Annotated in this window: 53 protein-coding genes (1 of these 53 running past the window's edge); 28 read left to right on the top strand and 25 right to left on the bottom strand. The window is 71.5% G+C overall.

Annotated elements, in window-relative coordinates; translation table 11 throughout:
* Positions 1–374 precede the first annotated feature (374 nt).
* On the top strand, positions 375–794 hold the full coding sequence (locus MED01_RS17005) for a protein-tyrosine phosphatase family protein (RefSeq protein WP_238669553.1): 420 nt from the start codon (positions 375–377) through the stop codon (positions 792–794).
* Positions 795–1087: 293 nt separating this feature from the next.
* Here the strand turns inward: MED01_RS17005 and MED01_RS17010 are convergent, their stop codons facing one another.
* Positions 1088–3382, bottom strand: coding sequence for an ATP-binding cassette domain-containing protein (locus MED01_RS17010; RefSeq protein ID WP_238669554.1), 2295 nt, complete (start codon positions 3380–3382; stop codon positions 1088–1090).
* 166 nt (positions 3383–3548) lie between these two features.
* Between MED01_RS17010 and MED01_RS17015 the strand changes: the two genes are divergently transcribed.
* The 3 genes from MED01_RS17015 to MED01_RS17025 all read left to right on the top strand — a co-directional run bounded on the left by MED01_RS17015 (position 3549) and on the right by MED01_RS17025 (position 6452).
* Positions 3549–4277, top strand: a complete 729-nt coding sequence (locus MED01_RS17015) for a MerR family transcriptional regulator (protein ID WP_238669555.1) — start codon at positions 3549–3551, stop codon at positions 4275–4277.
* Between the two features lie 47 nt (positions 4278–4324).
* Positions 4325–5533, top strand: a complete 1209-nt coding sequence (locus MED01_RS17020; RefSeq protein ID WP_238669556.1) for a D-alanyl-D-alanine carboxypeptidase family protein — start codon at positions 4325–4327, stop codon at positions 5531–5533.
* Positions 5534–5603: 70 nt separating this feature from the next.
* Entirely contained in the window at positions 5604–6452 is an 849-nt protein-coding gene (locus MED01_RS17025) for a peptidylprolyl isomerase (RefSeq protein ID WP_238669557.1), read from the top strand.
* A 135-nt stretch (positions 6453–6587) separates the two neighbouring features.
* Here MED01_RS17025 and MED01_RS17030 read toward each other — a convergent pair whose 3' ends face one another.
* On the bottom strand, positions 6588–7625 hold the full coding sequence (locus MED01_RS17030) for a LacI family DNA-binding transcriptional regulator (RefSeq protein WP_238669558.1): 1038 nt from the start codon (positions 7623–7625) through the stop codon (positions 6588–6590).
* A 239-nt stretch (positions 7626–7864) separates the two neighbouring features.
* On the opposite strand from MED01_RS17030, the gene MED01_RS17035 reads away from it, so the two are divergent.
* Together MED01_RS17035 and MED01_RS17040 are read left to right on the top strand one after the other, a co-directional pair.
* Complete coding sequence (locus MED01_RS17035) at positions 7865–8713, top strand: M15 family metallopeptidase (RefSeq protein WP_238669559.1); 849 nt, start codon at positions 7865–7867, stop codon at positions 8711–8713.
* A 58-nt stretch (positions 8714–8771) separates the two neighbouring features.
* On the top strand, positions 8772–9278 hold the full coding sequence (locus tag MED01_RS17040) for a DinB family protein (protein WP_238669560.1): 507 nt from the start codon (positions 8772–8774) through the stop codon (positions 9276–9278).
* Positions 9279–9284: 6 nt separating this feature from the next.
* Here MED01_RS17040 and MED01_RS17045 read toward each other — a convergent pair whose 3' ends face one another.
* Complete coding sequence (locus tag MED01_RS17045) at positions 9285–10472, bottom strand: spore photoproduct lyase family protein (RefSeq protein WP_238669561.1); 1188 nt, start codon at positions 10470–10472, stop codon at positions 9285–9287.
* A 156-nt stretch (positions 10473–10628) separates the two neighbouring features.
* Here MED01_RS17045 and MED01_RS17050 point away from each other — a divergent pair, with 156 nt between their 5' ends.
* Positions 10629–11936, top strand: coding sequence for an RICIN domain-containing protein (locus MED01_RS17050; RefSeq protein WP_238669562.1), 1308 nt, complete (start codon positions 10629–10631; stop codon positions 11934–11936).
* Here MED01_RS17050 and MED01_RS17055 read toward each other — a convergent pair.
* Complete coding sequence (locus MED01_RS17055) at positions 11931–12938, bottom strand: helix-turn-helix transcriptional regulator (RefSeq protein WP_238669563.1); 1008 nt, start codon at positions 12936–12938, stop codon at positions 11931–11933. The genes MED01_RS17050 and MED01_RS17055 overlap by 6 nt on opposite strands.
* 182 nt (positions 12939–13120) lie before the next feature.
* Here MED01_RS17055 and MED01_RS17060 point away from each other — a divergent pair, with 182 nt between their 5' ends.
* The 3 genes from MED01_RS17060 (at position 13121) to MED01_RS17065 (ending at position 16653) form a co-directional block, all read left to right on the top strand.
* Complete coding sequence (locus MED01_RS17060; protein ID WP_238669564.1) at positions 13121–15118, top strand: elongation factor G; 1998 nt, start codon at positions 13121–13123, stop codon at positions 15116–15118.
* A gap of 83 nt (positions 15119–15201) precedes the next feature.
* Entirely contained in the window at positions 15202–15327 is a 126-nt protein-coding gene (locus MED01_RS35780) for a hypothetical protein (RefSeq protein WP_274525867.1), read from the top strand.
* 126 nt (positions 15328–15453) lie between these two features.
* Complete coding sequence (locus MED01_RS17065; RefSeq protein ID WP_238669565.1) at positions 15454–16653, top strand: RtcB family protein; 1200 nt, start codon at positions 15454–15456, stop codon at positions 16651–16653.
* A 42-nt stretch (positions 16654–16695) separates the two neighbouring features.
* Here MED01_RS17065 and MED01_RS17070 read toward each other — a convergent pair whose 3' ends face one another.
* From MED01_RS17070 to MED01_RS17105, 8 genes are all read right to left on the bottom strand, one after another.
* Complete coding sequence (locus MED01_RS17070; protein ID WP_238669566.1) at positions 16696–17487, bottom strand: maleylpyruvate isomerase family mycothiol-dependent enzyme; 792 nt, start codon at positions 17485–17487, stop codon at positions 16696–16698.
* A 111-nt stretch (positions 17488–17598) separates the two neighbouring features.
* A complete protein-coding gene (locus MED01_RS17075) occupies positions 17599–19092 on the bottom strand; it encodes an MFS transporter (protein WP_238669567.1) in 1494 nt (497 codons plus the stop codon).
* 33 nt (positions 19093–19125) lie between these two features.
* A complete protein-coding gene (locus tag MED01_RS17080; protein ID WP_238669568.1) occupies positions 19126–19755 on the bottom strand; it encodes a TetR/AcrR family transcriptional regulator in 630 nt (209 codons plus the stop codon).
* A 151-nt stretch (positions 19756–19906) separates the two neighbouring features.
* Positions 19907–21253: a glycosyltransferase gene (locus MED01_RS17085; RefSeq protein ID WP_238669569.1), complete on the bottom strand. Its 1347-nt coding sequence runs from the start codon at positions 21251–21253 to the stop codon at positions 19907–19909.
* Positions 21250–21432 (bottom strand): hypothetical protein, encoded by a 183-nt coding sequence (locus MED01_RS17090; RefSeq protein WP_203117656.1) that lies wholly within the window; start codon positions 21430–21432, stop codon positions 21250–21252. Before MED01_RS17090 ends, MED01_RS17085 begins: the two co-directional genes overlap by 4 nt.
* A gap of 381 nt (positions 21433–21813) precedes the next feature.
* The gene (locus MED01_RS17095) at positions 21814–22713 is read right to left on the bottom strand and encodes a Gmad2 immunoglobulin-like domain-containing protein (protein ID WP_238669570.1); all 900 of its coding nucleotides are present in this window, start codon (positions 22711–22713) and stop codon (positions 21814–21816) included.
* The gene (locus MED01_RS17100; protein ID WP_238669571.1) at positions 22710–24179 is read right to left on the bottom strand and encodes a sensor histidine kinase; all 1470 of its coding nucleotides are present in this window, start codon (positions 24177–24179) and stop codon (positions 22710–22712) included. The genes MED01_RS17095 and MED01_RS17100 overlap by 4 nt, the downstream gene beginning before the upstream one ends.
* A gap of 12 nt (positions 24180–24191) precedes the next feature.
* Positions 24192–24872: a response regulator gene (locus tag MED01_RS17105; protein WP_238669572.1), complete on the bottom strand. Its 681-nt coding sequence runs from the start codon at positions 24870–24872 to the stop codon at positions 24192–24194.
* Positions 24873–25037: 165 nt separating this feature from the next.
* On the opposite strand from MED01_RS17105, the gene MED01_RS17110 reads away from it, so the two are divergent.
* The 7 genes from MED01_RS17110 (at position 25038) to MED01_RS17140 (ending at position 29257) form a co-directional block, all read left to right on the top strand.
* Positions 25038–25352 (top strand): L-rhamnose mutarotase, encoded by a 315-nt coding sequence (locus tag MED01_RS17110; protein WP_238669573.1) that lies wholly within the window; start codon positions 25038–25040, stop codon positions 25350–25352.
* Positions 25353–25561: 209 nt separating this feature from the next.
* Positions 25562–25909: a hypothetical protein gene (locus MED01_RS17115; RefSeq protein WP_238669574.1), complete on the top strand. Its 348-nt coding sequence runs from the start codon at positions 25562–25564 to the stop codon at positions 25907–25909.
* A gap of 136 nt (positions 25910–26045) precedes the next feature.
* On the top strand, positions 26046–26432 hold the full coding sequence (locus tag MED01_RS17120) for a hypothetical protein (protein WP_238669575.1): 387 nt from the start codon (positions 26046–26048) through the stop codon (positions 26430–26432).
* Between the two features lie 223 nt (positions 26433–26655).
* Positions 26656–27069 (top strand): DUF6069 family protein, encoded by a 414-nt coding sequence (locus MED01_RS17125; RefSeq protein ID WP_238669576.1) that lies wholly within the window; start codon positions 26656–26658, stop codon positions 27067–27069.
* Positions 27070–27108: 39 nt separating this feature from the next.
* On the top strand, positions 27109–27462 hold the full coding sequence (locus tag MED01_RS17130; RefSeq protein WP_238669577.1) for a YciI family protein: 354 nt from the start codon (positions 27109–27111) through the stop codon (positions 27460–27462).
* 20 nt (positions 27463–27482) lie between these two features.
* Complete coding sequence (locus tag MED01_RS17135; RefSeq protein WP_238669578.1) at positions 27483–28682, top strand: RNA polymerase sigma factor; 1200 nt, start codon at positions 27483–27485, stop codon at positions 28680–28682.
* Positions 28679–29257: a dihydrofolate reductase family protein gene (locus tag MED01_RS17140; protein ID WP_238669579.1), complete on the top strand. Its 579-nt coding sequence runs from the start codon at positions 28679–28681 to the stop codon at positions 29255–29257. The genes MED01_RS17135 and MED01_RS17140 overlap by 4 nt, the downstream gene beginning before the upstream one ends.
* Positions 29258–29424: 167 nt before the next feature.
* Here MED01_RS17140 and MED01_RS17145 read toward each other — a convergent pair whose 3' ends face one another.
* Positions 29425–29988, bottom strand: a complete 564-nt coding sequence (locus MED01_RS17145) for an AMIN-like domain-containing (lipo)protein (protein ID WP_238669580.1) — start codon at positions 29986–29988, stop codon at positions 29425–29427.
* Positions 29989–30572: 584 nt separating this feature from the next.
* On the opposite strand from MED01_RS17145, the gene MED01_RS36355 reads away from it, so the two are divergent.
* Both MED01_RS36355 and MED01_RS17160 read left to right on the top strand, forming a co-directional pair.
* Complete coding sequence (locus MED01_RS36355) at positions 30573–31688, top strand: snapalysin family zinc-dependent metalloprotease (protein ID WP_372493672.1); 1116 nt, start codon at positions 30573–30575, stop codon at positions 31686–31688.
* A gap of 126 nt (positions 31689–31814) precedes the next feature.
* Positions 31815–32462, top strand: coding sequence for a hypothetical protein (locus MED01_RS17160; RefSeq protein ID WP_238669581.1), 648 nt, complete (start codon positions 31815–31817; stop codon positions 32460–32462).
* Positions 32463–32475: 13 nt separating this feature from the next.
* Here the strand turns inward: MED01_RS17160 and MED01_RS17165 are convergent, their stop codons facing one another.
* On the bottom strand, positions 32476–33306 hold the full coding sequence (locus MED01_RS17165; RefSeq protein WP_238669582.1) for a DUF3152 domain-containing protein: 831 nt from the start codon (positions 33304–33306) through the stop codon (positions 32476–32478).
* Positions 33307–33444: 138 nt separating this feature from the next.
* On the opposite strand from MED01_RS17165, the gene MED01_RS17170 reads away from it, so the two are divergent.
* Together MED01_RS17170 and MED01_RS17175 are read left to right on the top strand one after the other, a co-directional pair.
* Complete coding sequence (locus tag MED01_RS17170; protein WP_238669583.1) at positions 33445–33945, top strand: SigE family RNA polymerase sigma factor; 501 nt, start codon at positions 33445–33447, stop codon at positions 33943–33945.
* Positions 33942–34700, top strand: coding sequence for a hypothetical protein (locus tag MED01_RS17175; RefSeq protein ID WP_238669584.1), 759 nt, complete (start codon positions 33942–33944; stop codon positions 34698–34700). The genes MED01_RS17170 and MED01_RS17175 overlap by 4 nt, the downstream gene beginning before the upstream one ends.
* Positions 34701–34714: 14 nt before the next feature.
* Here the strand turns inward: MED01_RS17175 and MED01_RS17180 are convergent, their stop codons facing one another.
* Positions 34715–37486, bottom strand: coding sequence for an ATP-binding protein (locus MED01_RS17180; protein ID WP_238669585.1), 2772 nt, complete (start codon positions 37484–37486; stop codon positions 34715–34717).
* Between the two features lie 202 nt (positions 37487–37688).
* On the opposite strand from MED01_RS17180, the gene MED01_RS17185 reads away from it, so the two are divergent.
* Positions 37689–39140 (top strand): M28 family peptidase, encoded by a 1452-nt coding sequence (locus MED01_RS17185; protein ID WP_238669586.1) that lies wholly within the window; start codon positions 37689–37691, stop codon positions 39138–39140.
* Positions 39141–39201: 61 nt separating this feature from the next.
* On the opposite strand, the gene MED01_RS17190 is transcribed toward MED01_RS17185, so the two are convergent.
* A complete protein-coding gene (locus MED01_RS17190) occupies positions 39202–39900 on the bottom strand; it encodes an SDR family oxidoreductase (RefSeq protein ID WP_238669587.1) in 699 nt (232 codons plus the stop codon).
* Between the two features lie 149 nt (positions 39901–40049).
* Here MED01_RS17190 and htpG point away from each other — a divergent pair, with 149 nt between their 5' ends.
* Together htpG and MED01_RS17200 are read left to right on the top strand one after the other, a co-directional pair.
* Positions 40050–41978, top strand: a complete 1929-nt coding sequence (gene htpG, locus MED01_RS17195; protein ID WP_238669588.1) for a molecular chaperone HtpG — start codon at positions 40050–40052, stop codon at positions 41976–41978.
* Between the two features lie 240 nt (positions 41979–42218).
* Entirely contained in the window at positions 42219–43175 is a 957-nt protein-coding gene (locus tag MED01_RS17200) for an SDR family oxidoreductase (protein ID WP_238669589.1), read from the top strand.
* 56 nt (positions 43176–43231) lie between these two features.
* Here the strand turns inward: MED01_RS17200 and MED01_RS17205 are convergent, their stop codons facing one another.
* Together MED01_RS17205 and MED01_RS17210 are read right to left on the bottom strand one after the other, a co-directional pair.
* Positions 43232–43885 (bottom strand): response regulator, encoded by a 654-nt coding sequence (locus MED01_RS17205; RefSeq protein WP_238669590.1) that lies wholly within the window; start codon positions 43883–43885, stop codon positions 43232–43234.
* Complete coding sequence (locus MED01_RS17210) at positions 43885–45003, bottom strand: sensor histidine kinase (protein WP_238669591.1); 1119 nt, start codon at positions 45001–45003, stop codon at positions 43885–43887. Before MED01_RS17210 ends, MED01_RS17205 begins: the two co-directional genes overlap by 1 nt.
* A 109-nt stretch (positions 45004–45112) precedes the next feature.
* Between MED01_RS17210 and MED01_RS17215 the strand changes: the two genes are divergently transcribed.
* Complete coding sequence (locus MED01_RS17215) at positions 45113–46522, top strand: nitrilase-related carbon-nitrogen hydrolase (RefSeq protein WP_238669592.1); 1410 nt, start codon at positions 45113–45115, stop codon at positions 46520–46522.
* 104 nt (positions 46523–46626) lie between these two features.
* Here MED01_RS17215 and MED01_RS17220 read toward each other — a convergent pair whose 3' ends face one another.
* The 3 genes from MED01_RS17220 to MED01_RS17230 form a co-directional block, all read right to left on the bottom strand.
* Positions 46627–46992: a hypothetical protein gene (locus MED01_RS17220; protein WP_238669593.1), complete on the bottom strand. Its 366-nt coding sequence runs from the start codon at positions 46990–46992 to the stop codon at positions 46627–46629.
* A gap of 122 nt (positions 46993–47114) precedes the next feature.
* Positions 47115–48302: a DNA polymerase IV gene (dinB, locus tag MED01_RS17225; RefSeq protein ID WP_238669594.1), complete on the bottom strand. Its 1188-nt coding sequence runs from the start codon at positions 48300–48302 to the stop codon at positions 47115–47117.
* A gap of 56 nt (positions 48303–48358) precedes the next feature.
* Positions 48359–48829, bottom strand: a complete 471-nt coding sequence (locus MED01_RS17230; RefSeq protein ID WP_238669595.1) for a VOC family protein — start codon at positions 48827–48829, stop codon at positions 48359–48361.
* Positions 48830–48890: 61 nt separating this feature from the next.
* Here MED01_RS17230 and MED01_RS17235 point away from each other — a divergent pair, with 61 nt between their 5' ends.
* Positions 48891–49868, top strand: coding sequence for a helix-turn-helix transcriptional regulator (locus MED01_RS17235; RefSeq protein ID WP_238669596.1), 978 nt, complete (start codon positions 48891–48893; stop codon positions 49866–49868).
* Here the strand turns inward: MED01_RS17235 and MED01_RS17240 are convergent.
* The 4 genes from MED01_RS17240 to MED01_RS17255 all read right to left on the bottom strand — a co-directional run bounded on the left by MED01_RS17240 (position 49760) and on the right by MED01_RS17255 (position 54104).
* Positions 49760–50341, bottom strand: coding sequence for a GNAT family N-acetyltransferase (locus tag MED01_RS17240; RefSeq protein ID WP_238669597.1), 582 nt, complete (start codon positions 50339–50341; stop codon positions 49760–49762). The genes MED01_RS17235 and MED01_RS17240 overlap by 109 nt on opposite strands.
* Positions 50342–50352: 11 nt before the next feature.
* Positions 50353–50877: a GNAT family N-acetyltransferase gene (locus MED01_RS17245; RefSeq protein ID WP_238669598.1), complete on the bottom strand. Its 525-nt coding sequence runs from the start codon at positions 50875–50877 to the stop codon at positions 50353–50355.
* Between the two features lie 454 nt (positions 50878–51331).
* A complete protein-coding gene (locus tag MED01_RS17250; protein WP_238669599.1) occupies positions 51332–52906 on the bottom strand; it encodes an FMN-binding glutamate synthase family protein in 1575 nt (524 codons plus the stop codon).
* A gap of 88 nt (positions 52907–52994) precedes the next feature.
* Entirely contained in the window at positions 52995–54104 is a 1110-nt protein-coding gene (locus MED01_RS17255) for a peptidoglycan recognition protein family protein (protein WP_238669600.1), read from the bottom strand.
* A gap of 211 nt (positions 54105–54315) precedes the next feature.
* Here MED01_RS17255 and MED01_RS17260 point away from each other — a divergent pair, with 211 nt between their 5' ends.
* Positions 54316–55428, top strand: a complete 1113-nt coding sequence (locus tag MED01_RS17260) for a mechanosensitive ion channel family protein (RefSeq protein ID WP_238669601.1) — start codon at positions 54316–54318, stop codon at positions 55426–55428.
* Between the two features lie 247 nt (positions 55429–55675).
* Positions 55676–56714: the 5' portion of an MFS transporter gene (locus tag MED01_RS17265; protein WP_238669602.1), read on the top strand. The gene runs 290 nt beyond the window's last position; only the first 1039 of its 1329 coding nucleotides appear in the window; it begins with the start codon at positions 55676–55678; its stop codon lies off the right edge, out of view.

Raw genomic sequence — 56714 nt, forward strand, 5'->3', positions numbered from 1 at the left:
ATACAGCACACACCAGGAACGCCCGCCGACGGAACGGAAACTGTCCAAGATCTCGTGGGTTGCGGCCGCAGCGCGGTGCGAGGGCGAGTGTTCGTGGTCGTGAGGCGACCGGCGGTGCAGCGAGGTGACGCGGGACGGTTCGGCGGAGTGCGGAACAACGCGGGGTGCGGGCTGGTTGTGGACAGTGTCGGTGTGACTCAGTGTCCCCGGGCCTCACCTAATATCGCCTTCGCGGAATACCGTTCGGCTGGAGCCGCGTCGTGCCACTCGCCGAGAGGCGACCTGCACACCGACACCAGCGCCGCCCCCGGCCCACCAGCCGGGGGCGGCGCTGTCTGTGCTCATCCGTCGGAGCGTCGCGGCACAATGTCCGGATGACTGACGCGCAGCCGTGGTCCGAGCAGTCGGGTGTACTCGTACTCCCCAGTGGGGCGACGGTGCGCGGACGCCGCGTCGCTGCCGCGTCCTCGCCCGCCGACTTCGCCGTGCTGTTGGCACCTGGTCCGGAGCCAGTCTGGCCGCACCGGCGGATCCGGTGGCCCGATTTCTGGGTGCCGCTCGACCGCGCCGACGCCCTCGACGCCCTGCGGGAGGCGCTGCGGCGCGCGCACGACGGGGAACGCGTCGAGGTGGCCTGTCGGGGTGGGGTGGGTCGTACCGGAACGGCCCTGGCCGCCCTGACGATCCTCGACGGTCTGCCGGTCGAGCGGGCGGTGCCGTGGGTGCGGGCCGGTTACCACCCGAAGGCGGTGGAAACCCCCTGGCAGCGGCGCTGGCTGCGCCGCGTCACCTGACACCGCCGCCGAATCGCCGCCCGCTCAACCGCCGCCGCCCAACCGCTGCGGCCGGAGCGCCGCCGCCCAACCCGCCGCGACCGAACCGCCGCCGCTCAACCGCCGCCGCTCCACAGCCGCCGCTCAACCGCCGCCGCTCGACCCGCCGCTCAACCCGCCGCGCCCGGAGCGCCGCCGTGCCAGCCACCCGTGACACCGCGTCAGCCGACCGCCGCCGCTGGCACCGCCGGACCGCAGCCACTGGTGCCGGCACCCGTCGCCGCCGTGCTCCGGCCGGTAGCGGGGCGGCGGTGTCAGCTCTGGCCGACCACGGCCGGGTCGTTGACGTACTCGCGGAGGTGCTTGGCGGTGAGGGTGTCGCCGGTGGCGATCAGCTCGGCCGGTGTGCCGGTGAAGACGATCCGGCCACCGTCGTGGCCGGCGCCGGGGCCGAGGTCGATGAGCCAGTCGGCGTGTGCCATGACCGCCTGGTGGTGCTCGATGACGATCACGGTGTTTCCGGCGTCGACCATGCGGTCGAGCAGGGCCAACAGTTGGTCCACGTCGGCCAGGTGCAGGCCTGTGGTCGGTTCGTCGAGGACGTACGTGGTGGTCTTCTCGGCCAGGTGGATGGCGAGCTTGAGTCGTTGCCGCTCCCCGCCGGACAGGGTGGTCAGTGGCTGGCCGAGGCTGAGGTAGCCCAGCCCGACGTCGACCAACCGGCCGAGGATGAGGTGCGCCGCCCCGCTGGGGAAGAACGCGTACGCCTCGGTGACCGACATGGTCAGCACCTCGTGAATGTTCTTGCCGCGCAGCGTGTACGTGAGCACTTCGTCGGTGAAGCGCCGCCCCTCGCATCGTTCGCAGACGCTCGCGACGCCAGCCATCATCGCCAGGTCGGTGTAGATGAGCCCGATTCCCTTGCAGGTCGGGCAGGCGCCCTCGGAGTTGGCGCTGAACAGCGCGGCCTTGACCCCGTTGGCCTTGGCGAAGGCGGTGCGGATCGGGTCGAGCAGCCCGCTGTAGGTGGCCGGGTTGCTGCGTCGTGAGCCACGGATCGGGGACTGGTCGACGATGACGACCCCGGACCGGCCGCGCAGCGACCCGTGGATCAGTGAACTTTTGCCGGAGCCGGCCACGCCGGTGACCACGGTGAGGACCCCGAGCGGGATGTCCACGTCCACGTCGTGCAGGTTGTGCAGGTCGGCTTGGCGGATGGCGAGCTGCCCGGTGGGTTGGCGTACCGCCTCGCGCACTGTCGCCCGGTGGTCCAGGTGCCGCCCGGTGAGCGTGTCGGAGCGGCGCAGGCCGGGGATGTCGCCGGTGAAGCAGATCCGGCCTCCGTCGGTGCCGGCGCCCGGTCCGAGGTCGACCACGTGGTCGGCGATGGCGATGGTCTCCGGTTTGTGTTCCACGACCAGGACTGTGTTGCCCTTGTCGCGCAGCCTCAGCAGCAGGTCGTTCATCCGGGCGATGTCGTGCGGGTGCAGGCCGACTGTGGGTTCGTCGAAGACGTAGGTGACGTCGGAGAGGCTGGAGCCGAGGTGCCGGACCATTTTCACCCGTTGCGCCTCGCCGCCGGAGAGGGTCGCGGACTCGCGGTCCAGGCTGAGGTAGCCCAGACCGATCTCGACCAGGGAGTCCAGCAGGTCGCGGAGGTTGGCGACGAGTGGCGCGGCCCCGGGGTCGTCGACGGTGCTGACGAACGCGGCCAGGTCGCTGATCTGCATGGACGAGCAGTCGGCGATGTTGAGTCCGGCGATCCGTGACGACCGGGCCGGCGCGTTGAGTCGGGTGCCGCCGCAGTCGCCGCAGCTGGTGAAGGTGACCGCCCGGTCGACGAAGGCGCGGATGTGCTGTTGCATCGACTCGCGGTCCTTGGACAGGAGGAGCCGCTTGACCTTGACCGCCAGCCCTTCGTACGTCCAGTTGTTGCCGCCAACCTTGATCTTGGTGGCGGGTTTGTGCAGGAAGTCCTCCCACTGTTGGGGGGTGAAGTCCTGGAGTTTGACGTCCGGGTCGAACAGGCCGGAGCCGACGATGGTCTGCCAGTACCAGGAGTCGACAGCGAAGTTGGGCACTGTGATCGCGCCGTCGTTGAGGGAGCGCTCGACGTCGACCAGTTCGTTGATGTCGAGGTCGGAGACCCGGCCCAGCCCTTCGCAGGTGGGGCACATGCCCTCGGGCAGGTTGAAGCTGAACGCCCCGGCGCCGCCGATGGACGGCTGGCCGAGCCGGCTGTAGAGGATCCGCAGCAGGGCGTACGCGTCGGTGGCGGTGCCGACGGTGGAGCGGGAGTTGACGCCCATCCGCTCCTGGTCGACGACGATGGCCGCGCTGAGGTTGCGCAGCGAGTCGACGTCCGGCCGGTTGAGGTTCGGCATGAACGACTGGAGGAACGCGCTGTAGGTCTCGTTGATCATGCGCTGGGACTCGGCGGCGATGGTGCCGAAGACCAGCGACGACTTGCCCGACCCGGAGACACCTGTGAAGACGGTCAACCGGCGTTTGGGGATGTCGACCGAGACGTCGGCGAGATTGTTCTCCCGTGCCCCGCGTACCTCGATCATGTCGTGGCTGTCGGCGGCGGACCATGCTGGCTGCGACATACGGACCCTTCACAGAATCGTGGCGGGACTTTGCCCCGCCGAGCACTGGCGGGTTCCATTGTCTCATTCATCCCCTCGTAGAGCCTTTCGCCGAGAGTCAAGCGCAGGCTGCGGCACTAGGTCCGGGAAAGTCTCAAATCACGTCGTAAGCGGTACGGTGGCTCGGGTGGACGTCGCCTCGAAGGATCGGCTGCGCGCCGTGGACCTGGCGGCCACCGTCGGGATCTCGGTGCAGCAGGTGCGCAACTACGTCGAGTTGGGCGTGCTGCCGCCGGTGCGCCGCACCGCGAGCGGCTACCGGATCTTCACCACCGAGCACGCCCGGGCGCTGACCGTCGCGCGGCGGTTGGCCGAGGGGCACGGCTGGAGCCGTACCCGGGAGGTCATGGCTGCGGTGCACAGGGGTGACCTGCCGGCGGCCCTGGCGGCGCTCGACGGCGGCCATGCCGAGCTGGACCGGGAGCGCGCCGAGATCCGCAGGGTGCTCGGCGCCTTCGAGACCGTGCTGGCCAGCCCACCGGCAGCCCGGCCCGCGCCGCGCCACGGCGCCCGCATCGGCGAGGTCGCCGCCCTGGTCGGGGTCCGGACCTCGCAGCTGCGGCTGTGGGAGGAGCGCGAGCTGCTGCGGCCGCGTCGCACCCCGGGCACCAACTACCGGGTGTACGACGAGGCGGAGCTACGTGCGGCGCAGGTCATCGCGTTGCTGCGCCGGGGCGCGTACCCGTTCGAGATCATCGCTGCGGTGCTGGGCGAGCTGCGGACCACCGGCAGCGCCCAGCGGGTCCGCGCCGAGCTGGGCCGCCGCGAGCAGGAGCTGCACACCCGCAGCCTGCGCCGGCTGCGGGGCACCGCCGCGCTGCACGACTACCTGCGCGCTCGCGGCGACGCGAGTTGACCGGCATCCCGTCCCGCCGGGCGATCTTCCTGACTAGGGTCGGGCACATGAGAGCTGCGCTGCTGGCGGCCACGACGTCCGCCGTCCTGCTCGCTCCGGTGCCGGTCGGTGCGACGGGAGCGTCCGCCGCGCCGACGGTGCGCTGCCCCCGGGTCCCGGCCCCGGCGACGTCGCGCCCACCTCGGCCCTCGCCCCCGCCCGCCGTCCCCGAGCAACGGATGATCGGCGGCGCGGCGCTGGACACTGCCGGCCTGGTCGTGCCGGCCGGCGTCGCCGCGCCACCCGGGGTCACCGCCACGTCGTGGCTTGTCGCCGACCTGGACAGCGGCCAGGTGCTCGGCGGCTGCGGCCCCCACGAGTACGGCACACCGGCGAGCGTGCAGAAGCTCCTGCTGGCGGCCACGATGCTGCCCAAGCTCGACCCGAAGCAGACGGTCACCGTCACCGACGATGACATGAACATCGAACCCGGCTCCTCGGCCGTGGGCCTGGTCGCGGGCGGCCGGTACACCATCGAGACCATCTGGCTGGGGTTGCTGCTCAACTCCGGCAACGAGGCCGCCAACGCCCTCGCGCGACTCGGCAGCGGGACCGACAGCGCCGCCGGCGTGCGCGCCATGAACGAGCAGGCGCACCACCTCGGCGCGCTCCAGACGCACGCTGTCACCCCGTCCGGGCTGGACGGCAAGGGGCAGTTCACCAGCGCGTACGACCTGGCGCTGATCGCCCGGGCCTGCTTCGCCCAGCCGACCTTCCGCCGGTACGCGCTGACCGAGCAGACGTCGATTCCGCCCCAGCCGGCGCAACGCACCAAGGGCTTCGAGATCCAGAACGAGAACCAGCTCATCTACCGGTACCCGGGGGCTCTCGGCGGCAAGACCGGCTTCACCGACCTGGCCCGGCACACCTACGTGGGGGCGGCGGAACGCGGCGGGCGGCGACTCGTGGTGACGCTGCTGGGCGCCGAATCGGCACCGGTGCGCGGCTGGGAGCAGGGCGCTGCCCTCCTGGACTGGGGCTTCACGCTGCCGCGGGACGCCGCCGTGGGTCGACTGGTCGAGCCCGGCGAGCTGACCGCCACCCCGTCGGCGGTGCCGTCCGCGCTGGCGGCACCCGGCGCGCCCCGACCGGCGGCGGCCAGCGGGCCCGCGCGTACCGGCTCGGAGTGGCTCTGGTCGGTGACCGCGGTGAGCGGCGCGACGGTGGTGGCGTTGTGGGGCGGCCTGCTGTGGCGGCGTCGCCGCCGGATGCCCTGACGGATCGACATCGGGCGCTGCCATCCATAGACTCCGGTCTTTCTGGCACCACCAGTCCAGGAGGATCCCTGTGTCGAGTGAACTCGAACCGCGCCCCGCAGTGGCGGCACCCCGCCGGCCGGTGCGCGCCCTGACCCGCCTCGCGGGGGTGGCAGTGCTCGCCGGGGCGCTGGTCGTCGGCTCGTCCGTCACCGCGCTCGCCGCCCCGGGCCCGTCGGCCGACAGCGTGCGCGTCTCCGCCGCGCCGAGCGCCGCTGCCGACGCCGCCACCCGACCGCCGCGCACCACCCACGGCCCGTGCGCCTACACCGAGACCCCTGACGAACCCGCGGCCCGGCCGGTTCCGCTGCCGCCCGACCCGCGACGCACCCCGGCCCGGGGCAGCGTCCGGGTGACACTGGCGACCAACCACGGGCCCATCGGGTTGACACTGGATCGAGCCGCGGCGCCGTGCACGGTGCAGAGCTTCCTGCACCTGGTGAGCAAGCGGTTCTACGACCGCACCCCGTGCCACCGGCTCACCGGGTACCCGACGCTGAGCGTGCTGCAGTGCGGTGACCCGTCCGGCACCGGTGAGGGCGGCCCTGGCTACCGGTACCGCGACGAGTTGCCGACCAACCTGCCGCCCGCGCCCACCGACCCGACCGGGGAGCGCCGGGTGTACGCCCGTGGCGTCCTCGCGATGGCCAACGCCGGGCCGGACACCAACGGCAGCCAGTTCTTCCTGGTCTACGCCAACTCCGCGCTGCGCCCCAACTACACGATCTTCGGTGAGGTCGACAGTGCCGGCCTGGCCACGCTGGACCGGATCGCCGCCGGGGGAGTGGCGCCGACCGCCGAGGACCCGGCGCCTGTCGACGGGGCGCCCGCCCTGCCGGTGACCATCCGCAAGGCCGTCCGCTGGCACCATCACCACTGACCGTGCGGCGCGGTGGGTGACAGTCGGTCGCTCACCGCGCCGGCCGCGGGTGACCTCCGGTCGGGCACGGCCCTGCCGGAATTTTCGGGAACCGACCGGAACCGGTCCAACCGGTTTCCGACGCAGTTCCGGCCGTCACGCCGAGGCGGGCGACCCGGTCAGCGGGGCGGCGGTGCTGTCCCGGACGACCATCTCGGTCGCGAGTTCCACCCGGGGCGAGTCGATGCCCTCGCCCTGGGCCAGGCGCAGCACGGTCCGGGCCGCCAACCGTCCCATCTCGACCAACGGTTGGCGCACTGTGGTCAGCGGCGGTGAGGCCCAGCGGGCTTCCGGCAGGTCGTCGAACCCGACCACGCTCACGTCGTCCGGCACCCGCAGCCCGCGACGCCGGATGGCCTCGTAGACGCCGAAGGCCATCTGGTCGCTGGAGGCGAAGATGCCGGTCGGCGGGTCGGCGAGGTCGAGCAGCGCGGTCCCGCCAGCGAACCCGGAGGCGTGGTAGAAGTCGCCCGGGTAGATCAGCGCGTCGTCCACCGGCACCCCGGCGGCCTCCAGGCCGGCCCGGTAACCGTCGAGCCGGGCCCTGCTGCACAGCAGGTGCGTCGGCCCGGCCACGAAACCGATACGCCGGTGCCCGATCGCGAGGAGGTGTTCGGTCGCGGCGAGCCCGCCGGCCCAGTTGGTGGCACCGATGGTCGGCACGTCCATGGCCGGCACGCCGGCCGGGTCCACGACCACCACCGGCACGTTGAGGCGACGCAACTGCGCGTGCAGCGGCGGGCTCAGGTGCGAGGTCACGAAGATGACGCCGTCGGTGGCCCGGGTGCGCAGGTTCTGCAACCACTGCCGGGCCGCCGTGGGCTGCCGGTGGATCGCGGAGACCACAGTGCCGACGCCCGCGCCGTGCCCGACATCCTCCACGCCCCGGATGATCTCCACGGCCCAGGGGCTGTCCAGGTCGTTGAAGACCAGGTCGACGAGACCGGCACGGCGAACGCTGCGGCTGGTACGACGCCGGTAGCCGTGGTGGCGCAACAGCTCCTCGACCCGCTCGCGGGTGTCCGGGGCCACATCGGAGCGACCGTTGAGCACCCGTGACACGGTCGGCACCGACACCCCGGCCTCCCGTGCGATCGCGGTGATGGTCACCCTGCGTCCGTCGTCCGCGCCCACCCGCGTCTCCTTCACCGAGCCGGAGGAACGACCACCAGGCGTCGCCCACCGTGTGTCCCGAAACGGCGTGCCCGTTCCACGCGTCATCTTGCCTCACCGATGGGGGTTGACGACATGCCAGGCCGATCGAAGCTTCGCTTGAGTTGCGGAAAAGTTCCGGAGTTTTTCCGGTTACTTTCGGTTGGTGGACCACGTGGATCCTGGGATGGTGACAGTTGTCGGGCTGATAGACAGGACTCGTGCGCTACCGCCTGGCCGTCGTGCTCGCGCTCGCCGCGCTGCTCGGCGGCTGCTCGCGGCCGGAGCCCCGCCCCGCGCCGGCCAGGCCACAGCCGACGTCGGCGAGCCCCACATCCCCACCCGCGCCGACCCCGTCCGCCTCGGTGGCAGCCCCGCTGCCGGGGTTCGTGGTGCTGACCGACCTCGACCCGCGCATCCACGCCGACATCCGATACGCCACACCGCACAACTTCGTCGGCCGGCCGATCACCGGCTACCGCGAGCCGCTGTGCCTGCTCACCCGGCAGGCGGCCGAGGCGTTGCGCCGCGTACAGGACGCCGCGCTGGCCGGTGGGCACAGCCTCAAGGTGTACGACTGCTACCGCCCGCAACCGGCGGTGGACGACTTCGTCGCCTGGTCGAAGCGCCCCGACGAGCAGCAGACAAAGGCGGAGTTCTACCCCGACCTGGCCAAGAACCGGCTCTTCGCCGACGGGTACATCGGCGCTCCCACAGCGCACAGCCGCGGCAGCACCCTGGACCTGACACTGGTCGACGAACCCGCCGCCAGCCAACCTCCGTACCGGGTCGGGCAACCGCTGGTCGCCTGCACCGCGCCGCGCGCCCAGCGGTTCGCCGACAACAGCATCGACATGGGTACGGGCTTCGACTGTTTCGACCCCCGGGCGCACACGGCCGACCCCCGCATCGCCGGGACGGCGCGGGACAACCGTCGCTTGTTGCAGCGGCTGATGACCGACGCCGGGTTCGTCAACTACGACCGCGAGTGGTGGCACTACAGCCTGCGCGACGAGCCGTACCCGGACACGTTCTTCGCCGCCCCGGTCGACCGCTCCTCGGTCGGCTGACCCGCGGCGCGGCGGCCCGGCCCGGCCGGCGCCGAGGCCATCCGGCATGATCGTTTCAATGACCACCGAACGGATCGGCCCCCCGGTTACCGGCGACGAGCGGGAGACGCTGCGCGCGTTCCTCGACTTCCACCGCGCCACGCTGGCCCTCAAGTGCGAGGGTCTCTCCGACGGGGACCTGCGCCGGCAGTCGATGCCGCCCTCCACCCTGTCCCTGCTCGGCCTGGTGCGACACATGGCCGAGGTGGAGCGCGCCTGGTTCCGGCGGGTCATCGACGGCGAGGACATCCCGCTGGTGTGGTCGGAGACCGGCGACTTCCAGCAGGCGTACGATGCCAGATCGGCCACCCGGGCCGAGGCGTTCGACGCCTGGGAGCGTGAGGTCGCGCACGCCCGCCGGATCGAGCGGGCCGCCGCCTCGCTCGACGTGACCGGCCGCAACGCCCGCTCCGGCGAGACCGTGTCACTGCGGCTGGTGATGCTGCACCTGATCCACGAGTACGCCCGACACAACGGCCACGCCGATTTTCTCCGCGAGGGCATCGACGGCGCCGTCGGCGTCTAGCCCGGGTCAGGTCCAGTAGAGGATCCGGCAGGCCGGGACGCGGGCGGTCAGTTCGGTGGTGAACCAGTCGCGCAGCTCGGTCATCTGCTCGCGGGGGTAGACGTACTTCACCGCGCCGAACTTGCCGTGCTTGCGGGTGCGGGACTCCTCGTCCATCTCCAGCCGGGTGCGCGGGTACCAGCCGAGCAGCACCTCCTTGCTGCCCGGCGTGAACCGGTGGGTGATCAGCTCGGCGGTCAGGTCCACATCGGGCACCCCGTCGACCGCCGCGCGGACCTGGTCGAGCAGGTCGCCGTAGTGCTCCCGCCAGTCCGGCAGCGCGATGATCGGCGCGATGGTCAGCCCGACCGGGTAGCCGTCGAGGGCGAGCCGGCGCAGCGCGGCCAGCCGGTCCGGCACCCGCGCGGTGCCGCCCTCGAACCGTTCGCTGACCGGGGCGCAGTTGACGCTGAAGCGGACCCGGGTCCGGCCGGCGTGCGGCAGGCCGACGAAGGTGTCCACGTCGGCGTACTTGGTGGTCCAGCGCAACTGCACGGGGGCGTCCCAGTCGGCGAAGTGCTGCACCGCGCGCCGCCAACTGCCGGTCAGGTGCTCCAGGGCGAGCGGGTCGGTGTAGCAGGACGCCTCGAAGGTGGTGCCCTCGTCGGCGCGCCGCGCGTTGCGGCTGGTCACCGTGCCGCGCCCGGCGTACGCGGCCAACCCGGCGAGGATGTCGTCGAGGTCCGCGTACACCCGGGTCACCGGTGGGCCGGACAGGGATCCGGCGAGGTAGCAGTACTGACAGTGCGCCGGGCAGCCCTCGGCCAGGTCGACCCGCCAGTCGGCGCTGGGCGCGATGGGTTGCAGGACACGCCGCGAGGGTGGGCTCACCACGATCGCCATTGTCGACTTGGCCCGCGCGTAGGTTTCCCGGTCGGTCTGCCCGCGTACCCCGGTGAGCCGGTTGGCGCGCAGGTGTTCCACCTCGATGCCGAGTGCCCGCACCCGTTCGACGATCCGTTGGCCGTGCGGGTGGTCGAGCGCGGCGGGGGTGGCCACCACCCGGCTCGGGGTCCAGCGGCGCGCCGACCGGGTCGGCGGCGCGAGGCCGGCCAGGTCGCGGATCGGCACATGTTCGCCGCTGGCGTCGTGCGGCGCGGCGGGCACGTCCACGGCGAGCGGCTTGTCGACGTCGACGGCGTCCGGGCTGGTCATCCGGCGGGGTACCCGTTGCCGTGGGAATCCCACCCGTTCGGGCGATCGGCGATTGACGCGATCAGGTCAGAGGAATAACCTTTCGTCTATCTGTAAACCTTGTGAACAGATGTACCTCGACGCGGCGGCGCGCGTCCCCACCGAAGGGACGATCAGGTGATCGCAGAACTCTCCTCCCGTACCAGAAGGATCCTGTCGTTGTTCGTCGCCCTGGCCGTCGCCTTGACCGCGGGTGTCGCTGTCAGCGCCTCGCGCAGTGCGCAGGCCGCGCCGACGTTCAAGGTCCTGGCCTTCTACAACGGCACCTGGGACGCCGCGCACATCGACTTCGTCAAGGACGCCCGGGCCTGGTTCCCGCAGGCCGCCGCCCAGTACGGCTTCTCCTGGGAGGCCACAAACAACTGGAGCCTGCTGAACACCGCCAACCTGGCCCAGTACAAGGTCGTCATGTTCCTTGACGACGCGCCGCCCACCGGGCAACGCGCCGCGTTCCAGCAGTACATGCAGAACGGCGGAGCGTGGTTGGGCTTCCACGTCAGCGCGTGGACCGACAACCCGTCGAGCTGGAGCTGGTACTACAACACCTTCCTCGGCACCGGCGCGTTCCAGACGAACACCTGGGGACCCACCCGGGTCACGATGCGCGCCGACAACCGCACCCACGCCGCCACCCGGAACCTCCCGGCGACGTTCCCGTCGTCGATCAGCGAGTGGTACTCCTGGAGCAACGACCTGCGGCAGAACCCCAACATCGACATCCTCGCGTCGGTCGACCCGTCCAGCTTCCCGGTCGGCACGGATCCCAACCAGTCCTGGTACGGCGGCTACTACCCGCTCGTCTGGAGCAACCGGCAGTACAAGATGCTCTACGCCAACTTCGGCCACAACGCGATGAACTACAGCACCAACACCGGGTTGTCGTCGACGTTCGACAGCGCCCAACAGAACCAGCTGCTGATCGACGGGCTGCACTGGCTCGCCGGCGTCGGCACCGTCCCACCGACCACGCCCCCGCCGTCCGACGGCATCTCGCCGACCGCCTGGCACACGGCTGTCAACCGGGCCAGTGGCAAGTGCGTGGACGCCCGCGCCGCCGCCAGCGCGAACGGCACCGCGATCCAGCAGTACGCGTGCAACAGCAGCACCGCCCAGCAGTACCAGTTCGTGCCGACCAGCGGCGGGTACCTACGGGTCAACAACCGCAACAACAGCGCCCAGGTGCTCGACGTGAAGGACCGGTCGACGGCCGACTCGGCGCCGATCCAGCTCTGGTCCTACAGCGGCGGCAACAACCAGCAGTGGCGGGCCGAGCCCGAGGGCGGCGGCTACTACCGCCTGGTCAACCGCTCCAGCGGCAAGTGTCTCGACGTGCCGGGAGCGTCCACGGCGGACAGCGTCCAGCTCATCCAGTACACCTGCAACGGCACCGCGGCGCAGTCGTTCCGGCTGGTGCCGCAGTCATAGCTCCACTGCCACGTCCGCGCCGGGGTGAACAGCGACTCGCCCCGGCGCGGGGGCGGCGGCGCGAGCGAACCGGGCGGCGACGTCCCGGACGACGGTGAGCAGCTCCGGCGGGTCGAGCACGTCGAAGTCGACAGCCAGGGTGCCGAGGAAGGCGGCCAGATTGCCCAGCGACTCGCCGCCGGTGTGCAGCAGGCAGGCCCGCTCGTCGATCGCCTCCAGCAGACCCGCAGTGGTGGGAATCCGTCGCGCCATCGTCTCTGCCGAGGCGTGCAGGCGTACCCGGGCGGGGTGTGGCCAGGCCGTGGAGCCGACGCCGCGCAGCACGTGCGCGACAGCGTCGCCACCCGGCGGCTCCCGCAGCGCGAAGCGCGGGCCGGTCGGCACCCGGGGTCGGATCCGGTCGGCGCGGAACGTCCGCCAGTCGGCCCGGTCGGTGTCCCACCCCAGCAGGTACCACCGCCGCCCGGTGTAGACCAGACGGTACGGCTCGACATCGCGCACGCTGACACTGCCGTCATGCCCGGCGTAGTCGAACCGTAGCCGCTCCCGACGGTGCGCGGCAGTCGAGACGGCGGTCAGAGTGTCCGCGTCAACGGTCGGGCCACCGCCTGCGGCGGAGACCGTCGCCGAGCGCAGGGCGTCCACCCGGTGCCGCAGCCGTGACGGCAACGACTGCTCCAGCTTTGCCAACGCCCGCAGCGAGGTCTCCTCGATGCCGGTCACCGAGCCACCGGCCGCCGCCCGCAGCCCAACGGCCACCGCCACGGCCTCGTCGTCGTCGAGCAGCAGCGGTGGCAGCGCCGACCCGGCACCGAGCCGGTAGCCGCCGGCGACCCCCGGGTGCGACTCGATCTGGTAGCCCAGCACCCGCAGCCGCTCCACGTCAGTGCGTACCGTGCGGGTGGTGACCGCGAGCCGTTCGGCCAGCTCAGCGCCGGACCAGTCCCGGCGCGCCTGCAGGAGAGTCAGCAACCGCAGCAGCCGCACCGAGGTCTCCACCATCCCGGCAAGTCTGCCAGCGACCGCCGACGGGGTGTGGGAGCGCCGGTTATTGGGTTGCCCGACCCGACGACGGCCTGCTGAACTACCCGAAACCGCCACCAACTTCCAGGGAGCAACAATGCGCGCTGCGTCAATGCCCGACCAGAAGGGATCTGTCGCCTACCTGAAGGACCTGACGCTGCGTGGAAACCCTGAACCTCGGCATCCTGGCTCACGTCGATGCCGGTAAGACCAGCCTGACCGAGCGGCTGTTGCACGACGTTGGTGTGACCGACCAGCTCGGCCGGGTCGACGCGGGCAGCACCCAGACCGACACCCTGGCACTGGAACGGCAACGCGGGATCACCATCCGCTCGGCTGTCGTCTCCTTCGTGCTGGACGACGTGGCCGTCAACCTGATCGACACGCCCGGCCACCCGGACTTCATCGCCGAGGTCGAGCGGGTGCTCGGTGTGCTCGACGGCGCGGTGCTGGTGGTCTCCGCGGTGGAGGGGGTGCAGCCGCAGACGCGGGTGCTGATGCGGACTCTGCGTCGGCTGCGCATCCCGACGCTGATCTTCATCAACAAGGTCGACCGAGCCGGGGCGGACCCCGAACGGGTCTTCCAGGCGGTCGCGGAGAAGCTCACGCCGACCGTCGTGGCGATGGGCGCGGTGGCGAAGCCGGGGACCCGCAGCGCCCACTGCACGACGTACGGCCCCACCGACCTCGCCTTCACCGACCGGCTGCTCGACCTGCTCACCGGCCAGGACGACGTGCTGCTCGCCAACTGGGTGGCGGACACGTCCTCGCTACCGTACTCACGGCTACGCGCAGCGTTGGCGACGCGGACCGGCCGCGCGCTGGTGCAGCCCGTGTACGCCGGCTCGGCGATCACAGGTGTCGGGGTGGACGCGCTGATCGCCGGGATCACCGAGCTGTTGCCCACCGTCCAGGGTGACGCCGACGCCCCGGTCTCGGGCACCGTGTTCGCCATCGAACGGGGTCCAGCCGGAGAGAAGATCGCCCTGGTCCGGCTCTTCGCCGGCACGATCCGGATTCGCGACCGGGTCCGCGTCGGCGCCGTCGACGCTGAACTGGTCACTGCCGTACGAGTCGTCGCCCATGGGGCCGACGTGGTGGCGTCCGCGGTCGAAGCCGGCCACATCGCCCGGTTGTGGGGCCTCAGGCACGCTCGGATCGGCGACCCGGTGGGCGTACCACCCGAACGTGGCGGCACCGACCGCCACTTCGCGCCACCCACCCTGGAGACCGCGGTGGTGCCGACGCGCCCCGCCGACCGGGTCGCGCTGCACGCCGCGCTGATCCAGCTCGCTGAGCAGGACCCGCTCATCAACCTGCGGCAGGACGACCGGCAGCACGAGATCACCGTGTCGCTCTACGGCGAGGTGCAGAAGGAGGTCATCCAGGCCAACCTTGCCGACGACTTCGGTGTGGGGGTGACGTTCCGGGAGACCAGCACGGTGCACGTGGAGCGGGTGTGCGGCGTCGGTGGGGCGGTCGAGGTGATCGCGGTGGCGCCCAACCCGTTCCTGGCCACCGTCGGGCTGCGGATCGCGCCGGCGCCGACCGGTGCCGGCGTGACTTTCCGGCTCGGCGTCGAACTGGGTTCGATGCCACCGGCGTTCTTCACCGCCGTGGAGGAGACCGTACGCCGAGCCCTGCGTCAGGGCCTTCACGGGTGGGAGGTCCCTGACTGCGAGGTGACGATGACTCACGCCGGTTATTGGGCACGGCAGAGTCATTCCCACGGCACGTTCGACAAGAGCATGTCCAGCACGGCGGGGGACTTCCGCAATCTCACCCCGTTGGTGCTGATGGCCGCACTCGCCCGTGCCGGCACCCGGGTCCACGAGCCGGTACACCGCTTCCGGCTGGAGGTGCCGGGTGACGTCCTCGGCACGCTGCTGCCCGCGCTCACTCGGCTGGACGCGGTGCCGACCGACACCACCGGGCAGGGCGCGTCCTATCTGGTGCAGGGTGAGATCCCGGCCGGTCTGGTGCACGCGCTGGAGCGCCGCCTGCCCGCGCTGACCCGGGGGGAGGGCGTGCTGGAGACCGAGTTCGACTGCTATCGACCGGTGCGTGGTCCCGCCCCCGTCCGGACCCGCTGGGACAACAATCCGCTGGATCGCAAGGAGTATCTGCTGGCGGTCGCGCGCCGCGTCGGCGGTCGGTAGCGGCGATATCCATTGCGGACGCGTCGCAGCCCTCCTACTGTCGTCGGTGCACAGTCAACCGAGCAACCCGGAGGGAGTACGCCATGTCGCGACGCGTCCGCACCGACGCCCGCTGGCGCCTGCTCTCCGCCGGCACCCCTCTGCGGTTGACCGCCGATACCCGTGCCTACTGCCCATCGCGGCGCAACGAGCCGGGGTGGCGCGACTGAGCCGACGCTGACGCGTCCGCCGGCCGCCCATCCCACCGGGATCGGGCGGCCCTTTCGTATCCGCGCACCGCCGCTGGCCGCCAAATATGATCATTAACGGTCACCGCACGACAGAAGGAGACCACCATGGGATTCACCCCCCTCGCCGGTACCCGGGCACCGGTCCGGGTCTGGGCCGACCCGTACGCCATCGAGCCGCAGGCCGCCAAGCAGCTGCGCAACATCGGCGCGCTGCAGTGGGTGCAGGGTGTCGCCGTCATGCCCGACGTGCACTTCGGCAAGGGCGCCACCGTCGGCTCGGTGATCGCGATGCGGCAGGCCGTCTCGCCGGCCGCGGTCGGCGTCGACATCGGCTGCGGGATGTCGGCGGTCCGTACCTCGCTGACCGCCACCGACCTGCCGGACGACCTGGCCGGGCTGCGCTCCGCGATCGAGGCCACCATCCCGGTCGGCTTCGCCCAGCGCAAGGACTCGGTCGACACGCGTCGGATCCGGGGCCTGGAGCAGGCCGGCTGGGACGACTTCTGGGGCCGGTTCGCCGGACTGGACCGGCGGGTGGCGCAGCTGGAGACGCGGGCGCAGCGGCAGATCGGCACCCTCGGCGGGGGCAACCACTTCATCGAGGTCTGCCTGGAGCAGGGCGGCGCCGACGAGGGGCGGGTCTGGCTGATGCTGCACTCCGGGTCCCGCAACATCGGCAAGGAGCTGGCCGAGCGGCACATCGGGGTGGCCCGGGGGCTGCCGCACAACGCGGACCTTCCGGACCGGGACCTGGCCGTGTTCCTCGCCGGGACGCCGGAGATGGACGCGTACCGGCGGGATCTGTGGTGGGCGCAGGAGTACGCGCGGCGCAACCGGGCGGTCATGCTGGCCCTGCTCTGCGGCGTGGTGCGCGAGCACTTCCCGCAGGTCGGCTACGACGAGCCGATCAGCTGCCACCACAACTACGTCTCCGAGGAGAGCTACGACGGGGTGGACGTGCTGGTGACCCGCAAGGGCGCCATCCGGGCCGGCCGAGGTGACCTGGGCATCATCCCCGGGTCGATGGGCACCGGGTCGTACATCGTGCGGGGGCGGGGAAACCCGGACGCGTACTGCTCGGCGTCGCACGGGGCGGGGCGTCGGATGTCACGGGCGCAGGCCAAGCGGACGTTCAGCACTGACGACCTGGCCGCCCAGACCGCCGGGGTGGAGTGCCGCAAGGACGCCGGGGTGGTCGACGAGATCCCCGGCGCGTACAAGGACATCACCGAGGTGATGGCCCAGCAGGAGGACCTGGTCGAGGTGGTAGCGCACCTCAAGCAGGTGGTCTGCGTGAAGGGCTGACCTGCCGTGCGGGCCGGGGAGACCGGCCCGCACGGCCGCTGGTCAGAAGCCCACGAAGACTCGGCGCAGGTCGTCGATGGTCACCGAGCCGGTCACCTGCACCCCGTCGGGGGTGTGCTGGGGGCCCAGCCGTCCGGTGGCCAGCCGCAGCCACGCCTCGGCCGGGGCCACCAGCTCCCCGTCGGGACGCTCCGGCGCGTCGACGATCTCGACCTTCTCGCCCAGCCGCAGCCCGAACGTCCGCTCGGGCGCGTGCAGCCGGACCAGCACTGTGGCCTCCCGGCCGGCCAGCTCCTGGGGTCGGCTGGTCCAGGCCAGCATGCCGCCGATCTGGTCGAGCAGCAGCGCCACCGCACCCGGCGTCACCGCCGCGAACCTGTTGAACGCCACCTCGGCGTCCCACTGGTGCAGGGCGAATTCGCTGAGCCGGAACCGGGCCGCGGTGGCCACGTCGACCGGCTCCGGCAGGAAGCCGAGGTCGATCCGCATCGAGGCCCGGGTGTCGGCGTCCAGCGCCTCGTACGCCTCGACCAGCCGTTCGTTGGTGGCGAGGAAGCCGGCGGCGTGCTCGGCCGGGGACATCGCGTCCCAGCGTGCCCAGACGCCACGGTTGAAGTCCCCGTCCGGACCGGGCGCGCCGGAACGGGCGGCGTCCAGCGTCGCCAGGTTGATCTCGGCGCCGCTGCCCAGGTGGCTCAGCACCTGGGAGACCTGCCACTCGCTGGCCCCCGACGGCCGGAGCAGGTCGTCCTCCTTGAGGTCCCGTACGAGCGCGGCGAGCTCCTCGTGGCCCGCCCGCAGAGCTGTGATGATCTGGTCAGCAGGGGTCGACATGGATCTCCTCAAACGGATTTTCGACGATGGTCGGGACGTTACCGGACGTGGCCACCGGCCGGCCCGCCCCGGTGTCGGGCGCGTTCCGGCCGGCGGCCACGTCGGTCGGGCTCAGCCCATGTGCACTGTGTTGCCGGTTGGGATGTCCTCCTTGCGGACCTTCACCAGCACCAGGGTGGCCAGTCCGGCGAGCACGATCAACGCCGCGCCCCAGGCGAAGGCCACCCGGTAGCCGTGCACCAGCGCCTCGACCTGGTTGACCGGGTTCGGCGCCCGGCCGACCAGATAGGCGGCGACCGCGCTGGTGTAGAAGGTGTTCAGCAGCGCGGTGCCGAGCGAGCCACCGATCTGCTGGGTGGCGTTGAGCGTCGCGCTGGCCGCGCCGGCGTCGTGCTCCGGCACCCCGACCAGGGCGAGGCTGGACAGCGGGACGAAGGTGAAGCCCAGCCCCAGGCCCAGGACGACCTGCGCGGGCAGCAGGTGGGTGAGGAACGAGGTGTCCACGTCGATCTGGGTCAGCACCAGCATGCCCAGGGCGGCGAGCACCGAACCGGCGACCATCAGCGGCTTGGCACCCAGGCGGGGCATCAGCTGGCTGGCACCACCAGCGGCGATCAGCACACCTGCGGTGACCGGCAGGGACGCGAGACCGGCTTCGAGGGGCTTGTACTGCAACACCACCTGGAAGTAGAAGGTCAGGAAGAGGAACGCCCCGAACAGGCCGGCGCCGATCAGCGTCGAGGTGAGGAACGCCCCGCCCCGGTTGCGGTCCAGCACGATCCGCAGTGGCAGCAGCGGGTGGCTGGAGCGCAGCTCGATCACCACGAAGGCGGCGAGCAGCACCACGCCCGCGGCGATGAAACCGAGCGTCGCGGTGGCGTCCCAGCCGTCCTCGGCGGCCTTGGTGAAGCCGTAGACCAGGGAGACCAGGCCGGCGGTCACCACTATCGCACCGGGTACGTCGTAGCGGGTGTTGCCGTGTGCCCGGCTCTCCGGCACCAGCGGCAGCGCGAACGCGATGGCGATGGCGGCGACCGGGATGTTGACCAGCAGGCACCAGCGCCAGTCGGCGTACTCGGTGAGCACACCGCCGAGCAGCAGACCGACCGCCGACCCACCGCCGGCGATCGCGCCGTACACCGCGAAGGCCTTGGCCCGCTCGGTGGCCTCGGTGAACAGGACGGTGAGCAGTGCCAGCGCGGCCGGGGCGAGCAGCGCGCCGAAGGCGCCCTGCAACGCGCGGGCGGCGAAGAGCATCTCACCGGTGGTGGCCAGACCGCCCAGGGCGGAGGCGAGCGCGAAACCGGTCATGCCGACGATGAAGGTGCGCTTGCGCCCCCAGTAGTCGGCGATGCGACCGCCGAGCAGCAGCAGACCACCGAAGGCCAGCGTGTAGGCGGTGATCACCCACTGCCGGTTCGCGTCGGTGATCCCCAGGTCCGCCTGGGCCTGCGGCAGCGCGATGTTCACGATGGTGGCGTCCAGGACGACCATCAGCTGTGAGACCGCGATGACCGCCAGCGCGATCCAGCGCCGCGGGTGCGGCGCGCCTGTCGACGCCCCGGCGTTGGGCGCGCCGGGCGCGGTCGAGGTGGTTCCGGGCATGGTGAAGCCTTCCGTGTTGCGAATATCGGTGATTCAGGCCGGCGACGGACGGTCGTGCTGATAGCGGAGTACCGGGATCAGCACCTGGTCGACGACCTGGGTGAGGAACGCGTCATCGGCGGGTAGGCCGTGCGCGACGATGCGGGACATGGTGAGCGCGGGCGCCAGATCGTGGAACAGCTCCCGTTCGCCGGCCTCCGGCGGGATCTCCCCGCGGGCGGCGGCCCGGACCAGGATGGCGGTGCTTGCCACCCGCCCGGCCGGCAGCACCTGGTGACGCACCAGGCGTTCCAGCTCGGGGTTGGTCCGCATGGCGAAGGTCAACGCCTGCATGAGGTCGCAGTCGGCGGTGCAGATCGCGGCCGTGGCCCGCAGCAACTCGATCAGGTCCCCGCGGAGGGAGCCGGTGTCGGGCGGGTTGTGTACACCCACCTGCCGCTCGCGCAGGGCGGCGACGACCAGCTCGGCCTTGCCGTCCCAGCGTCGGTAGATGGTGGCCTTGCTGACGTGGGCGCGGGCGGCGACGGCGTCGATGGTCATCCGGTCGAAGCCGACCTCGCGCAGGGTGTCGATGACGACTGTGAACAGGTCGTTGTCGGTGCAGCGCGGAGCCCGGGCTGCCGGCACCCCGGCACCCGCGCCCACCTGCTGACCACCCAGCATCTCGACCCCCCGCGAAACGATGTCGTACCGACCCTAGTTCGCGGTTGGCTGATCGTGCAGGGTTTCGTGAGTTGCCTCGCACTGAGTCGGCGAAACGGTCACGTTTCACGCGGTGTCAGCCCAGGTGGCAGGATCAGTACGAGTCGTGTGGTCAGGAACCCAGCGCCACTTCCACCTTCTTGCGGGTGCCCCAGCCGGTGCGCCAACAGGTGGCGATGCCGTACCAGCGGATCGCCCGGAGCACCACCAGGGCGAACACCACGGCGACGGGCGTGAGGAGCCAGGTGCCCCACTGGTAGGCCGTCGACTGGTCCGATCGTCGTACCGTCATGTAGCGGAGCGCCTGCCCGTACCCGACGATCAACGGCACAGCCACCAGCCACGGAATCGCCCGCGGATCGGGGTCGATGATCGGCGACAGGATCGCCACCGCCACGAACAACACCGTCGCGACCACGGTGGCCGCCCAGCGCAGCAGATGCAGCCACCACGCGATCGACCGCAACGACAGGTACCGGACCCGCCACCAGGTCCTGATGAAGCTGCCGCGCATCCAGCGCAGGAACATCCGGCAGAAGTGCCCGGCGTTCTCCGGCATGAGGGAGAACGCGAACGCCGAGGGCTGCTGCACGGTACGTCCCCGGACCATCGCGAAGAGGGTGAGCAGGGAGTCGTCGGAGAAGGGCACCCGCTGGCCGAAAAACGTCTCCGTCAGATACGCGCCGAGGTTGTCGCGAACCACCTCCGCGCGGTAGGCGGCGATCGGGCCCGAGTTCACCCACACGCACCCGAACACCGACAGCGACGACCGGTCGGTGAGCTGCCCGGTCACCAGCCACAGGTCGGTGAACCGGGTGAGGAAGCTGCTGCGCACGTTCGCTGCCATCACCACCCCGGCCACAGACTGCACCGCCGGATCGGCGAAGGGTTTCAACAACTCCCTGAGGGCGTTCGGGTCCGAGATGGTGTCCGAGTCCACCGTCCAGTAGACGTCGGCTGCCGGGGTCGACCGCACCGCGGCCGCCTGGGCGTGCCGTTTGCCGGCATTGGGTTGGATGTGCCAGGCGGCGATGATCCCGTGTACGGGGGCGACATCGAGAAACCACCGCTTGATCGGCTGGTAGCCCTCGGTCAGCTTCGACCCGTCGTCCACCACGTAGATGGTGTCTGGTTTGCGTGTTTGGAAGATCATGGATTCGAGGCAGGCCCGCAGGGCGCCCGGATCCTCGTTGTACGCCGGCACGATGCCCACCACGTGCAGAGCGTCGAGGTGCCCCTGCATCCGGTCGGTGACCACTGCGGGCTTCTCCAGATAGGAGGTGCCGAGCTGCCAGATCAGCAGCAGGAACATGGCGGCGTACGCGAAGGTGAAGCGGTGACCACCTCCGTCGATGGCGCCGATCACGGCGAGGACGTGATGGGCGGTCCACGCCGCCGCGGCGGCCAGGACGACCGCCGCGGCGAACAGGACACGACCCTTCGTGACGCTCGCGGTCACTGTCCGACCGACTGCTTACGACGGAACGTCATCCGGATCATGATGAAGCCGACGAGGACGGCTGTCGCTCCGGTGAGGGCGATGGTGAGCGGCAGGGGGAGGGCGTAGCTGCCGATACCGGCAGCGCCGCCGATCGTGACAACGCCCATACCGGTACGGGGAAGGCTGCCACCGGACATGATGTATCTCCGCTCTTCGAGGGATGCTGAGGCTGTAACGGCCGCGACCGGTACGACGCCAATGTGGCCCGGCCGTCACACTGCTGAACTGCGAATATGACTCTGCGCAATGACGCGCTCACGTTCGCAAACAAGTTTGTCCAGGTCAATCTCGAAGGTCACGTGAACGGTCGTCCGGCCCGGTCCGAGGAACCTTCCCGCTGCCGGCGTGTCGGAGACGTCCTCCCGGCTCCACGGCACCTGGCCTGCGCTTTCACCGCGTGGCCGGGTCAGGCCCGGCAACGTCGGCGAGCATCCGCGCTGTCGGGTAGACGTCAGGGCCGCACGTCGCTGTCGACAAATGGATGACGCATCGGGTTAACACCCTCTGGGGCAGGGTGGTCAGTCGCGGGGTGCGAGGACCACCGGCACGGCCATCGTGTTGATCCGCGCGCCGTTGTCGGCGGACACCTCGTACACCTCGACAGTGCCCCTCTGTTCGCGGATCGTGCCCCAGCCGATCACCACCCGGTAGCCGCCCCGACAGCCGCTGCCGCAACTGGCGGTACCGAAACCGGTGGCCACCGTCTGACCGCCGGCGTCCAGCACCCGGACGCTCACAGTGGCCTCGAACACGGTGGCCGTGCCGGTGACGACGAGCGGGGCGGAGACGCGCTCGCCGGGGATCGGGCCGGTGACCACGATCGGTGGCAGCAGGTCCGCGTAGTCCGCCCGGTCGACCGGGGCCGCGCCGTCGAGGCGGACCTGACGAACGCTGGGGAACTGGGTGAGCGTCCACACCACCTGCGCCTCGCGCAGCCGCCGGGTGGCCGGGTCGCCCACGGACGGCAGGCGCAGCGTCGCCACGCCGTCGGCGATGCGGGTGACAGTGACGCCGGCCGGAAGCAGGGTGATCATCCCGGTGGCAGCCTCGGCCGGGCTCGGCCCGGCGGCCAGTTCGGTGAGCGCCAGTCGGGACGTCGCGACGGTGGCCGGCCGGGTGCGCCGGGTCGGCACGAGCAGCCCGGCGCGGACGTACCACAGCTCGATGGTCACCGGGTCCGGCCGGCGCGTGCCGGTGGACACCGCCGTCGACGGACCCGACGGCCGGCTCGCGGGCGGTGACGTCGGTGCCGCGGCCCGGGTCGGGGTGGGTTCCGGACGGTCGGTGGGAGCGACGCTCGGCGGCGGCGCGGTGGGCGCCGGGCCGAGGTCACCGGAGCGGGGAGTGCCGCAGCCGCCGAGCAGGAGCGCCGCGACCAGCGCCGACGCGCCAAGCCCGACCGAGCCTCGGCCGGTCACCCCACACCGCCCGGCGAGCCGGTGGTACGCCCAACCGGCCGCGGGTGGGCGCGGTCGTCCCGGTGCGGCGGGTCACCGTGCGGGCCGGCGGGACCGTCAGCGGGCAGCTCCAGCCGGAACCGGGTGCCCTCACCCGGTTCGCTGCGCACGCTCAGCGCGCCGCCGAGCAGCTCGGCGTGCTCCCGCGCGATGGCCAGCCCGAGCCCACTGCCCGGCGCGGAGCGGGACGGATCGACCTGGTGGAACCGGTCGAACACACGGGACAGATGCTCGGCCGGGATGCCCGGCCCCTCGTCGGTCACCTCGAAGACGACAAGGGGACCGGCGCGCGCCACGCCGGCCGTGATCTCGCCACCGCCGTGCTCGACCGCGTTGGCGACCAGGTTGGCCAGCACGCGCTCCAGCCGACGCCTGTCGGTCCGCGCCGCTACCGGATCACCGGTGACCCGCACCCGCGGCGACCAGCCGCGCGCCGCGACGATGCCGTGCAGCAGCCCCACCGCGTCGACCGACCCGACGTCCAGCCGCTCCCGCCCGGCATCCAACCGGGAGATCTCCATCAGGTCCTCGACCAACCGGCGCAGCCGGACCACGTCGCCGACCAGCAGCCGGGCCGCCGGCCGGGCGTCGTCGGGCAGCTGGTCGAGGTGCTCGCGCAGCAGCGACGCCGCCGCCACCAACGCGGTCACCGGGGTACGCAGCTCGTGCGCGACGTCGGCGGTGAACCGTCGCTCGCGGGCCTGTGCGGCCGACAGCGCGGCGATCTTCGACTCCAGGGCCCCGGCCATCTCGTTGAACGTCGCCGCCCAGACGCTGAACTCGTCGCGCCCGCGTACCGGCAGACGGGTGGCGAGCAGGCCCTCGGTGAGTGCTCGGGCGGCCCGGCTGGCCCGGCCCACCGGCTCCAACGTGCGGCGGGCCAGTGCGTGACCCACGGCGGCGGCGAGCAGCACCACGAGCGCCCAGCCGGCCACCAGCGCGGTGCGGAGCTGACCCAGGTCGGTGGCGACGTCGTCCTCCACGGTCAGGACGTACAGCTCGGCGGTCGAGCCGGGAATGCGCCCACCGATCACCAGCAGCCGAGGGCGCTCCTTCGGCGCGGAGCGCTGATAGCCGAGCCGCCCGTCCGCGACGACGGCCCGCAACCGGGTGCCCAGCACCGGGGCGTACGCGGGGTGCGAGGCGCGAGTCGGGCCGTCGACGAGCAGCACGTGCCGACCGCTGGCCTCGAAGCTGGTGAGCAGTTCGGTGCTGCGCTGCTCGGTCAGCGGCAGGAACTGCCCGGCGAGAACGAGCTGGTAGCGGGCGTCGGCAGCGGCCTCGTGCAGCGACGCGTCCAACCAGGACTGCCGCAGCAGCAGCCCGGTCCCGCCGGCGAGCAGCCCGGCCGAGACGCCGGCCACCAGGACGAACGCGACCGTCAGCCGGCGCCGCAGGCGCCCGGGGAACACTGCGCGTCCGGCCATCGCCGCCCCCCGTCAGCCCGTCGACAGTTTGTAACCGGCGCCGCGCACGGTCCGGATCAGCCGTGGCTGCGCCGGGTCGTCCTCGACCTTCGCGCGTAGCCGCTGCACCGCCACGTCGACAAGTCGGGAGTCGCCGAGGAAGTCGTGGTTCCAGACCAGGTCCAGCAGCAACTCCCGGGTGAAGACCTGACCGGGCCGGCGGGCCAGCTCCAGCAGGAGGCGGAACTCGGTGGCGGTGAGCGCCACCTCCTGGCCGTGCCGGCGCACCACGAAGCCGTCCGGGTCGATCTCCAGACCGCCGACCTCGATGACTGTCGAGGGGGCCGGCAGGCTGACCCTGCGCAGCACCGAGCGAACCCGGGCCACCAGCTCGGGCAGGTCGAAGGGCTTGCGCAGATAGTCGTCCGCGCCGCACTCCAGCCCGACCACCACGTCGATGGTGTCGGTGCGCGCGGTCAGCATCAGGATCGGCACCTGGCTGCTCCGCCGGATCTCCCGGCAGACCTCCAGGCCGTCCAGGCCCGGCAGCATGAGGTCGAGCACGATGAGGTCGACCGGGTGGGCGCGGAACGCGGCCAGGGCCTGCCGCCCGTCTACCGCGGTGTCGACCCGGAAACCGGCGCGACGCAGACCGAGGGCGGTGACCTCCCGGATCGAGAAGTCGTCCTCGACCACCAACACGCGGCCCTCCATCACCCGAGGGTAGACCCGGCGCCACAGTGCGTAGCCCTGGCAGAACGGCCGACATCGGCGACCGGCTGGCCCCCTCCGGGCACCGCCCAACCGCTACGGTCAGGTGCCTTCGGCACCCCTGAACCGGCTCACACGAAAGGGCACGACGTGAAACGTCATGGCTGCGTGATTCGACTCCGCCCCGAGCAGCGGGAGACCTACCTGCGGTTGCACGCCGCCGTCTGGCCGAGCGTGGAGAAGACGCTGCGCGAGGCGAACTTCCGCAACTACACCATCTTCCTCCACGACGACCTGCTCTTCGGCTACTACGAGTACGTCGGCGACGACTACGAGGCCGACTCGCGGCTGATCGCGGCGGACCCGCAGACGCAGGAGTGGTGGAAGCTGACCGACCCGTGTCAGGAGTCGATCGCCGAGCCCGGCTCGGGGGACTGGTGGGCCCCGATGCGCGAGGTTTGGCACCTGGCCGACGAGGCCTAGGTTGACGGCGCCGATCATGGAGTTGTGGTGCCCGTTGTGGGGGCTGCCGGTCGCTTTGTCACCCACCACAACTCCATGATCGGCGGGGCGGGGCGGGTCTGACAGCTCGTTCCGACGCTGGGTGGCCGGTGATGTCTTTTACTTGACACCTAAACCTTCCGGGCGGAGCATCGACAGAAATCGATTGATGTCGTCCCGGGAGGACACTCATGCGCAAAATCGCTGACCGGAGCGCCGCGGCTCTCGCCGCCGCACTGATCACCACGCTGACCGTGACGCTGCCGGCATCGCCAGCGGCTGCTGGCGAGCCGGTCCAGAGCCCCGACAACGGCCTGGTCTTCTACTCCAGCTACCCGACCGAAGTGGTCGGCAGGCAGGCCACGCCCGATGGCATCTGCCGTCCACTTCCCGCCGAGGCGACCTGGGCGTTCCCCTGGAGCGGCGGCTTCCACAGCGTCCCCGGCTACCGGACCCCCGACTGCAGCGGCCCGGGGTACGAACTCAACAACTTCCACAGCTGGCCCGAGGGCCTCTTCCTCAGCTACCGGGCCAGCTGACGGGTCGTTCACTCACGCCACCAGCTGCGTCATCGGCCAGTGCCCGTGGTGGGCGGACCGCACTATGATGCGGGTGTCGAGATTGGATCCGAGTGGTCCGATGTGACGACGGACCCACGGCATCGCGGGAGCGACAGTGACCGACGGTGGGAGCAGGGGCGATGCCGACCGGCGCGAGCGCGGGACGACGCCGCAGCGCACCAGCGTCGGGGTAGCTGTCGCACTCGCGCTGTTGGCGGTCCCGCTACTGCCGATCATGTGCCTGTCAGGGCTGGCGCTTGTCACGAGCATGGCTCCGTCCGAGCCGTGCCGACCCCCGTTCGTGCCGGATCCCTCGGACTGCGGACCCGAGCCGTTGGCGTTGCTCCCGACCGCGTTGCTGGCGGGCGGCTACGGCACCGCCGCCATTGTCCTGGCCCTCAGAGCTGCCCTGCCGCAGTGGGTGCGCATCGGCGCCCTGTGCGTGGCGCCGGTTGCTGCCGTCCCACTTCTCTGGGCCCTGTTCGTCTACCGCCCCTACTGATCAGGCTGGCAGCGCGGTCAGCGTGCCGTGGGCCGCCGGGCCGCCGAGCTGCGAGAATCGGTGGTCGGGCCGGTCCGCCGTGTCCCGAGATTCCGTCGTCTCGCGCCGCCGTCGAAACAGGTCCACAAAAAATTCTGGTAGTGCTGTCGATTGGGATCCGTTCAGTTCGTAGCAGTGGTGAGAGCCCGCATCGCAACGGGCCGCACACCCACTGGAGGGCACGATGACCGCCACTGCGAACACGACCCGCGCCGCCACGTCGAACGTCGGTGCGCTGATCCGGACCGGTGTCGCCGCCACTGTCGCGGCGAGCGTCGCCACCATGGCCGTCGCCGCCGTCGGACACCTGGCCGGGATCAGCCTTGAGCTGGGCGGTGCCCCGATCCCCGTCACGGGGTTCGGCGTGCTGACCGCCGTCTTCTCGCTGATCGGCGTGATCATCGCCGGGTTGCTGGCGCGTTTCGCCCGACGCCCCCGGCTCACGTTCGTCCGCACGACGGTGGTGCTGACGACACTGTCAGTGGTGCCGGACGTGATCGCCGACGCCGGGATGGCCACCAAGGCGCTGCTGATGCTCACCCACCTGGTCGCTGCCGCGATCGTGATCCCCGCCGTCGCGCGCCGCCTGGCCGCCTGACCTGAGCCCAACCCACCATCGAGCTACCGGAGGATTGTCATGAAGCAGTACCTGCTGTCCGTTCACATCGTCGAGGGCGCGCCGACGCCGTCCGACGAGGAGACGCAGACCATGTTCACCGAGACCGGCCGGATCAACGACGACATGCAGGCCACGGGCGCCTGGGTCTTCGGCGGGGGACTCACCTCGCCGGACAGCGCCACTGTCGTCCGGGTCGAGAACGGCGTCACCGCCACGAGCGATGGGCCGTTCGCCGAGACGAAGGAGCACATCGCCGGGTTCTGGGTCATCAGGTGCGCGGACCTGGACGCGGCGCTGGCCTGGGCCGAGAGGTGCGCGGCGGCCTGCGGCCCGGTCGAGGTGCGTCCCTTCGACGACCTGTCCCAGGCCTGACCAGCAGCCGGTCTCCCGACATGGACCTGGCGGGCATCTACCGCGCGGAGTACGGCCGCTGCGTCGCCACCCTGGCCCGCCTCCTCGGTGACATCAACCTCGCCGAGGAGGCCGTCCAGGACGCCTTCACCACCGCGCTGCAGAAGTGGCAGACCCTGCCGCCGAATCCGGGCGCCTGGATCGTGACCACCGCACGCAACCGTGCCGTCGACAGGCTTCGCCGAGAGTCGACACGCGAGGCCCGGCACGCCCAGGCCCTGCTGCTGTATCACCAGGATGAGCCCTCGGAGGTGGGACCGGTGCCGGACGACCAGCTGCGACTCATCTTCACCTGTTGTCACCCGGCGCTGGCCCCGGAGGCACGGACGGCTCTGACCCTGCGCCTGCTGGGCGGCCTCGACGTACCGGAGATCGCCCGTGCCTACCTGGTCCAGGAGGCGACCGTCGCCCAGCGGATCGTGCGCGCCAAGAAGAAGATCCGCGACGCCGCCATCCCGTACCGGGTGCCGGCCGAACATGAGCTGCCGGACCGGCTGCCGCCCGTCCTCGCCGTGCTCTACCTGATGTTCAACGAGGGCTACGCGTCCACCGCCGGCCCGTTGATCAGAACGGACCTGTGTGCCGAGGCGGTCCGGCTCGCCCGCGAACTCGCCGCGTTGATGCCCGACGAGCCCGAGGTCCTGGGTCTTCTCGCCCTGCTGCTCCTGACCGAGGCGCGCCGTCCCGCCCGGCTCGGCCCGGCCGGCGACCTGGTGCTGCTGGCCGACCAGGACCGATCACTGTGGAACCGGCAGCTCATCGTCGAGGGGCATGACCTGGTCCGCCGATGCCTACGCCGCAACCGGCCCGGGCCGTACCAGATCCAGGCCGCGATCGGCGCTGTGCACACCGACGGCGCCGCCACCGACTGGCCGCAGGTCCTCGCCCTGTACGACCAGCTCCTCGCACTCGCGCCAACCCCTGTCGTCGCGCTCAACCGTGCGGTAGCCGTCGCCGAGGTGCACGGGCCGGCGGTGGCCCTCGCCGCGCTGGAGGGCGTCGACCTCCCGCGCTATCACCGGCTGCCCGCCACCCGGGCCGAACTGCTCGCCCGGCTCGGACGCAACGACGAGGCCCGAGCCGCCTACGACCAGGCCGCGGCACTGGCCACTAACCCGACCGAGCGGGCCTACCTGGAGACCCGTCGCGACGAACTCACCGGTGAATGGAGAGCATCATGACCGCTACCTACACAGTCGACGTCTTTTCCAGCCTCGACGGCTTCGGCACCACCAGCGGGAACTGGGGCGGCTACTGGGGAAAGCAGGGGCCCGAACTGCTCGCGCACCGCCTGTCCGTGTACAGCGCCGAGCAGCGCATGGTCTTCGGGGCCAACACGTACCGGGTGTTCGCGCAGATGCTGGCCGCGAGCAGCGAGGAGTCCGAGGTCCGCGACGCCTGGGTGACCCAGATGAGGAACCTCCCGGCGACAGTGGTGTCGGAGACGCTGGAGGGCCCCCTCGACTGGCCGGACGGGACCGTCGTGCGCGGTGACGCGGTCGACGTCGTCGCCCGGCTCAAGGAGGAGTCCGCCGTGCCCCTGCGATCGCACGGCAGCCTGTCGTTGAACCGGGCGCTGATGGCCGCCGGACTGGTCGATTTCGTCCAGGTGACGCTCTTCCCGGTGATCACCGGACAGACCGGCACCGAGCCGATCTTCCAGGGAGCGGCCGACTTCGACCTGGAGTTGATCAAGAGCCGGACCCTCGACGGCCGCACCCAGGAGCTCGTTTACCGGCCCACCCCGCACGTCTGAGTCATCACGCCGGAGAGCATGCGCCGGGTCTTCGCCCGGAAGCTGTCGATCAGCCCGGCCGCCCACCAACGCCGGTTCGCTACGGCGCTCCGCGCCCAGCCGGGTTAGGCCCACGCTTGGCCGTCCGCCTCACCTTGGCGGACGGCCAGGCGGATCGGCCGGTTCGATCACCACTGGTGGGCGACGTCGAGCACCACCCGGCTGTGAGTGCCGGGGCCGGCGAGCACGAGCACCCGGAACGGCAGCCGCGCCCGTACGCCGACGGCGAACGTGCTGTAGCCCTCGAAGCTGCCGCCGAACACCACGTCGCGCAGCGTCGGGTAGCGCAGCAGGTTCGCCACGTGCTCGCCTACCGCGTAGGGCACGGTGCCCAGGTGGTCGTCGTCGTACGCCGGTGCCCGCAGCGAGACCCGCAGCAGGGCGCCGCCGGCGGTGTACGGCGACAGCGCCAGCCCTTCGCCCTCGGTCCACGTCTCCCCGTAGCCGATCGCGTAACCGTCGACGGGGCCGTTGAACTCGAACACCACCCGGTCGTAGCAGTCGTGCCGGCCGGTCCGTACGTCGATCAGCGGGGCGTCGCTCAGCGCGCCGGCCGCCTTCTCCGCGCTGCCCCAGGTGATCCCGCAGTACGGCGCTCCGGTCGTGGTGCCCGCCGCGGTGCTGCTGCCGGCGCTGGCGACCAGCCCGGCGAGGACGACCGTCAACGCGGTCAGTGCGCTCCTGATCCTCATGGTTCCTTCTCCGTCCGGTTCCGGGGTCACGTCACGGCGGCGCTGCCGGTGACCCTCTGCCGCCACCGTCGTCCTGTCCCGGCACAGGAGCTTCGCCGCGACGTAACCGCCGAGTAACAGCAGGCGGCCGGACCGTCAGATCGGGGACAGACGGACATCGACGAGTGTCGTAGCCTCCATTTCGCACGCGGTCCCCGGCATGTGGCCACCGTCGGGAGTTGCGCTCCGGATGCATCCGGGGTGACACGTGCGTTCAGCCACTGACGTCTGCCGTGGTGCGGGCAGTCCGCCGACTCTGGCGTGTCACGGCGCGGCCTCCGCAGGACGGTGCGGAGGCCGCGTCGCTGTCGTGACGCCGTGTCCTCGGCCGCGCAGGTGCCGGGTGGAGCCCAACCGCCGTCGACGTCGCCGGTATGACGCTTCCGCTATGCCGAACATCGAACGCCGTCACACTAATATCGGCGTACATCGATGACCGGCGGCCCGATGGTCGTCGGACGACCGTAGGGGAGTGCCCGATGTTCCGAGGACAACTGAGACGCGCGGCGCTGGCCATGCTGGTGGCGATCCTGGCGGCGGCCGGGATGCAGCTCGCCACCGGCACGCCGGCCGCCGCCGTCCGGACCGTCTACTACGACGCGAGCCGGACCGGCGAGTTCCGCACCAACTTCGACCAGGCGGCGCAGATCTGGAACAGCCGGGTCAGCAACGTCCGACTCCTGGCCGGCACCCCGGCCAGCATCACCATCTACGTCGACGACGGCTGGCCCCGCGCGCAGCCGACCGGTCTCGGCTCGGGCCGGATCTGGATGGGCCGCACGGCCGTCAACCAGGGCTACGACCGCACCCGCATCGCCACCCACGAGGTCGGCCACATCCTGGGCCTGCCGGACCGGCGCACCGGCCTCTGCTCCGACCTGATGTCCGGCAGCAGCGCACCGGTCTCCTGCCGCAACGCGAACCCCAGCGCCGCCGAGGCGAGCCGGGTCAACTCGCTGTTCGCCGGCACCCTGGCCGCACCGGCCAGCACGACGTACACCTGGAACGACGCCTCGGACATCAGCCCGCTGGTGGTCGGCGGCCGGCCAGCCACCGAGAACTACCCCTTCATGGTGTACGTCTCCGGCTGCACCGGCACGCTGATCAAGGGCAACTGGGCGGTCACCGCCAAGCACTGTTCGACGCCGTCCTCGGTGCGGGTGGGCAGCGTCAACCGCACCAGCGGCGGGACCGTGGTGCGGGTGACCCGGGCGGTCAACCACCCCAGCGTCGACGTCAAGCTGCTGCAACTGGCCAGCTCGGTCACGTACGCGCCGGCCCCGATCCCGAGCACCTCCGGCGCTGTCGGAACCGCCACCCGGATCATCGGCTGGGGCCAGACCTGCGCCCCGCGGGGCTGCGGTTCGGCCCCTGCCGTGGCCAACGAACTCGACACGTCCATCGTGGCCGACAGCCGGTGCTCCGGCATCAACGGCACGTACGAGATCTGCACCAACAACACCAACGGCAACTCCGGCGCCTGCTACGGCGACTCCGGTGGCCCGCAGGTGCGCCGGGTCAACGGAGTGTGGAACCTGATCGGCGCCACGAGTCGGGCCGGCAACAACAACTCCACCTGCGCGACCGGCCCGTCCATCTACGTCGACCTGCCGTCCATCCGATCGTGGATCTCCACTCAGGTGGGTGGCCTACCGGTCTGACCAGCAGCGACATCGCGGGCGGGGGGCGAGTGTCAGGCGCGCCCCCGCCCCGGTGTGCCGGTGTCACCCACGCGATCCCACGATGCGGTACGGTGCGTGGCATATCGGCACATCGGAGGTGGCGGCATGCCTACCGTCGTCGTTCTCGCGCTGACCCTCGCCCTCGCGCCCGCGCCGTCCCCATCGGCCACCTCGAACCCGCTCGGTGACATCGTGGGCGGCGTCGGCCAGATCGTCGACGACCTGCTCGGTGGCGACACCCCCAGTGCCGCTCCGACGCCGAGCGTCACCGCCTCCGCGGCGGCAACGCCGAGTCGGCCACCGGTCACCGGTAAGCCCAGCCCGGTGGAACCCACAGTGATTCCCGGGCCCGCCGTGTCGGCGGGCAGCGTCCCCGCACCAGCAGCCCCCGATCGCCGCACCGCTGGGGCGAGCAGCGGCACCAGCGAGGCAGCCGCGCCCTGGCGCGTCGGCGACACCCCCGCACCGACCGCCCCGCCTGCGCTCGCCAACCCCACCCGCAATGCCTGGCCACCAGTGTCGTACCTGCTGGTCGTTGCGGTCCTCGCGGTGTTGGCACTGCTGCTCCTGCGCCGCCGGGCCCCCGTTTCCGCCGCCGCACCCGATCCCGGTCCGACGTCGGATCCCGGGCCGGAGCCGGATCCAGGCCCGACGCCGGACAACGTCAGCCGGTTGCCGACCAGCCTCAACGCCATCTACGAGATGGGCCGGCAGGACGAGCGACTCGAGCAGGAGCGCCGCCGGCGTACCTGAGGGCACGCCGTCCTCACGACGCCGAGTAGGCGCCCTCACGCCGGGGGATCGCGTCGTCGTACGCCCCGACCGGCCCGCTGTAGCGGGCCTTGCCCTTCGGGTACGGCCAGGCGTTCGCGGCGCAGCCGTGCAGGCCCAGCGTCTGCTGCTGCATCACCGGCGCCGGCCGGCCCCGCCCGGGGCACCGCTCGTGGCCGTACCCGAGTTTGTGCCCCACCTCGTGGTTGACCATGTACTGCCGGTAGGTCTGCACCGTCGCGCCGTAACCCGGCACCCCCTTGACCCAGCGCGCCACGTTGAGCACCACCCGGCCCCCGTTGCGGCAGGAGGTGTAGGCGTCCGGCACGTCCTGGCAGAGGGTGTCGCGGGTGCCGGGGGTCGCCAGGTAGATGGTGAAGTCGGTCCGTTCGCCGGCACCGACCCGGCGCAACCGCCACGCCCCGCCCGCCGTCCACCCGCGTGGGTCGTTCAACGTCGTGGTGATCGCCGTGGCGATGTCCTTCGCCGGCAGGCCCCGGATGTCACGCTCGACGGCGACCCGGTAGCGCAGCAACCGGCCGGCAGTCGCGCGCACGGGGGTTGTCTCGCCGGGCGCCACCGACCAGCGGTTACCGCCGGTGGCGGGGTAGCTGACCGGGACGACGGGCGCGGAACTGGGTCGGACCTCGGCGGCCCCGGTCGGCCGACCGGTAGGTGTCGCCGGTCGGCTGGGCACCGGCCCAGCGGCGACCGGGACGGCGGCGGGTTGCCCGGCGGCTGGCAGGCCGCACCCGGTGAGCAGCGCCACCACCAGCAGTGACGCCATCGAGGCGGTACCCCAGCGGCGGGTAACCTTCGTCGACATGTCTCTCCCCTCGCGCGTCGCCGGGTGGCGGCGCGGAGGAGAAGACGGGTGACAGTGGCGAAAAGTTGATGTGACCCAGGGCTCAACCTTTTGCCGGCTCCGCCCGTCTCTAGCTCTGTGGCACGGGGAGGGTTCGCGGTGGCGCGGGGTGACGCGGATTTCGTCGAGTTCGCGCGGGCGGCGTCCGCGCGACTGGTGCACGCCGCGTTCCTGATGACAGGTGACCACCACCAGGCCGAGGACGCCGCGCAGACCGCGCTGGTGCGCACCTACGCGTCGTGGTCGCGGATCCACGACGACGACGCCTACGGATACGCCCGCCGCACGCTGGTCAACCATCTGGTCGACGGGTGGCGACGGCCGATGCGGGAGTACCCGACCGACGAGGTGCCGGAGCAACGGCGTGGCGACGTGGCCGACGACGTAACCACCCGGCGCTGGTTGATCACCATCCTCGGTGCGCTCAGCCCCCGGGAGCGCGCCATCGTCGTCCTGCGCTACTACTTCGACCTGCCGGAGGCGCAGGTGGCCCGGGAACTCTCCGTATCCGTCGGCACTGTCAAGAGCACCAGCTCGCGAGCCTTGGAGAAGTTGCGCACCGCAACCCCCCGCACGGCCGATGAGAGGGCGCGCCGATGAGCGAGCTGGAACGGCTGCGCCACGCGATGCGGGCGACCGAGCGTCCCGACGCCGTGCTCGATCTGGACTCCGTGATGCGCGAGGGACGTCGGCTGCGTACCCGTCGACGCCTCGCCGGAGCCGGGGCGGCGACGCTCGTGACCGGCCTGGCCGCCGTGGTCGTCGTGGTGGCGGTCGGCGCGTCCGGGCCCGGCGATCCGGCGCCGACCGAGCGCCCGCCGCCGGTCGCCGTCGCCCCACCGTCGGTCGGTGTCTCGCCGTGGGCGGAGAAGTCGCTGGGCTCCACGCCACCGCCGACTGTGGGCCGCGACGAGCCGCCACCGAAGGCCCTGGGCCAGATCGTGGACAGCGGGGTGCGGCACGGCGCGGAGCGTCGGGTCTACTACTTCGTCGCGGTGTCCGTGCCCGGTGAGCCCAAGGTGTCCATCGGGCTGGCCGCCGGTCGCCAGGCTCCGGACGGCTCGTTGAGCACCGACATCCTGGTCAACGACGTCCACGGCAGCGACCGCGGCGCCGGATTCCACCAGATCGGCTACGACGAGGGCTTTGCCGCGCCGGTGCCCACCTTCGGCTACTTCGTCGGCCCCGCCAGACGGATCATCGGCACCGTCGGCGGTCGGCAGGTCGACGCCCGAGTGGCGCCATGGAGTGGCGACAAGCAGGTGCTGATCTTCTGGTTCGACCCGGCGCGGCTCACTCCGGGGGAGCGGCTGGACGGCATCATCGCCCGCGACGCCAGCGGCCGCCGACTCTGACCCGCCGCCGGCACTCAGGCCAGTCGACGCTCGATGGTCACAGTCGTTCCCTCGGCGGTGGAGACCAGCCGCACGTCGCCGTAGGCGTTCATCAGCAGCGCGCCGCGTCCCCGGTCCATCGCCGGCCGGCGGTCCCGCCAGGTGCCGAAGTCCCGTACCGAGATCCGGATCAGTCCGCCACCCACCTGGGCGCGCACCCGTACCTCCGGACGACTGGGTCGCTGTGCGTGCTCGACGGCGTTGTTCATGGCCTCGGAGGCGGCGAGCAGGAGATCTTCCAACACGTCCGGGTCCACGTCCAGGTCGCCCAGCGCGCCACGGACGTCCCGACGCATCGCGGCGGCGGAGGTGGGGGCGGACGGGTACGTCCACCCCACGTCCAGGAGGTCGCCCAGCCCGTCCGGCTCGGCCGGCGCCTGCACGATCACGGCCGCGTCGCGGACGGGTTCGACCGCCGGGCCAGGCGCCCCCGGTTCCACCGGGGCGGGCCGAGCCGAGGGAGCTGCGGCAGCGACAGCGGCCGGGTCACCGACGACGGCCGCGGCAGGGGTACGGTCGCGGGCTCGGCGGATGCTGGCCCGGATCCGGGCGATCAACTCGGCCGCGGCGAACGGCTTGACCAGGTAGTCATCGGCACCCAGGCTCAGGCCCTCCACGCTGGCCTCCCCACCCGCACGGGCGGAGAGCACCAGCACCGGCAGCGTCCGGGTCGTCGGGTCGGCGCGTAGTCGGCGCACCAGGTCGAAGCCGTCCAGCACCGGCATCATCACGTCGGTGAGGAGCAGGTCGGGCAGCTCACTGTGGATCTCGTCGAGGGCCTGCCGGCCGTCGGTGACGGCCCTCACCCGCCAGCCCTGCCCGGTGAGCAGCCGGGTGAGGTACGCCCGCATGTCGGCGTTGTCGTCGGCGAGCAGGATCCGGGCCCCGGCCAACTCGTCAGTGGCCGGCCCGGACGCGGGATCGGGCTCGGTCAGCGCGTCCGGTTCGGTGAGCCAGCCCATCGCCTCCTCGACGGCGGCGCGTGCCGCGTCACCCCGCCCGTCCACCGCCGGCCCGGTGACCGCTGTGCGGTGCGCCGCCGACCAGGGCAGCGTCACCGTGAACCTGCTGCCGACGCCCACCTGGCTGGTCACGTGCACGTCGCCGCCCTCCAGCCGGGCCAACTCGTGCACCAGGGCCAGCCCGATGCCCGTGCCCTCGTGACTGCGCGAGCGGGCGCCCCGCACCCGGTGGAAGCGTTCGAAGAGTTTCGGCAGGTCCCGTTCCGCGATGCCGATGCCGGTGTCCGCGACGGTGAGGCGCACCTCTTCGTCGTCGGCGTCGACGGTGACCCGGATGCGGCCGATGAACGTGTACTTCAGTGCGTTGGAGAGCAGGTTCGTGACGATGCGTTCCCAGTTGACCGGGTCGACAGCTACCGGCCGGGGCAGCGGTGGGCAGCTCACCTCGAGAGTCAGCCCGGCCCGCTCGACGGCGGCCCGGAACACCCCGGCGAGTTCGGCGGTCAGCGCGGCCAGATCCACCACCCGGGCGTCGCTTCGCGCTCGCCCGGCCTCCAGGCTGGAGAAGGTGAGCAGGCTGTTGACCAGCGTCAACAGTCGGGTGGCGTTGCGCCAGCCGGTCTCCACCCGCTCCCGCTGCACCGCCGCCAACGGCGCGGTGGCGTCGGTGAGGGCGTCGGTCAGCGGGCCGAGGATGAGGGTCAACGGGGTACGGAACTCGTGGCTGACGTTGGCGAAGAAGTCGGTCTTGACCCGGTCCAGTTCCGCCATCGCCTCGATCCGGCGCCGCTCCTCCTCGTACTCCTGGGCGTTGCGCAACGCCACGGAGATCTGCTGGGCGAGCAGTTGGTGGAAGGAGCGGTACGCCTCGTCGAGCCCTCGGCTGGGGCTGACCCCGGCGAGCAGGACGCCGAGCGGCTGATCCTCGTCGGCGGAGGGCAGCGGTAGCGCCAGCGCGGTGCGAACCGGGTCGTTCCACGGGCCGGCGGGCAGCGGCAGCCGGTCGGCGACGTCGGTCACCTGGGTCGCCCGGCCCTCGGCGGCGTCCGCCAGCCCCCAGGCGTACGCGGGCGGGCCCGGGTCGGTCAGCTCGACGGTGTCCGGCAGGGCCGGGGCGTGCCCCTGGTCGCCGCCGGTGCAGGTGACCCGGCGCAGTGCCGTGCCGTCGCGCAGGTAGATGGCGGCGAACGGCACGTCCAGGGGGTGGCCGTCGATCACGTCGATCAGCCGCGCGCCGGTGGCGTCCACGCCGACGGTGCGCCCGTCGCCGAGCACGGACAGGTCGCGAAGGAGACGGAGGCGGCGTTCGCCGACGACCTGCTGGGTGACCTCGCTGCACACGGTCAGTACGCCGACGGTGCGGCCGTCGTCGTCGCGGGCCGGGGCGTGCGAGACGCTGAAGTAGGCCTCCTCGCGGTAGCCGGCCCGCTCCAGCAGCAGTTGCAGGGCGGGGACCCAGCTGGCCACCCCGGTCGCCATGGCCTCCTCGATCAGCGGGGCGAGCACGTTCCAGCCTTCGGCCAGCGTCACCCGTACGTCGTCGCCGAGCGCGGCGGGGTGCTTGTCGCCGATCAGGGCGGAGTACGCGTCGTTGTAGAGCTGGGAGTAGCTCTCACCCCAGAGCAGCAGCATGGGGTACCGGGAGGAGAGCACCATCCGGACGGCGGCGCGCAGGCTCTGCGACCATTCGTCGACCGGGCCCAGCGGGGTGCCGGCCCAGTCCAGTTGTGCCATCAACCGCCCGGTGTCGCCGCCGAGGAACAGGTCAGTGCTGGGTCGCGTCACGCTCGATCCGACCCCATCGCAAGCCCCCGTTCCGGGCCCGACGACCCCTGCCGCGTTACCTACCCATCCTGACACCTCTACTCACCTGTGCCGACGCCGGTACCCACAGTCGAACCGGCGGCGGTTCGGGACGAACGACCGATGCTCAACAAATAGATATCTGTAAGTGTCTCGGGTATCTCTCCAACCCCGAGGAGCCCCCATGAGAGGCAGAACGCTGAGCGCGGGAATCGCGCTCGCCGTGTTCGCCGGGATGACGGTGCCGCTGGTCGCCCAACCGGCGACCGCGTCACCTCCGACCGCCACGACGGTGACCCGGCCGATCGCCGCGTCCGCCGCCGCGTTGGCCGCGCCGGACATCTCCATCACCAACGTCCAGGCGCACCTGACCCAGTTCAACGCCATCGCCACCAGCAACGGTGGCAACCGACGGGCCGGCTCGGCCGGCTACACCGCCTCGCTCAACTACGTCAAGACCAGGCTCCAGTCGGCCGGCTACACGGTCAGCGAGCAGTACTGCTCCAGTTGCCGGTACCCCTCGAACAACCTCATCGCCGAGTGGCCCGGCGGCCCGGCCGACCAGGTGGTCATGTTCGGCGCGCACCTGGACGGCGTCGCGGCCGGTCCGGGCATCAACGACAACGCCACCGGCTCGTCGACCCTGCTGGAGAACGCGCTGGTCCTGGCCGCGCAGAACCCGACGATGACCAAACGGGTGCGGTTCGCCTGGTGGACCGACGAGGAACAGGGGCTCAACGGCTCCCGGTTCTACGTCAACTCGCTCAGCGCCACCCAGCGCGGCTACCTCAAGGGCTACTACAACTTCGACATGGTCGGCTCGACCAACGGCGGCTACTTCATCAACCGCGTCACCTCGACCACCGCGGCGCCGTTGAAGGCGTACTGGGACTCGTTGGGCCTGCAACCGGAGGAGAACGTCGAGGGCCAGGGCCGCTCCGACGACTACTACTTCCAGCAGGCCGGCATCCCCACCTCGGGCTATGCCGCCGGCGCCAGCGCGCGCAAGACCAGCGCCCAGGCGGCCAAGTGGGGCGGCACCGCCAACTCCGCGTACGACCCGTGCTACCACCGGTCCTGCGACACCACCGCCAACGTCAGCGCCACCGTGCTGAACCGGGCGGCCGACGGTGTCGCGTACGCGCTGTGGCAGCTCGCCGTGGGCGGCGGCACCCCGACCTGCACGGGCGGTCAGGTGGTCGCAAACGGTGGCTTCGAGAGCGGCAGCACGCCGTGGACAGCGTCCTCCGGCGTGATCACCAACGCCAGCGCCCAGCCGGCCCGGACCGGGTCGTACAAGGCGTGGCTCAACGGCAACGGCAGCAGCGGCACCGAGAGCCTGACGCAGTCGGTGACACTGCCGGCCGGGTGCGCCAGTTACACGCTGTCCTTCTGGCTGCACATCGACACCGCCGAGACCACCGGCTCCACGGCGTACGACCGGCTCACCGTGCAACTGGGGTCGACCACGCTGGCGACGTACTCGAATCTGAACAGGGCGTCCGGCTACGTCCAGCGCAGCTTCTCGGTGGCCGGGTTCGCCGGGCAGACGGTGACGCTGCGCTTCACCGGCACCGAGGACTCGTCGTTGCAGACCAGCTTCGTGATCGACGACGTGACGCTGGTGGCGAGCTGACCGCGTACCCCGAACAGGGCCGCCGCCGGCAGCGTCCGGCGGCGGCCCGTCACGTCGTGGGTCAGGGGAGCTGTGGGTAGAGCGCGGCGACGCCGCCGGGGAACCCGGCCTGCACCCGCCGGCTGACGTCGTCGGCCACGATCTCGTAGGCGTCGGCCTCGACGCCGTCGACGGCGAGCCCGGCGATCACCGCCGGGTCGGACTTCGGGCCGGTGACCGTCGCGGCCATGTCGGTGTCCAGGTAGCCGATGTGCAGGCCGGCCACCCGGACGCCCCGGTCGGCGAGCTGGAGGCGCAGCGCGTTGGTCATCGCCCACTCGGCGGACTTGGCGGCACCATACGACCCGTGCAGGGGGAAGTTCACCCAGGACAGCACGGAGAGCACGTTGAGGATGGTTCCGCCGCCGTTGCCGGCGATGACCGGCGCGAATGACCGGATCATCGACAGGGTGCCGAGGTAGTGGGTCTCCAGCTCCAGCCGGATGAGGTCCAGGTCGCCGTCCAGCAGATCGGCCCGGTTGTCGACGCCGGCGTTGTTGATCAGCAGGTTGACGTCGCCGGCCAGTTCGGCGGCGGCGGCCACCGAGGCGGGGTCGGTGATGTCGAGGCGCACCGGCGTCACGCCGGGCAGGTCGACGCTGTCGGGGTTACGGGCGCCGGCGTAGACGGTGGCGCCCCGGGCGAGGAGTTCGGCGGCCAGGTGCCGGCCGAGGCCACGGTTGGCGCCGGTGACGAGGGCGGTGCTTCCAGCGATCTTCATGGCGGTCACGCTATCCGACCTGACTTCTGTTAAGCAAAGTCAGCCATGTCACGGGGGTCGTCAGCCGGATCGGGAATACGACCCGGATGCGCCCACACCCCGACCCGTGACGACTCGTATCCTTTCCGCGAACCTTCGCACGAGCCGAGATGGGAGACGGTGTGAGCAACCAGGCCGAAACGTTGGAATTCCAGGCCGAGGCGCGTCAGCTCCTCCAGTTGGTGGTCCATTCGATCTATTCGAACAAGGACGTCTTCCTGCGGGAACTCATCTCGAACGCGTCCGACGCACTGGACAAGCTCCGGCTTGCCACCCTCGTCGACAAGGACCTCGTCGCCGACACCGACGACCTGCACGTCGCCCTGGAGATCGACAGCGACGCCCGCACCCTCACAGTGCGCGACAACGGCATCGGGATGACCCGCGACGAGGTCGTCCAGCTGATCGGCACGATCGCCAAGTCGGGCACCGCCGAGCTGCTGCGCCAACTGCGCGAGTCCGCCGACGCCCACGCCAAGCAGGACCTCATCGGCCAGTTCGGGGTCGGCTTCTACGCCGCGTTCATGGTCGCCGACCGGGTCACCCTGCTGACCCGCAAGGCCGGCGAGACCGGCGGCACCCGCTGGGAGTCCACCGGCGAGGGCACCTACTCGATCGAGGCGGTCGACGAGGCGCCGCAGGGCACCACAGTGACGCTGCACCTCAAGCCGGCCGACACCGAGGACAACCTGCACGACTACACCGCCGAGTGGACCGTCCGCGAGATCGTCAAGCGCTACTCCGACTTCATCGCCTGGCCGATCCGGATGAGCGTCGAACGCCCCGGCGCCGACGGTGCGGCCGCCACCCGTGAGGTGCAGACCCTCAACTCGATGAAGGCGCTCTGGGCGCGACCCCGCGACGAGGTCGACGCCGCCGAGTACAACGAGTTCTACAAGCACGTCAGCCACGACTGGGCCGACCCACTCGAGGTCGTGCACATGAAGGGCGAGGGCACCTTCGAGTACGAGGCGCTGCTCTTCCTGCCCAGCCACGCCCCACTGGACCTGTTCTCCCCGCAGGGCCGCCGCGGCGTCCAGCTCTACGTCAAGCGCGTCTTCATCATGGACGACTGCGAGGCGCTGGTCCCGACCTACCTGCGCTTCGTCAAGGGCGTGGTCGACGCGCACGACCTGTCGCTGAACATCTCCCGGGAGATCCTTCAGCAGGACCGGCAGATCCAGATCGTCCGCCGCCGCCTGGTCAAGAAGGTCCTCGCCACTGTCAAGGACCTCAAGGCCAACCACGCCGAGCGCTACCGCACCTTCTGGACCGAGTTCGGCGCGGTGGTCAAGGAAGGGCTGATCGACGACACCGACAACCGCGACACCCTGCTGGACCTGCTGTCGGTGGCCTCCACCAACGATCCGGCCGAGCCCACCGACCTGGCCGGCTACGTCTCGCGGATGAAGGACGGCCAGAGCGACATCTGGTACGCCACCGGCGAGTCCCGGGCCGCCATCGAGAACTCTCCGCACCTGGAGGCGTTCCGCGCCAAGGGGCACGAGGTGCTGCTCCTCACCGACCAGGTCGACGAGGTGTGGGTCGAGCGGGTCGGCACGTACGACGGCCGGCCACTGCGCTCGATCGCCAAGGGCGAGATCGACCTGGACACCGACGAGGAGAAGCAGCAGGCCGAAGCCGAGCGCGAGCAGCAGCGACAGGAGTTCGCCGGGCTGCTCGACTGGCTGGGGACCACCCTCACCGACAGCGTCCGGGAGGTCCGGCTGTCGTCGCGGCTGACCACCTCACCGGCCTGCGTCGTCGGCGACGCCCACGACCTCACGCCGACCCTGGAGAAGATGTACCGGGCGATGGGGCACGAGATCCCCACCACCAAGCGGATCCTGGAGATCAACCCCGGTCACCCGCTGGTGTCCGGGCTGCGCAAGGCCCACGAGCAGGGCAGCGACCCCACCGCCCTGACCGAGACCGCCGAGCTGCTCTACGGCCTTGCGGTGCTCGCCGAGGGCGGTGAGCTGACCGATCCGGCCCGCTTCACCCGGACGCTCGCCGACCGACTGGCGCGCACCCTGTAAGCCTTCTGCCAGGTTGGTTCGCCTCGTCGATCATGGAGTTGCGGTGGGTGACAAAGCGCCCGTCGCAGTGCCTAACAGGCACCACAACTTCAAGATCGACGAGGCTGGCGCCCCTCGCCTGCGCGAGGTGGCTCCCGGTCAACTGGTGCGGGCGCTGGTAATGTTGGCGGCCTCAGGGTCCGCACCCTCCCGGCCAGCGGGAGGCGCAAGATCTCCGCTTTCATGCTGGGGAGTCTTGCCGTGCTTCTACACAATCGACCGACGAATCCACCGCACGCTCGGCTGCGCCTGTTGACTGCGGTCAACGCCCGCAAGGATGCGGGCAGCAGCCCCACCGGGATCGTCGGGCGGAGCCTGGCTCGGCAACTGCTGGGCGCCGGCGACAGGGTGCGGGTTCTCGCCGAGCCCGGCCAGGCCGATGACTGGCCCGACGGGGTCGAGGTCGTCGAGGGATCCATCACCCGCCCGATCGAGTACGCCGAGGTCTTCGACGGCGTCGACGGCGTCTTTCTCGCCGGAGCCGTCCCGACGACGGTGCCGGATGCCCTGGAGGTCGCCCGGGATGCCGGTGTACGACGGGTCGTCGTGCTGTCCTCGCACGGGCCGGAGTACGAAGAGGAGCATCCGCCGGAGACGTGGTTCTGGTTGGCCATCGAGCGGGCCGCCGAGTGCTCGGGCATGCAGTGGACGCACATCCGCCCGTCGGCGGTGCTAGGGGCGATGATCGAGGGCACCTATCCAGCGACGGGGTCGGACTGGCCGGAGATGATCCGGGGCGATGGTGTCGTACGGGAGGCGTTTCTGGGCGGCGGACACTACCCCTTCATTCACGAGGACGACCTCGCCGCAGTCGCGATGGCGGCGCTGCGCGTCGACGACCACGTCGGCACCGTACTGGAGGCGGTCGGTCTGCCGATCAGCAGCCGTTCGCGGGTGGCGAGCATCGCCAGGGCCATCGGCCGCGACATCGCCGCCGTCGAGGTGACGCCCGACGAAAGCCGCGCGAGGTGGCGGCGTGACGGCTGGCCCGACAGTGGCATCGACGTGACGCTGTACGCGCTCGAGGAGTACGGGGCGCGGCTCGCCGAACTCACCGCGTGGACGCTCGACCAACGGCCGGCCGTGCACGAGATCATTGGCCGCCCACTACTCGACGTCGACGACTGGGTGGTCGAGAACGCCGAACTGTTCCGCTGAGCGTGGGTTGCCCCGCCTGCGCTAGCGCATCGCATCGTGGCCTGACTCCGCCGCCGTCACCGGCCGGGGATCACCAGACCCGACTCGTAGGCGATCATCACCGCCTGGGCGCGGTCGCGCAGGTGCAGTTTGGTGAGCAGGTTGCCGACATGGGTCTTCACCGTGTGCTCGCTGAGGTGGTGGTGGGCGGCGATCTCGGCGTTGGACAGGCCGGCCGCGATCAGGCGCAGCACGTCCGTCTCACGGGCGGTCAGGGCAGTCACCGCGGCGGCCCGGGCGGGGTCCGGATGGCCGCGCCGGTGCAGCTCGCCTATCACTCGGGCGGTGACGGCGGGAGCGAGCAGCGCGTCCCCGGCGGCCACCACGCGGACCGCGTTCACCAGGTCGGCTCGGGGAGCGTCCTTGAGCAGGAAGCCGCTGGCCCCGGCCCGCAGGGCCGCGTACAGGTAGTCGTCGGTGTCGAACATGGTCAGGGCGAGGACCCGGCTCGGGGTGAGCGCGCAGACCTGGCGGGTCGCTGCGACACCGTCCAGGACGGGCATCCGCATGTCCATCAGGACGACGTCGGGGCGGTGTTCGCGGGCGGCCCGCACGGCGGCTGCGCCGTCCGGGGCCTCGGCGACCACCTCGATGTCCGGCTCGGCGCCGAGGATGGTGGCGAACCCGGCCCGGAACAGGTCCTGATCATCGGCGAGCACGACACGCAGCATCAGATCACCGCCGGTGTCGACAGCGGCAGGACAGCGGTCACCGCGAAGCCCTGGCTGTCGGAGGTCGGGCCGGTGTGCAGGGTGCCGCCGCAGGCGTGGGCGCGCTCGCGCATGCCGACGATCCCGTACCCGGCCCGGCCGGCGTCGGACGCTCGATGACCGCGCCCGTCGTCGGTGATCGACACGGTGAGCGAGTTCGCCGTGTAGTCCAGTCGGACGCGAACCGATCCTGCCCCGGCATGGCGCACCACATTGGTCAGGGACTCCTGCACGATCCGGTAGGCGGCCACCCCGACGTCCGGGGGTGGCGCGAGCGGCGGCTCGACGGCACCCGCGGACGGCGAGACGGTGAGCACGGCATCGAGGCCGGTGGCGCGGACCCGCTCGACCAGGACGGGAAGGTGGTCCAGACCCGGCTGGTCGAGTGGCTGGTCGGTGGGTTCGTGCAGGCTGCCGACCGCGCGGCGGAGCTGGACGACAGCGTCCCTGCCGGTGGCGGCGATCGTCGCGAACGTGGCATCGGCGCGATCCGGCTGGTGACGGACCAGGAGGGGACCCGCCTCCGCCTGGACGATCATGACGCCGACCGCGTGGGTGAGGATGTCGTGCAGGTCGCGGGCGATCCGGGTGCGTTCACGCAGCACCGCCGCCGCACGTTCACCGGCGATCCGACGATCGCGTTCGGCGAGGGCCGCGGTCTGGCTTCGGCGTGCCCGGGTGCTGGTGCCCAGCGCGTACGCGAAGAGGTAGGCGACCGACAGGTAACGCAGCACCTCCACGTCCGGGCGGGGATACAGCAACGAGACCAGCAGGCCGGCGGCGGTCAGCACGATGCCGAGCAGGCGGATCGGCACTGAGGCCCGCGCCGCGAACGTGTAGAGGCAGACGAGCGGTCCGACCGGCAGCAGTGGGGGCGCGCCGAGCGAGGCGGACACGGTGGTGGCGACGCCCACCACGAGGGCGACCCGGAGCAACGCCTGGTCCCGCCACAGCACCGGCACCGACGACGCCACCGCGAGCGGCAGCACCCACCACTCGCGTGGCCCACCGGCCAGGGCGGGCAGCACTGTCGCGGCGACGGCGGCCACGGTGACGGCGAGATTGACGTACCGCTTCACGTCGGCAGTATCGTCCGACCCGGCGCGTTGACGCCTCCCTCCACGGGACCAGATCGATCCGGCCTCGCAGGGCGATCCGCCCCGGCCGCCACCGCCGCACGCTCGACACATGATGACGATCCTCGCCACGCTCCTGAGTGGCCTGCTCTGGTTCGGTGGCACCGGGCTGCACCCGGTCCCCGCGCTGACCTGGCTCGCCCCGCTCCCGCTGATCCTCGCCTCGACGCGGGTACGCCCGAGGACGGCGCTCTGCGCGACAGCCCTCGCCTGGTCGATCGGTCAGTGCGGCGTGCTCGGCTACTACCTCGGCACCCTGCGACTACCGGTCCCCGTGGTCGTCGGTGTGGTCCTGCTCGGCGTCGGTCTCGCGACCGGCACGGTCCTGCTCGCCCGCGCACTGCTGTTGCGCGGACGAACAGTCCTCGCCGTCCTCGCCGTGCCCTCGCTCTGGGTGCTGGGGGAGTACGTCGCGTCCCGCCTGCTGCCCAACGGCGCCTGGTGGAGCCTCGCCTACACTCAGGCCGACGTCCGCCCGGTGATCCAACTGACCGCGCTCACCGGCGTCTGGGGCGTCACCTACCTGCTGCTCGCCGTCCCGATCGCCCTCGCCGCCCTGCGCGGAAGCCCTCGTCCCGCCCTCACCTGCCTGCTCGTCCTCCTGCTCGGCGCCGGCGGGTGGTCGGCCTGGTCGCTGGGCCGTTCGCCCGACCCGGCCGAGCGGCTGACCGTCGGCCTGGTGGCATTGCGGCAGCCCGAGGACGGGCTCCCGATCGACGGGCAGCCCGGCCGTGACCTGCTCGCCCGTTACGCCGCGCGGGTCGAGAACCTGGTCGCCCGCGGGGCGCGGATCGTCGTCCTGCCGGAGAAGGTGTTCGCCGTGACGGACACGACGATGCCGGTGCTCGTGGCCGCGCTCCAGCAGACCGAGGCTCAGGTCGTCGTCGGCGCGGTGCGGCGACGGGCCGACAGGGCGAGCAATGTCGCGCTGGTGCTCACACCGGGCGGGACCATCGCGACGTACGAGAAGCAGCATCTCGTCCCGGGCCTGGAAGACTGGCTGACGCCGGGTGACGAGGTGCTCGTGGACGGGCGGTTCGGCGTCGCGATCTGCAAGGACCTCGACTTTCCCGGCCTGGTCCGGCGGTATCGGGCGCAGGGCGCCTCGGTGCTGCTCGTCCCCGCCCTGGACTTCACCTCCGATGGCTGGCTGCACGGACGGATGGCACTGGTCCGGGGCGTGGAGAACGGGCTCGTCGTGGTCCGGGCCGCGGCGTTCGGCCGGCTGACGGTCACCGACCCCGGCGGCAGGATGGTGGGTGAGGCCACCGCCGGTGACGCGCAGTTGCTGCTGGCCACGCCGACGTCGGGGTGGGGCACTGTCTATTCGCGTACCGGAGATTGGTTTCCGCTGTTGTCAGTGGTCCTGCTGGTACTGGCCGTGGGTGGCGCGCGGTGGTGGCCGGTTACCAGCGGTTCCGGTGGGCGAACGCGTCCGGGTCGGCCCACGGACCGGGCTTGAGGTCCATCGTTGCCAGGCTCCGCCGCGACAGCCGAACGCTCGGCCGGACAACCGGCCGAGCGTTCGCCTGTGCGGTGCGGATCAGCGCAGGGGTTGGTGGCCCGTCACGCCGCGGAGGCGGCCTTCGCCTCTCGGTGCGACGCCACCGGTCCGGCGTTCCAGCCCCAGCGGGGGGCCGGTACCGCCGCGTCACGATGCCCGTCCGTGTCGGCGTCGTCGCCGTCTGTTCCGTCGACGGTCAGTTCGACCGAGGCGGGTGTGCTGCGGGCCAGCCGCAGTGAGTGCTCGGCGCCGGTGCGGGCCGCGCACGGCCACTGCTGCCCGGCGCACTGGAGGTTGCGGCACTGGCCCTCGTCGTCCGGCTCGTGTGCGCTCAGCACGTCGATCGCCAACTGCCACAGCAGCGGGTCGGTCACGTCGTGCGGACGCTCGGCGGTGCGACTCGGTCGGTTGCTGGTGTCGTCGGACATGGTGGGCCCCCCTCGTCAGGCTGTACCCCCCAAGGGTCACCCGTCAGCCGCCGGCTAAACCGCCGACCTGCTGTGATGTGTCTCTGATCGCAGCTCGGCCGAGGACGCCGCACGCTTATCGGTCAGTCCGGCAGAAGCGGCATCTCCACGCCCGGCTCCCGGCCGAGCAACACCGCCCGCGTGAGCGCCGTTGATCCGAACCGGTCGCGGACCGCGTCGACCGCAGCGTCCAGATGGGACCCGGAGTCCGGCTGGAACGGCAGCTCAGGCTGGACCGGGTTGTCGTCGAGGTTGCCCACTGAGACACCGATCAGGGTGATGCCACGCCGATCGATCTCGGGCAGCGCGGCGCCTAGCAGCGCACGCGCGGCGGCGAGCAGTGGCGTCGTCTCCGCCGTCGCCTTACCCACCGTGTGTGAGCGGGTCGCCCGGGTGTAGTCGCCGAAGCGCAGCCGCAACACCACGGTGCGGCCGGACCGCCCGGCCGTCCGCATCCGCCGGCTGACCCGGTCGACCAGGCCGGCGAGGATGGCGTCCAGTTCCGTCGAGGCGTGCGGGGTGCGACTCAGCGCGTGTTGCGCGCCCATCGAACCGCGCCGCCGCCCCACCTGCACCGCCCGGGGGTCGCGATTGTGCGCCAGCGCGTGCAGGTGCCGGCCGGCGCCCGCACCGAGCAGCGACACCAGCGCCGCCTCACCGAGGCGGGCCACCTCCCCGACGGTACGGATCCGGCGTTCGCGCAGCTTCGCGGCCGTGACCGGGCCGACGCCCCAGAGCCGTTCCACCGGCAGCGGGTGCAGGAACGCCAGCTCGGCGTCCGGTGCGACCACCAGCAGGCCGTCCGGTTTCGCCACGCCGCTTGCCACCTTGGCCAGGAACTTCGTGCGGGCCACCCCCACCGTGATCGGCAGGTGGACCCGGTCGCGGACCTCCCGGCGCAGTCGCTCGGCGATCTCGGCCGGTGGCCCGACCAGCCGCCGTAGACCACCCACGTCGAGGAACGCCTCGTCGATGGAGAGCCCCTCGACCAGCGGTGTGGTCTGCCGGAAGATCTCGAAGACCGCGCGGCTCGCCGCCGTGTACGCCGACATCCGAGGCGGCACGACGATCGCGTCCGGGCACAGCCTCCGCGCCTGCTGGCCGCCCATCGCGCTGCGGACGCCCCGCGCCTTCGCCTCGTAGCTGGCCGCGAGCACCACGCCGCCACCGACGATCACCGGCCGCCCCCGCAGACGCGGGTCGTCACGCTGCTCGACCGACGCGTAGAACGCGTCCAGGTCGGCGTGCAGGATGCTGGCGCCGGGCGACACGTACACATGTTCGCATGGCGTCCGGCTGGTGCGGCAGTGAGCTGGGCGAACGTCGGTCAGTCGAGGCAGAACTCGTTGCCCTCGGGGTCGGCCATGATGAGATGACCGGCGCCCAACGGGGGAGTGGGCTCGTGCCGACTGAGCCGCTTGGCGCCGTGCGAGACGAGCCGTTCGGCCTCCGCCTCCAGGGCCGCCATCCGCTCCTCACCCTCCAGTCCGGGGGCCGCGCGTACGTCGAGGTGGACGCGGTTCTTCACCTGCTTGTGCTCCGGCACCCGCTGAAAGAACAGCCGTGGCCGCGAGCCCTCGGGGTCGACCACCGCCGACGCGTCGTTGCGCTTCTCCGGCGGCACACCCATCGCCTCCAGCGCCTGGTCCCAGGACTCGAAGTCTCCGGGTGGTGCCTGCACCTGGTAGCCGAGCGTCTCGGCCCAGAACGTGGCCAACCTCGCCGGGTCGGCGCAGTCGAACGTGATCTGGACGTCGCGGGTCACGGCGGATCCCTGCTTCCTGTTCTGGTCGGTCATGATCTCAGCCTCTCGCGGATAGCGGACAGGGTTGTTCCGCTATCCGTGAAACGATCGACGCGTGACAGTCGAGGCGACGACCGAGCGGGTGCTGCGCCTGCTGGCGCTGCTGCAACGACGGCTGTCCTGGACGGCTGCCGAACTCGCCGCCGAGCTGGGGGTCACCGGCCGTTGCGTGCGCCGCGACGTGCAGCGTCTGCGGGCGCTCGGCTACCCGGTGCACGCGGTGTCGGGCGTCGGCGGCGGCTATCGACTCGGTGCGGGCACCCGGCTGCCGCCGTTGCTCCTCGACGACGAGGAGGCGATCGCCACGGCGGTGTCGCTGCGGCTGGCCTCCGGGGGCACGATCGCCGGTGCGAGCGAGGCGGCGCTGCGGGCACTCGCGAAGCTCGACCAGGTGATGCCGTCGCGGCTCCGCGCCGAGGTGCGGGCGGTGCACGGCTCCACCGACACCCTCATCGGTCCGGTCGCCGAGATTGACGCGGAACTGCTGGTGACACTCGCCCGGGCCTGTCGGGACGGGGTCCGCGTTCGGTTCCACTATCCCGGCCGGGACGTTGGTGAGCAGGAACGGACTGTCGAGCCGATCCGGATGGTCACCACCGGCCGCCGTTGGTATCTGATGGCCTGGGACGCAGACCGCGCCGACTGGCGGACGTTCCGACTGGACCGGATGCGGGCTGCGGTGGCGACGACCTGGCGTTTCCCCGCGCGCGACCACCCGGATCCGGTTTCCTTCGTGCAGCGTTCCGTGACCGGGGCGCCGTACCGGTACCTCGCCCGGGTGCGGGTGCACGCCCGACCGGAGCGGTTGCGGGAGGTTATCCCAGCACAGGTGGGGCGGGTCGAGGAAGACCGCGACGGTTGGTCAGTGCTGGTCGTCGGCGGCGACAGCCTGGACTGGCTCGCCGCGCACCTCGCCCGCCTGGATCACGAGATGGAGGTGTTGGAGCCTCCCGGGCTGCGCGAGGCCGCAGGCCGGCTGGCCCGTCGCCTCGCGGGGCTGGCCGGCGCGACCTCGGAGCCCGGCGCGCGGTGACGCAGCGTGTAGTGGCGCAGCGACACCGGGCTGCCGTCGGGAGCGGTCCATGGTGCCGTGCTGGTGCCGACCCACAGCCACCCTGCGCGCTCGTACAGCGCGGCGGCCGCGGTGCCACCGGCGGCCAACTCCAGCACCAGGTCCGTTGCGCGTTTGTCCGCCCACTGGCGGGCCCGTTCCAGCAGCGCGCTGCCCAGCGCCAACCCACGGGCTCTCGGCGCGACGAAGAGACGAGCCACCTCGGCTGTCGGCCGGCCGGGCGGGCCGTCCACCTGATCGGGGATCCGATGCACCGCGACGTGTCCGACAACGGCCGCGTCGGCGTCGACGGCGACCCAGGCTCGCGCCGGGTGCGGCTCGCGCAGCCAGCGGTGCGGGTCGGCGGGCCAGTTCAGTGGGTACCCGTCGACCCGGTGAACCTCGGCGAGCGCCGCGACGCAGCCGTCCAGGTCGGTGGCGCGTCGTCGACGCACAGCCTGTCGGTTCACAGGTCGTCGAACGGGCTGGCGTAGCGGAACTCGCCGCGGATCGACTCGCGCCAGGCGTGCGACTGTCGCGCCATGAAGTACTGCGGCCCCCACGGCTGGGGCGGGGTGACGCCCAGCTCGACGGCCGGCCGGAACCCGAAGCGCGGGTAGTAGTCGGGATGCCCGAGCAGGACCACCAGCGGTTCGTCCCGTGCGTCGGCCGCGCCGAGCACCGCGTGCATCAACGCGCTGCCCACACCGCTCCGCTGCCGGTCCGGCAACACGCCCAGCGGCCCCAGGCCCAACGCCACCGGCGCACCGTCCACTCGGCCGCGGGTGGCCACCACATGCCCGACCACCCGGCCGTCCACATCGGTCGCTACCAGGGAGTACGCGGGCAGCCAGCCCTCGTCGGCGCGCAGCGCGTCGACAAGGGTCGCCTCGACCGGTACGCCGTCACCGCCATCGGCCTTGGCGAAGGCTGCGCAGTGCACCGCCCGAACGGCGTCGACGTCGGCGGGTGTCTCGCGTCTGATCAGCACCGCGCCACCATACGGGTGCCCTCGGCAGCGGCTCCACGCGTTATCCCGTCGAATGCCGACGACGCGACGTCCCCGGCCCGCCGACCCGTGGCGCCCGTGGCGCCGATCATCTGGACGTCCGCGGTTCGGCGCTGTGCTCGGCCGGGTTGGCGCGGGCCGGTCGGTCGCCTCGCCGGGGCTGTTGCCGAACCGACGGCAGTTGGAGGGCATGTCGCGGAAACGGGCGATGACTGTCAGTCATATTGATGACTCACAGGCATCGCACGAATGAGCGAATAGGGCTCCCGGCCCGAGATCAGCGGGGTCGTAGGCCGGCGGGTCGGAGTCCAGGTCCGGTCGGAGGCCGGGGCGGGGGCGGGTCAGCGGCCAGGTCCGGTCCGGCCAGGTCCGGTCCGGCCAGGTCCGGCTCGGCTCGGCACAGCCCGGGTCGGGTCGGGTCGGGTCGGGCGCCATCTCAGCCGACGGCAGTGGCGGAGGGCGGGGCGCTGCCGCCCTGGGGTGCCTCCGGGACCATCAGCCGGATGATCTCCGCCTGGTCGGCGGGCGAGGGCAGTCCCCATTCCGGTCGGTAGCCGTACACCTGGTGCAGTGGGGTGGAGCCGGTGCGGCCGTCCAGGATCTCCACGGCGTCGGTGCCGATCAGGCCGGGGTGTTCGACGCCGCAGGCCTCGGCGACCTTGGTCAGGTCCCGGCGCAGCGTCCGCAGGTAGTTGGCCGCCCGGACCGACTTCGACGTCGGGTCCAGGCCCCGGGCGAGCCACGCGTTCTGGGTGGCGACGCCGGTGGGGCAGGTGTCGGTGTGGCACTTCTGCGCCTGGATGCAGCCGATCGCGAGCATCGCCTCCCGACCGACGTTGACCATGTCGCAGCCGAGCGCGAACGCCACTATGGCGTTGTCCGGCAAGCCGAGCTTGCCGCCGCCGACGAAGACCACCTGTTCGTGCAGATCCCGCTCGGCGAAGATCTTGTAGACCCGGGAGAAGCCCTGCTGGAACGGGAGCGACACGGAGTCGGTGAAGATCAGTGGTGCGGCCCCGGTGCCACCTTCGCCGCCGTCGATCGTCACGAAGTCCACACCCCTGCCGGTGTCCCGCATCAGGGTGGCCAACTCCTGCCAGAAGCTCAGGTCACCGACCGCCGACTTGATGCCGACCGGCAGACCCGTCTCGGCGGCCAGCAACTCCACCCAGTCGAGCAGGCTGTCGCAGTCGGAGAACTCGGCGTGCCGGGATGGGCTGACGCAGTCCTGACCGGCCGGGATGCCCCGGGTGGCGGCGATCTCGGCGGACACCTTCGCCCCGGGCAGCAGCCCACCGAGGCTTGGCTTGGCGCCCTGGCTCAGCTTGATCTCCAGCGCCCGCACCGGTGCGCCTGCGACCAGGTCCTTCAGCCGGTCGAGGCTGAACCGGCCGTGCTGGTCGCGGCAGCCGAAGTACGCGGTGCCGAGTTGGAAGACCAGCTCACCGCCGTTGCGGTGGTACGGCGACAGGCCGCCCTCGCCGGTGTTCTGCAGGCAGCCGGCGAGCGCCGCCCCCCTGTTGAGCGCGGAGATGGCATTGCCGGAGAGCGAGCCGAAGCTCATCCCGGAGATGTTGACCACCGACTCCGGTCGGAACGCCCGGGCGCGTCCCCGTGCCGCTCCGAGCACCTTCGCGCAGGGCAACCGCACGTCGTGCCCGGCTGTCGGTGACGACGGCGGCACGGCACGGCCGAACGTGCGGTGCTTGATGATCGGGTACCCGGGGGTGTACTCGATGTCGTTGTCAGTGCCGAAACCGAAGTAGTTGTTCTCCTGTTTGGCCGACGCGTACACCCAGCGGCGCTGGTCGCGGGTGAACGGCCGCTCCTCGTTGTTACCGGCCACGATGTACTGCCGTAGCTCCGGCCCGATCGTCTCCAACAGGTAGCGGGCCCGGCCGAGGACCGGAAAGTTGCGCAGCAGCGCGTGGTCGCGCTGGATCAGGTCCCGCGCGGCGAGGGCCGCGACGGCGGCGGCGACAGCGGGTACGGCTCGACGGGCCCAGGTCATGCCCGGGACTCTTTCCGCCCGGGCGGCGGATCAAACCGGTGAGCTGGCTGGTGGCGGTGCGGGTGCGGCCCGCACCGCCACCCCGCGCTCAGTGGTGCCGGAACGACTCGCGGACCGATCCGCCGACGACAGTGCACCACGTGCTCGTGCTGAGTTTGCCGTTGCGGGGCAGACCGTGCAGCGCCTGAAGGTCCTGCACCGCCCTCCGGGTGGCGTGGTCGTACGCCCCGGTGACGGTGACCGCGTACCCCTTGGTGGCGAGGATTTCCTGCACGGCCGTGACCGGCGCCCCGGCGGCGTGCTGGTCCAGCTCCGGCGCCAGCGTCTCCCAGGTCGGCGTGGTGAGTGTGGCGTCCACGTCCACCGCGATGCCGTTGCGGGCCTGCCAGTCCTGCACCGCCGCGACGGTCGCGGCGTCGAACGTGCCGCTGACGGTCACCGGGTAGCCCCGGTAGGCGAGCAGGTGCTGCACCACGCGAACCGAGGGGGAGTTGACGAAACGCCACAGATCCGGCCAGCGGCGTGCCGGCACGTCACCGAGCTTGGTGCCGAGGGCGGCGTGCACCCGCCGCCGCAGCTCGGGGAACTGCCGGTAGAAGGCCGCGCCCGGGCACTCGGTGGTGCGGAAGTCCCAGTGGCCGAAGATGTCGTGTGCGTGCAGCCCGTACTGCCGGCAGATCGCGACGCAGAGCTTGACCAGCGAGTCGGTCAACGCCTCGGGTGGCGTCTCGGTGACGTAGGTGCCCTCGTTCTCGATGCCGATGGCCCTGCCGTTCTCACCCGGACAGTGCGCCGAGATCATCTGCCGGTCGCCGGCTTCCAGGCGCTCCAGGCTGCCCCGGCGACCCTCCAGCACGTACCCGCCACGGCTCACTGTGAAGTGCTGGCCGGTGTCCGACCAGCCGTTGCCGTCCATATGCAGGTCCTGGCAGTCGTGGGCCAGCTTGACCGCCTGCTCGCGGGAGTAGTCGGTGACGTTCGGGAATGCCATGTGGTGCACGATGATCTTGTTGGTGGCGATGGCGCTCACCGACAGCGGGTCCTTCGGTGGGCGGGCGGCCCACTCGTCACAGCTGATGATCCAGTCCAGGTCGGCGCCCGGCGCGGCCTGTGCCGCGCCCGGGAAGGCGAGTTCGCTCCCGACGACGGCGACAGTGGCGGCGCCGAGACCGGCCCGCAGCAGCGTCCGGCGATCCACTTCGGAATGGTCGACGTGCATTGCGTCTCCTCCTGCGGCCGACGGCGGGGGGATGAAAAGTAGCTCCAGTGGCCGCACTTACTCCGGAGAATATTGCCAAGACTCGTCCCCGCGCCAGAGGGGCGGTCCTGCCTGGTCGGCGTTTCCGCGCGTCGGGTCGGGGGTAGGTCGGGACTGACCGTTCCGGCTGCCACATTTAAGGAATGACCAGATGAGTGACAACGTCAGCGACGCGGTGGGCGAGGCTCTCCGCTCGGTGATGCTCTTCCTGCCCAAGGCCGTCGCCTTCCTGGCGATCCTGGTGGCCGGATGGCTGATCGCCAAGGCCGCACTGAAGATCGTGGAGAAGGTCCTCGAACGGGTGGGCTTCGACCGCGCCGTCGAACGCGGCGGCATCCGCCGCGCGTTGAGCCGCTCCCGGTACGACGCCAGTGACATCGTCGCGAAGCTCGTCTACTACGCGGTGCTGCTGTTCACCCTTCAGCTCGCCTTCGGCATCTGGGGGCCGAACCCGATCTCCGACCTGCTCGGCGCGGTGATCGCGTGGCTGCCCCGCGCCTTCGTCGCGATCGTCATCGTCGTGGTCGCCGCCGCCATCGCCAACGCGGTCAAGGACATCATCAGCGGCGCGCTCGGCGGCCTGTCGTACGGCCGGGTGCTGGCCACCATCGCCTCGGTGTTCATCCTCGGCCTCGGCGTCATCGCCGCGCTCAACCAGATCGGCGTGGCCACAGCGGTCACCACTCCCGTGCTGATCGCCGTGCTGGCCACGATCGGCGGCATCCTCGTCGTCGGTGTCGGCGGCGGTCTGATCCGTCCGATGCAGAGTCGTTGGGAGTCGTGGCTGACCCGCGCCGAGCAGGAGTCGCAGGTGATCGCCGAGCACGCCCAGGCGTACCGGGCCGGTCGCCGCGACGCCGAGGCCGAGCTGGCTCGCCGGTCGGCCACCACCAGCGGCGCGGAGGCCACCCAGGTGGTGCCCCGGCCGGCCGCCGCCGACGCCACCCAGGTGGTGACCCGGCCCACCGACCCGGAGGCCACCCAGGTCGTCCACTTCCCGGTCAGCTCCGACGCCACCCAGGCGGTCGATCGCAGCGCCGTCGACGACGTGACGCCGATGCCGGCCCGGCCCTCCGCTACCGACGACACGACCCAGGTGGTCAGCGGCTCGGCCGATTCGGACACCACGCAGGTGGTGGGCGCCGGCGTCGACCCCGACGCCACCCAGGTGGTCACGGGCGGCACCGATCGCGCGGTGCCCGGGCAGCGCACCAGCGACGACGGTGAGACCACCACTGTCATTCCGCCGGTCGACAGGCGCTGACACCAGCGGTACGGCGGCGGGGCGGGATCGATCTGATCCCGCCCCGCCTCTCGTTGGCCACTCCGCCTCGCCCAGCCGGCGCGGTTCGCGTTGCCCGGCACACCGAAAGCGCTGGCCGTAGCCGCGCCGGTTGTCTAGCATCGCGGCCATGACCTGGCGACATTGATCCAGCAGCGTCGGCCGATCCCGTGGACCACCACGGGCACCGAACGTCCGGTGTCCGTCTCCACTCTCACGGGAAGGCCCCATGACCCGCATCGACTCGCGCGTGCCCGAGCCGGCGGTCCGTCGGCTGACGGCGACCCTCTACGGGTACTCGTTCCTCAGTGACCTCGTCCTGCTCTATCCGCTGTACGTGGTGTTGTTCGCCGACACCGGGCTGTCGGTGGGGCAGATCGCGTCGCTCTTCGTCATCTGGTCCGCCGCCGGCATCCTGTTCGAGGTGCCCTCCGGCGCCTGGGCCGACGTGCTGTCCCGCCGGCTGCTGCTGTGCCTCGCCCCGCTGGCGGCCGCCGCGGGTTTCGCGCTCTGGGTGCTGCTGCCGTCGTACCCGGCCTTCGCTGTCGGTTTCCTGCTCTGGGGCGCCGGTGGCGCACTGGTCTCCGGTGCGCTGGAGGCGTTGGTCTGGACCGAGTTGGACCGGCTCGGCGCTGTCGGCCGGTACGCGCGGGTGCTCGGGCGGGCGCGGACGGCGGGTGTGCTGGGCGTTGTGGTCTCCGGAGTGCTCGCCGGCCCGGTGCTCGCCGTCGGCGGGTACCCGGTGGTCGGCGCGGCCAGCGTGCTCGCCTGCCTGCTCGCCACGATCGTCGCGACCCGCTTCCCGGAGCACCGCACGCCGACCGCCGCGGCCGTCCCGGTCGCCGAGCCGGCGATGGCCGCCCGGCCGGTGGGTGCCGCACCCCCGGGACCGCACGAGCCGGACACCGTCGCGCCCGCGAGCCCGGACGACGATGGGGACCTGGGGTGGTGGGACACGCTGCGGGCCGGAGTGTCACAGGTCCGCACCCGCCCGCCGGTACGGGCCGCCGTGCTGCTGGTGGCCGTTGTCGCCGCCGACTGGGGTGCCCTGGACGAGTACACCCCGCTGCTCGCACTGGACACCGGCGTCGACGCGCGGGCCGTACCGCTGCTGCTCCTGCTGCTCTGGGCCGGAGTGACGGTCGGTGGGCTGCTCGCCCCGGCGGGGGAGCGGCTGGGCAGCCGAGGCTACGCCGCACTGCTGGGGCTGGTCGGCGTCGCGCTGGCCGCAGGGGCCCTGCTCCGGCACCCGGCGGGGTTCGTGCTGC

It is taken from the genome of Micromonospora alfalfae (assembly GCF_022230925.1).
GTDB lineage: Bacteria > Actinomycetota > Actinomycetes > Mycobacteriales > Micromonosporaceae > Micromonospora > Micromonospora alfalfae.

Coding starts and splice junctions, on each gene's coding strand:
- MED01_RS17005 (WP_238669553.1), top strand. CDS start 375: ATGACTGACGCGCAGCCGTGGTCCGAGCAGTCGGGTGTACTCGTACTC.
- MED01_RS17010 (WP_238669554.1), bottom strand. CDS start 3,382: ATGTCGCAGCCAGCATGGTCCGCCGCCGACAGCCACGACATGATCGAG.
- MED01_RS17020 (WP_238669556.1), top strand. CDS start 4,325: ATGAGAGCTGCGCTGCTGGCGGCCACGACGTCCGCCGTCCTGCTCGCT.
- MED01_RS17040 (WP_238669560.1), top strand. CDS start 8,772: ATGACCACCGAACGGATCGGCCCCCCGGTTACCGGCGACGAGCGGGAG.
- MED01_RS17045 (WP_238669561.1), bottom strand. CDS start 10,472: ATGACCAGCCCGGACGCCGTCGACGTCGACAAGCCGCTCGCCGTGGAC.
- MED01_RS17055 (WP_238669563.1), bottom strand. CDS start 12,938: ATGGTGGAGACCTCGGTGCGGCTGCTGCGGTTGCTGACTCTCCTGCAG.
- MED01_RS35780 (WP_274525867.1), top strand. CDS start 15,202: ATGTCGCGACGCGTCCGCACCGACGCCCGCTGGCGCCTGCTCTCCGCC.
- MED01_RS17065 (WP_238669565.1), top strand. CDS start 15,454: ATGGGATTCACCCCCCTCGCCGGTACCCGGGCACCGGTCCGGGTCTGG.
- MED01_RS17070 (WP_238669566.1), bottom strand. CDS start 17,487: ATGTCGACCCCTGCTGACCAGATCATCACAGCTCTGCGGGCGGGCCAC.
- MED01_RS17075 (WP_238669567.1), bottom strand. CDS start 19,092: ATGCCCGGAACCACCTCGACCGCGCCCGGCGCGCCCAACGCCGGGGCG.
- MED01_RS17080 (WP_238669568.1), bottom strand. CDS start 19,755: ATGCTGGGTGGTCAGCAGGTGGGCGCGGGTGCCGGGGTGCCGGCAGCC.
- MED01_RS17090 (WP_203117656.1), bottom strand. CDS start 21,432: ATGTCCGGTGGCAGCCTTCCCCGTACCGGTATGGGCGTTGTCACGATC.
- MED01_RS17100 (WP_238669571.1), bottom strand. CDS start 24,179: ATGGCCGGACGCGCAGTGTTCCCCGGGCGCCTGCGGCGCCGGCTGACG.
- MED01_RS17105 (WP_238669572.1), bottom strand. CDS start 24,872: ATGGAGGGCCGCGTGTTGGTGGTCGAGGACGACTTCTCGATCCGGGAG.
- MED01_RS17115 (WP_238669574.1), top strand. CDS start 25,562: ATGCGCAAAATCGCTGACCGGAGCGCCGCGGCTCTCGCCGCCGCACTG.
- MED01_RS17125 (WP_238669576.1), top strand. CDS start 26,656: ATGACCGCCACTGCGAACACGACCCGCGCCGCCACGTCGAACGTCGGT.
- MED01_RS17130 (WP_238669577.1), top strand. CDS start 27,109: ATGAAGCAGTACCTGCTGTCCGTTCACATCGTCGAGGGCGCGCCGACG.
- MED01_RS17135 (WP_238669578.1), top strand. CDS start 27,483: ATGGACCTGGCGGGCATCTACCGCGCGGAGTACGGCCGCTGCGTCGCC.
- MED01_RS17140 (WP_238669579.1), top strand. CDS start 28,679: ATGACCGCTACCTACACAGTCGACGTCTTTTCCAGCCTCGACGGCTTC.
- MED01_RS17145 (WP_238669580.1), bottom strand. CDS start 29,988: ATGAGGATCAGGAGCGCACTGACCGCGTTGACGGTCGTCCTCGCCGGG.
- MED01_RS36355 (WP_372493672.1), top strand. CDS start 30,573: ATGCAGCTCGCCACCGGCACGCCGGCCGCCGCCGTCCGGACCGTCTAC.
- MED01_RS17160 (WP_238669581.1), top strand. CDS start 31,815: ATGCCTACCGTCGTCGTTCTCGCGCTGACCCTCGCCCTCGCGCCCGCG.
- MED01_RS17165 (WP_238669582.1), bottom strand. CDS start 33,306: ATGTCGACGAAGGTTACCCGCCGCTGGGGTACCGCCTCGATGGCGTCA.
- MED01_RS17175 (WP_238669584.1), top strand. CDS start 33,942: ATGAGCGAGCTGGAACGGCTGCGCCACGCGATGCGGGCGACCGAGCGT.
- MED01_RS17185 (WP_238669586.1), top strand. CDS start 37,689: ATGAGAGGCAGAACGCTGAGCGCGGGAATCGCGCTCGCCGTGTTCGCC.
- MED01_RS17190 (WP_238669587.1), bottom strand. CDS start 39,900: ATGAAGATCGCTGGAAGCACCGCCCTCGTCACCGGCGCCAACCGTGGC.
- htpG (WP_238669588.1), top strand. CDS start 40,050: ATGGGAGACGGTGTGAGCAACCAGGCCGAAACGTTGGAATTCCAGGCC.
- MED01_RS17205 (WP_238669590.1), bottom strand. CDS start 43,885: ATGCTGCGTGTCGTGCTCGCCGATGATCAGGACCTGTTCCGGGCCGGG.
- MED01_RS17215 (WP_238669592.1), top strand. CDS start 45,113: ATGATGACGATCCTCGCCACGCTCCTGAGTGGCCTGCTCTGGTTCGGT.
- MED01_RS17220 (WP_238669593.1), bottom strand. CDS start 46,992: ATGTCCGACGACACCAGCAACCGACCGAGTCGCACCGCCGAGCGTCCG.
- MED01_RS17230 (WP_238669595.1), bottom strand. CDS start 48,829: ATGACCGACCAGAACAGGAAGCAGGGATCCGCCGTGACCCGCGACGTC.
- MED01_RS17250 (WP_238669599.1), bottom strand. CDS start 52,906: ATGACCTGGGCCCGTCGAGCCGTACCCGCTGTCGCCGCCGCCGTCGCG.
- MED01_RS17260 (WP_238669601.1), top strand. CDS start 54,316: ATGAGTGACAACGTCAGCGACGCGGTGGGCGAGGCTCTCCGCTCGGTG.